The organism is Diaphorobacter limosus, from assembly GCF_033100095.1.
In the GTDB taxonomy this organism is placed as follows: Bacteria; Pseudomonadota; Gammaproteobacteria; order Burkholderiales; family Burkholderiaceae_C; genus Alicycliphilus; species Alicycliphilus limosus.
In genome coordinates this window covers 3,737,566-3,791,400 of record NZ_CP136921.1, presented here as the reverse complement: position 1 = coordinate 3,791,400, position 53,835 = coordinate 3,737,566, and the positions used below count along the sequence as shown (strand labels likewise).

Annotated in this window: 60 protein-coding genes and 1 pseudogene (2 of these 61 cut by a window edge); 41 read left to right on the top strand and 20 right to left on the bottom strand. The window is 62.7% G+C overall.

Annotation, left to right across the window (positions count from 1 at the left end):
• Both P4826_RS18255 and P4826_RS18250 read left to right on the top strand, forming a co-directional pair.
• A protein-coding gene (locus tag P4826_RS18255) for a long-chain fatty acid--CoA ligase (protein WP_317701763.1) crosses the window boundary here: on the top strand, positions 1-64 show its 3' end. Its footprint begins 1,634 nt before the window's first position; only the last 64 of its 1,698 coding nucleotides appear in the window; the start codon falls outside the window, past its left edge; its stop codon occupies positions 62-64.
• A 90-nt stretch (positions 65-154) separates the two neighbouring features.
• Positions 155-976, top strand: coding sequence for a type IV pili methyl-accepting chemotaxis transducer N-terminal domain-containing protein (locus P4826_RS18250; RefSeq protein ID WP_317701762.1), 822 nt, complete (start codon positions 155-157; stop codon positions 974-976).
• Between the two features lie 25 nt (positions 977-1,001).
• Here P4826_RS18250 and lgt read toward each other — a convergent pair whose 3' ends face one another.
• Entirely contained in the window at positions 1,002-1,811 is an 810-nt protein-coding gene (gene lgt, locus P4826_RS18245; RefSeq protein WP_317701761.1) for a prolipoprotein diacylglyceryl transferase, read from the bottom strand.
• 99 nt (positions 1,812-1,910) lie between these two features.
• Here lgt and bfr point away from each other — a divergent pair, with 99 nt between their 5' ends.
• Positions 1,911-2,381: a bacterioferritin gene (bfr, locus tag P4826_RS18240; RefSeq protein WP_317701760.1), complete on the top strand. Its 471-nt coding sequence runs from the start codon at positions 1,911-1,913 to the stop codon at positions 2,379-2,381.
• Here the strand turns inward: bfr and P4826_RS18235 are convergent, their stop codons facing one another.
• Both P4826_RS18235 and ilvD (P4826_RS18230) read right to left on the bottom strand, forming a co-directional pair.
• Positions 2,382-2,810 carry a PaaI family thioesterase gene (locus tag P4826_RS18235; RefSeq protein ID WP_317701759.1) on the bottom strand — a complete coding sequence of 143 codons (429 nt, stop codon included), beginning with the start codon at positions 2,808-2,810 and terminating at the stop codon, positions 2,382-2,384.
• Between the two features lie 5 nt (positions 2,811-2,815).
• Complete coding sequence (ilvD, locus tag P4826_RS18230; RefSeq protein WP_317701758.1) at positions 2,816-4,675, bottom strand: dihydroxy-acid dehydratase; 1,860 nt, start codon at positions 4,673-4,675, stop codon at positions 2,816-2,818.
• 191 nt (positions 4,676-4,866) lie between these two features.
• Here ilvD (P4826_RS18230) and ilvD (P4826_RS18225) point away from each other — a divergent pair, with 191 nt between their 5' ends.
• Positions 4,867-6,573 (top strand): dihydroxy-acid dehydratase, encoded by a 1,707-nt coding sequence (gene ilvD / locus P4826_RS18225; RefSeq protein ID WP_317701757.1) that lies wholly within the window; start codon positions 4,867-4,869, stop codon positions 6,571-6,573.
• A gap of 109 nt (positions 6,574-6,682) precedes the next feature.
• Here the strand turns inward: ilvD (P4826_RS18225) and P4826_RS18220 are convergent, their stop codons facing one another.
• A complete protein-coding gene (locus tag P4826_RS18220; protein ID WP_317701756.1) occupies positions 6,683-6,925 on the bottom strand; it encodes a TIGR04438 family Trp-rich protein in 243 nt (80 codons plus the stop codon).
• A 109-nt stretch (positions 6,926-7,034) separates the two neighbouring features.
• Between P4826_RS18220 and P4826_RS18215 the strand changes: the two genes are divergently transcribed.
• Complete coding sequence (locus P4826_RS18215) at positions 7,035-7,337, top strand: c-type cytochrome (RefSeq protein WP_317701755.1); 303 nt, start codon at positions 7,035-7,037, stop codon at positions 7,335-7,337.
• Positions 7,338-7,692: 355 nt separating this feature from the next.
• On the opposite strand, the gene acs is transcribed toward P4826_RS18215, so the two are convergent.
• Entirely contained in the window at positions 7,693-9,687 is a 1,995-nt protein-coding gene (acs, locus tag P4826_RS18210; RefSeq protein ID WP_317701754.1) for an acetate--CoA ligase, read from the bottom strand.
• 482 nt (positions 9,688-10,169) lie between these two features.
• Between acs and proV the strand changes: the two genes are divergently transcribed.
• From proV to P4826_RS18190, 4 genes are all read left to right on the top strand, one after another.
• A complete protein-coding gene (gene proV, locus P4826_RS18205) occupies positions 10,170-11,459 on the top strand; it encodes a glycine betaine/L-proline ABC transporter ATP-binding protein ProV (RefSeq protein ID WP_317703795.1) in 1,290 nt (429 codons plus the stop codon).
• A 58-nt stretch (positions 11,460-11,517) separates the two neighbouring features.
• A complete protein-coding gene (gene proW / locus P4826_RS18200; RefSeq protein ID WP_317701753.1) occupies positions 11,518-12,645 on the top strand; it encodes a glycine betaine/L-proline ABC transporter permease ProW in 1,128 nt (375 codons plus the stop codon).
• Between the two features lie 75 nt (positions 12,646-12,720).
• Complete coding sequence (gene proX, locus P4826_RS18195; RefSeq protein ID WP_317701752.1) at positions 12,721-13,731, top strand: glycine betaine/L-proline ABC transporter substrate-binding protein ProX; 1,011 nt, start codon at positions 12,721-12,723, stop codon at positions 13,729-13,731.
• Between the two features lie 98 nt (positions 13,732-13,829).
• Entirely contained in the window at positions 13,830-14,606 is a 777-nt protein-coding gene (locus tag P4826_RS18190; protein WP_317701751.1) for a Crp/Fnr family transcriptional regulator, read from the top strand.
• Between the two features lie 226 nt (positions 14,607-14,832).
• Here the strand turns inward: P4826_RS18190 and fumC are convergent, their stop codons facing one another.
• The gene (gene fumC / locus P4826_RS18185) at positions 14,833-16,224 is read right to left on the bottom strand and encodes a class II fumarate hydratase (RefSeq protein WP_317701750.1); all 1,392 of its coding nucleotides are present in this window, start codon (positions 16,222-16,224) and stop codon (positions 14,833-14,835) included.
• A 188-nt stretch (positions 16,225-16,412) separates the two neighbouring features.
• On the opposite strand from fumC, the gene P4826_RS18180 reads away from it, so the two are divergent.
• Together P4826_RS18180 and P4826_RS18175 are read left to right on the top strand one after the other, a co-directional pair.
• A complete protein-coding gene (locus tag P4826_RS18180; protein WP_317701749.1) occupies positions 16,413-17,972 on the top strand; it encodes a fumarate hydratase in 1,560 nt (519 codons plus the stop codon).
• Positions 17,973-18,190: 218 nt separating this feature from the next.
• The gene (locus P4826_RS18175; protein ID WP_317701748.1) at positions 18,191-18,424 is read left to right on the top strand and encodes a DUF1010 domain-containing protein; all 234 of its coding nucleotides are present in this window, start codon (positions 18,191-18,193) and stop codon (positions 18,422-18,424) included.
• On the opposite strand, the gene P4826_RS18170 is transcribed toward P4826_RS18175, so the two are convergent.
• On the bottom strand, positions 18,381-18,692 hold the full coding sequence (locus P4826_RS18170; RefSeq protein WP_317703810.1) for a hypothetical protein: 312 nt from the start codon (positions 18,690-18,692) through the stop codon (positions 18,381-18,383). The two genes, P4826_RS18175 and P4826_RS18170, sit on opposite strands and share 44 nt — an antisense overlap.
• 97 nt (positions 18,693-18,789) lie before the next feature.
• Between P4826_RS18170 and P4826_RS18165 the strand changes: the two genes are divergently transcribed.
• The 12 genes from P4826_RS18165 (at position 18,790) to P4826_RS18115 (ending at position 23,891) form a co-directional block, all read left to right on the top strand.
• Positions 18,790-19,047 (top strand): DUF1010 domain-containing protein, encoded by a 258-nt coding sequence (locus P4826_RS18165; RefSeq protein WP_136828633.1) that lies wholly within the window; start codon positions 18,790-18,792, stop codon positions 19,045-19,047.
• Between the two features lie 19 nt (positions 19,048-19,066).
• Positions 19,067-19,429 (top strand): bleomycin resistance protein, encoded by a 363-nt coding sequence (locus tag P4826_RS18160; RefSeq protein ID WP_317701747.1) that lies wholly within the window; start codon positions 19,067-19,069, stop codon positions 19,427-19,429.
• 68 nt (positions 19,430-19,497) lie between these two features.
• The gene (locus tag P4826_RS18155; protein ID WP_317701746.1) at positions 19,498-19,743 is read left to right on the top strand and encodes a DUF1010 domain-containing protein; all 246 of its coding nucleotides are present in this window, start codon (positions 19,498-19,500) and stop codon (positions 19,741-19,743) included.
• A 30-nt stretch (positions 19,744-19,773) separates the two neighbouring features.
• Positions 19,774-20,064 (top strand): DUF1010 domain-containing protein, encoded by a 291-nt coding sequence (locus P4826_RS18150; protein ID WP_317701745.1) that lies wholly within the window; start codon positions 19,774-19,776, stop codon positions 20,062-20,064.
• A gap of 20 nt (positions 20,065-20,084) precedes the next feature.
• Positions 20,085-20,639: an aminoglycoside N-acetyltransferase AAC(6')-Ib4 gene (locus P4826_RS18145; protein WP_003159191.1), complete on the top strand. Its 555-nt coding sequence runs from the start codon at positions 20,085-20,087 to the stop codon at positions 20,637-20,639.
• Between the two features lie 94 nt (positions 20,640-20,733).
• Entirely contained in the window at positions 20,734-20,982 is a 249-nt protein-coding gene (locus P4826_RS19685) for a DUF1010 domain-containing protein (protein ID WP_345785526.1), read from the top strand.
• A gap of 16 nt (positions 20,983-20,998) precedes the next feature.
• Positions 20,999-21,244, top strand: a complete 246-nt coding sequence (locus P4826_RS19750) for a DUF1010 domain-containing protein (protein WP_317701744.1) — start codon at positions 20,999-21,001, stop codon at positions 21,242-21,244.
• A gap of 16 nt (positions 21,245-21,260) precedes the next feature.
• On the top strand, positions 21,261-21,506 hold the full coding sequence (locus P4826_RS18135) for a DUF1010 domain-containing protein (protein WP_317701743.1): 246 nt from the start codon (positions 21,261-21,263) through the stop codon (positions 21,504-21,506).
• A gap of 16 nt (positions 21,507-21,522) precedes the next feature.
• Entirely contained in the window at positions 21,523-21,822 is a 300-nt protein-coding gene (locus P4826_RS18130) for a DUF1010 domain-containing protein (protein WP_317701742.1), read from the top strand.
• A gap of 13 nt (positions 21,823-21,835) precedes the next feature.
• Positions 21,836-22,384, top strand: a complete 549-nt coding sequence (locus P4826_RS18125; RefSeq protein ID WP_317701741.1) for a DUF4124 domain-containing protein — start codon at positions 21,836-21,838, stop codon at positions 22,382-22,384.
• Between the two features lie 440 nt (positions 22,385-22,824).
• The gene (locus tag P4826_RS18120) at positions 22,825-23,073 is read left to right on the top strand and encodes a DUF1010 domain-containing protein (RefSeq protein WP_317701740.1); all 249 of its coding nucleotides are present in this window, start codon (positions 22,825-22,827) and stop codon (positions 23,071-23,073) included.
• Positions 23,074-23,090: 17 nt separating this feature from the next.
• Positions 23,091-23,891, top strand: coding sequence for an OXA-46 family oxacillin-hydrolyzing class D beta-lactamase OXA-205 (locus P4826_RS18115; protein WP_063861588.1), 801 nt, complete (start codon positions 23,091-23,093; stop codon positions 23,889-23,891).
• On the opposite strand, the gene P4826_RS18110 is transcribed toward P4826_RS18115, so the two are convergent.
• Positions 23,888-24,139 carry a hypothetical protein gene (locus tag P4826_RS18110; RefSeq protein ID WP_317701739.1) on the bottom strand — a complete coding sequence of 84 codons (252 nt, stop codon included), beginning with the start codon at positions 24,137-24,139 and terminating at the stop codon, positions 23,888-23,890. The genes P4826_RS18115 and P4826_RS18110 overlap by 4 nt on opposite strands.
• 63 nt (positions 24,140-24,202) lie before the next feature.
• On the opposite strand from P4826_RS18110, the gene P4826_RS18105 reads away from it, so the two are divergent.
• The 3 genes from P4826_RS18105 (at position 24,203) to P4826_RS18095 (ending at position 26,752) form a co-directional block, all read left to right on the top strand.
• A complete protein-coding gene (locus P4826_RS18105) occupies positions 24,203-24,994 on the top strand; it encodes an ANT(3'')-Ia family aminoglycoside nucleotidyltransferase AadA2 (protein WP_001261740.1) in 792 nt (263 codons plus the stop codon).
• Between the two features lie 343 nt (positions 24,995-25,337).
• The gene (locus P4826_RS18100; RefSeq protein WP_317701738.1) at positions 25,338-25,538 is read left to right on the top strand and encodes a hypothetical protein; all 201 of its coding nucleotides are present in this window, start codon (positions 25,338-25,340) and stop codon (positions 25,536-25,538) included.
• A 197-nt stretch (positions 25,539-25,735) separates the two neighbouring features.
• A complete protein-coding gene (locus P4826_RS18095) occupies positions 25,736-26,752 on the top strand; it encodes a hypothetical protein (RefSeq protein ID WP_317701737.1) in 1,017 nt (338 codons plus the stop codon).
• A 160-nt stretch (positions 26,753-26,912) separates the two neighbouring features.
• Here the strand turns inward: P4826_RS18095 and P4826_RS18090 are convergent, their stop codons facing one another.
• Positions 26,913-27,278: a hypothetical protein gene (locus P4826_RS18090; protein ID WP_317701736.1), complete on the bottom strand. Its 366-nt coding sequence runs from the start codon at positions 27,276-27,278 to the stop codon at positions 26,913-26,915.
• 86 nt (positions 27,279-27,364) lie between these two features.
• On the opposite strand from P4826_RS18090, the gene P4826_RS18085 reads away from it, so the two are divergent.
• The 4 genes from P4826_RS18085 to P4826_RS18070 all read left to right on the top strand — a co-directional run bounded on the left by P4826_RS18085 (position 27,365) and on the right by P4826_RS18070 (position 29,823).
• A complete protein-coding gene (locus tag P4826_RS18085) occupies positions 27,365-27,649 on the top strand; it encodes a helix-hairpin-helix domain-containing protein (protein ID WP_317701735.1) in 285 nt (94 codons plus the stop codon).
• Between the two features lie 25 nt (positions 27,650-27,674).
• Positions 27,675-28,223, top strand: coding sequence for a DUF4124 domain-containing protein (locus tag P4826_RS18080; RefSeq protein WP_083766782.1), 549 nt, complete (start codon positions 27,675-27,677; stop codon positions 28,221-28,223).
• Positions 28,224-28,326: 103 nt separating this feature from the next.
• Positions 28,327-29,274 carry a HEPN domain-containing protein gene (locus P4826_RS18075; protein ID WP_317701734.1) on the top strand — a complete coding sequence of 316 codons (948 nt, stop codon included), beginning with the start codon at positions 28,327-28,329 and terminating at the stop codon, positions 29,272-29,274.
• Positions 29,275-29,361: 87 nt separating this feature from the next.
• Positions 29,362-29,823, top strand: a complete 462-nt coding sequence (locus tag P4826_RS18070; protein WP_317701733.1) for a zinc ribbon domain-containing protein — start codon at positions 29,362-29,364, stop codon at positions 29,821-29,823.
• Between the two features lie 484 nt (positions 29,824-30,307).
• Here P4826_RS18070 and P4826_RS18065 read toward each other — a convergent pair.
• Positions 30,308-30,841, bottom strand: a pseudogene (locus P4826_RS18065) (IS110-like element ISPa29 family transposase); the annotation flags it as partial.
• Between the two features lie 323 nt (positions 30,842-31,164).
• Positions 31,165-32,586 (bottom strand): metalloprotease PmbA, encoded by a 1,422-nt coding sequence (pmbA, locus tag P4826_RS18060; RefSeq protein ID WP_317701732.1) that lies wholly within the window; start codon positions 32,584-32,586, stop codon positions 31,165-31,167.
• 79 nt (positions 32,587-32,665) lie between these two features.
• Between pmbA and yjgA the strand changes: the two genes are divergently transcribed.
• From yjgA to P4826_RS18045, 3 genes are all read left to right on the top strand, one after another.
• Positions 32,666-33,340 carry a ribosome biogenesis factor YjgA gene (gene yjgA, locus P4826_RS18055; protein WP_317701731.1) on the top strand — a complete coding sequence of 225 codons (675 nt, stop codon included), beginning with the start codon at positions 32,666-32,668 and terminating at the stop codon, positions 33,338-33,340.
• Positions 33,330-33,938 carry a molybdopterin adenylyltransferase gene (mog, locus tag P4826_RS18050; protein ID WP_317701730.1) on the top strand — a complete coding sequence of 203 codons (609 nt, stop codon included), beginning with the start codon at positions 33,330-33,332 and terminating at the stop codon, positions 33,936-33,938. Before yjgA ends, mog begins: the two co-directional genes overlap by 11 nt.
• Before the next feature lie 82 nt (positions 33,939-34,020).
• Entirely contained in the window at positions 34,021-35,118 is a 1,098-nt protein-coding gene (locus tag P4826_RS18045) for an NAD(P)-dependent alcohol dehydrogenase (protein WP_317701729.1), read from the top strand.
• 119 nt (positions 35,119-35,237) lie between these two features.
• Here the strand turns inward: P4826_RS18045 and P4826_RS18040 are convergent, their stop codons facing one another.
• The 3 genes from P4826_RS18040 to P4826_RS18030 are packed head-to-tail and all read right to left on the bottom strand — an operon-like array spanning position 35,238 to position 37,529.
• Positions 35,238-35,900: a nitroreductase gene (locus tag P4826_RS18040; RefSeq protein ID WP_317701728.1), complete on the bottom strand. Its 663-nt coding sequence runs from the start codon at positions 35,898-35,900 to the stop codon at positions 35,238-35,240.
• An 18-nt stretch (positions 35,901-35,918) separates the two neighbouring features.
• Entirely contained in the window at positions 35,919-36,710 is a 792-nt protein-coding gene (gene cysE, locus P4826_RS18035) for a serine O-acetyltransferase (RefSeq protein WP_317701727.1), read from the bottom strand.
• 36 nt (positions 36,711-36,746) lie between these two features.
• Positions 36,747-37,529 carry an RNA methyltransferase gene (locus P4826_RS18030; protein ID WP_317701726.1) on the bottom strand — a complete coding sequence of 261 codons (783 nt, stop codon included), beginning with the start codon at positions 37,527-37,529 and terminating at the stop codon, positions 36,747-36,749.
• A gap of 151 nt (positions 37,530-37,680) precedes the next feature.
• Here P4826_RS18030 and P4826_RS18025 point away from each other — a divergent pair, with 151 nt between their 5' ends.
• From P4826_RS18025 to P4826_RS18015, 3 genes are all read left to right on the top strand, one after another.
• Positions 37,681-38,655, top strand: coding sequence for an inositol monophosphatase family protein (locus tag P4826_RS18025; RefSeq protein WP_317701725.1), 975 nt, complete (start codon positions 37,681-37,683; stop codon positions 38,653-38,655).
• A gap of 227 nt (positions 38,656-38,882) precedes the next feature.
• A complete protein-coding gene (locus tag P4826_RS18020; RefSeq protein ID WP_317701724.1) occupies positions 38,883-39,482 on the top strand; it encodes a TRAP transporter small permease subunit in 600 nt (199 codons plus the stop codon).
• 24 nt (positions 39,483-39,506) lie between these two features.
• A complete protein-coding gene (locus P4826_RS18015; protein ID WP_317701723.1) occupies positions 39,507-41,321 on the top strand; it encodes a TRAP transporter large permease in 1,815 nt (604 codons plus the stop codon).
• 112 nt (positions 41,322-41,433) lie between these two features.
• On the opposite strand, the gene P4826_RS18010 is transcribed toward P4826_RS18015, so the two are convergent.
• Positions 41,434-42,516: a TRAP transporter substrate-binding protein gene (locus P4826_RS18010; RefSeq protein WP_317701722.1), complete on the bottom strand. Its 1,083-nt coding sequence runs from the start codon at positions 42,514-42,516 to the stop codon at positions 41,434-41,436.
• Between the two features lie 324 nt (positions 42,517-42,840).
• Here P4826_RS18010 and P4826_RS18005 point away from each other — a divergent pair, with 324 nt between their 5' ends.
• On the top strand, positions 42,841-44,313 hold the full coding sequence (locus P4826_RS18005) for an aminotransferase class V-fold PLP-dependent enzyme (protein ID WP_317701721.1): 1,473 nt from the start codon (positions 42,841-42,843) through the stop codon (positions 44,311-44,313).
• 38 nt (positions 44,314-44,351) lie between these two features.
• Positions 44,352-44,816: a Rid family detoxifying hydrolase gene (locus P4826_RS18000; protein WP_317701720.1), complete on the top strand. Its 465-nt coding sequence runs from the start codon at positions 44,352-44,354 to the stop codon at positions 44,814-44,816.
• A 77-nt stretch (positions 44,817-44,893) separates the two neighbouring features.
• Here P4826_RS18000 and dxs read toward each other — a convergent pair whose 3' ends face one another.
• The 3 genes from dxs to P4826_RS17985 form a co-directional block, all read right to left on the bottom strand.
• The gene (gene dxs / locus P4826_RS17995; RefSeq protein WP_317701719.1) at positions 44,894-46,786 is read right to left on the bottom strand and encodes a 1-deoxy-D-xylulose-5-phosphate synthase; all 1,893 of its coding nucleotides are present in this window, start codon (positions 46,784-46,786) and stop codon (positions 44,894-44,896) included.
• Between the two features lie 71 nt (positions 46,787-46,857).
• Positions 46,858-47,751: a polyprenyl synthetase family protein gene (locus tag P4826_RS17990; RefSeq protein WP_317701718.1), complete on the bottom strand. Its 894-nt coding sequence runs from the start codon at positions 47,749-47,751 to the stop codon at positions 46,858-46,860.
• A complete protein-coding gene (locus tag P4826_RS17985; RefSeq protein ID WP_317701717.1) occupies positions 47,751-47,993 on the bottom strand; it encodes an exodeoxyribonuclease VII small subunit in 243 nt (80 codons plus the stop codon). The genes P4826_RS17990 and P4826_RS17985 overlap by 1 nt, the downstream gene beginning before the upstream one ends.
• A 259-nt stretch (positions 47,994-48,252) precedes the next feature.
• On the opposite strand from P4826_RS17985, the gene P4826_RS17980 reads away from it, so the two are divergent.
• The 3 genes from P4826_RS17980 to P4826_RS17970 all read left to right on the top strand — a co-directional run bounded on the left by P4826_RS17980 (position 48,253) and on the right by P4826_RS17970 (position 51,322).
• The gene (locus P4826_RS17980; RefSeq protein WP_317701716.1) at positions 48,253-49,392 is read left to right on the top strand and encodes an aromatic ring-hydroxylating oxygenase subunit alpha; all 1,140 of its coding nucleotides are present in this window, start codon (positions 48,253-48,255) and stop codon (positions 49,390-49,392) included.
• A gap of 83 nt (positions 49,393-49,475) precedes the next feature.
• Complete coding sequence (locus tag P4826_RS17975; RefSeq protein WP_317701715.1) at positions 49,476-50,381, top strand: DMT family transporter; 906 nt, start codon at positions 49,476-49,478, stop codon at positions 50,379-50,381.
• A gap of 41 nt (positions 50,382-50,422) precedes the next feature.
• On the top strand, positions 50,423-51,322 hold the full coding sequence (locus P4826_RS17970) for a sulfurtransferase (protein ID WP_317701714.1): 900 nt from the start codon (positions 50,423-50,425) through the stop codon (positions 51,320-51,322).
• Positions 51,323-51,548: 226 nt separating this feature from the next.
• On the opposite strand, the gene P4826_RS17965 is transcribed toward P4826_RS17970, so the two are convergent.
• Together P4826_RS17965 and P4826_RS17960 are read right to left on the bottom strand one after the other, a co-directional pair.
• The gene (locus tag P4826_RS17965; RefSeq protein WP_317701713.1) at positions 51,549-52,985 is read right to left on the bottom strand and encodes an NAD-dependent succinate-semialdehyde dehydrogenase; all 1,437 of its coding nucleotides are present in this window, start codon (positions 52,983-52,985) and stop codon (positions 51,549-51,551) included.
• Between the two features lie 123 nt (positions 52,986-53,108).
• On the bottom strand, positions 53,109-53,835 hold the final stretch of the coding sequence (locus P4826_RS17960; protein ID WP_317703794.1) for a DNA internalization-related competence protein ComEC/Rec2. It continues 1,697 nt past the right edge of the window; the window shows 727 of its 2,424 coding nt (coding positions 1,698-2,424); its start codon lies off the right edge, out of view; the stop codon is at positions 53,109-53,111.

Genomic DNA, 53,835 nt, shown 5'->3' with positions numbered 1-53,835 from the left:
CAAGTCCGGCACCGGCAAGGTACAGTGGCGCGCCCTGCAGGAGCGCGAGTCGGCGCCGCGCTGACGGGCCAGCGTGCCCACCTATACTGGCTGCCACGGCGGCCAGGAATGGGGGCGCAGCGCCCCTTGCGCCTTCTTGCAGCGGGAGGTTTTCATGGACAGGTTCCAGTTTTGCGCCAGTCTCGTCAGCGGCGCGGCGCTCGCCGCCCTGCCCCGAGCGGCATTCGCCCAGGCGACACCTGCGCAGCGGCTGGATACGCCCCGAGCCATCGACATGGCGGGGCGGCTGCGCATGCTGTCGCAGCGCTGCACCAAGGCCTATCTGCAATCCGGCCAGTCCATTGCCAGCCACGGCGCACGCACGCTGCTGCAAGAGTCCGTCAGCCGGTATGAAGCCCACCTGGCCGCGCTCAAGACCTTCATGCCCAACCCGGCGGTGCAGGCCAGCCTGCCGCAACTGCAAACCCTCTGGTCACAATTCAAAGCGCTTTTGATCGGCGAACCCAGCCGCACGGGCGCGGCCGCGCTGTATGACGCCAACGAGACCCTGCAAAGCGCGGCCCACTATCTCACCGTGTCCTATGGCAACACCAACGGCTCGCCGCTGGAATACCTGATCGGCCTGGCCGGTCGCCAGCGCATGCTGTCGCAGCGCCTGGCCAAGTTTTACTTCTACCGCACCTGGGAGCTGTACGAGGCTCCCGCCGACATGGAAATGCACCTGAGCCGCGCGCATTTCACCTCGGTGCTGACGCAGCTGGAAAACTCGGGCCATGCGGCCCCCGCCGCGCGCGCCGCCGCCACGCGCCTGCGCCGCGCCTGGGAGCCCTACCAGCAGGCGCTGTTTGCCAGCAAGGAACTGACCGCCATGCACGCCGGCGCCGAACGCGTGGCCGAAGGCAGCGAGAGCGTGCTCGCCGCCTGCGAGGAAGTCGTGGCCCTGCTCGTGGCCCAGGCCCAGGGCAAGCCGACGTAGTGGTGCGGCTGGCCGCCGCGCGGCGTCACGCGCGCTGCCTTTGCGCCCACAGCCACATGCCCACGCCCGCCAGCACCATGGGCACGCACAGCCACTGGCCCATGCTCATACCCAAGGGCAGCAGGCCCAGGAAGCTGTCGGGCTCGCGGAAATATTCCGCCGTGAAGCGCAGCACGCCATAGCCCACCAGGAAGGCCGCCGCCACCTCGCCGCGCCTGCGCGGGCGGCGCGCATACAGCCACAGCAGCACGAACAGCAGCAGGCCTTCGAGCAAAAACTGGTATATCTGCGACGGGTGGCGCGCCAGCATGGAGCCGCTTTGCGGAAACACCATGGCCCAGGGCAGGTCGGGAGGCGCAAAGCGCCCCCACAGCTCGCCATTGATGAAATTGCCTATGCGCCCGGCCGCCAGCCCCGTGGGCACGCAGGGCGCGACAAAGTCCGCCACCTGCAGCCAGGGCCTGCGCCGCGAATGGGCGAACCACAGCATGGAGCCGATCACGCCCAACAGCCCGCCATGAAAGCTCATGCCGCCCTGCCACACGTAGAGGATCTCCAGCGGATGCGCCAGGTAGTAGCCCGGCTTGTAGAACAGGCAGTAGCCCAGCCGCCCGCCGATCACCACGCCCAGCACGCCAAGGAACAGGATGTCCTCCACGTCCTTGCGCGACCAGGCCTGATCCCCCGTGAGCGAGGCATAGGGCTCATGGCGCAGGCGGCGCCGGCCCAGCCACATGAACAGGCCAAAGGCGGCCAGATAGGTCAGGCCATACCAGTGAATGGCAACGGGCCCGATCTGCAGGGCCACGGGGTCGATATGCGGGTACATCAGCATGGCGGCGATTGTGCCGCAGGCCTATGCGTGCCGAATTTGAACGGGCATGCGATGCGCGCGATACTCGGGCGCAATAGCAACCCACAACAGAGCAACACCATGCAAGGCCACACCGCCGTCATCGACTGCCTGAAAGAACTGCTGCGCGGCGAACTGGCCGCGCGCGACCAGTACTTCATCCACTCGCGCCAGTACGAGGATCAAGGCTTCGTGCGCCTGTACGAGCGCCTGAACCACGAGATGCAGGAAGAGACCGAGCATGCCGACACCATCCTGCGCCGCATCCTGATGCTGGAGGGCAAGCCCAACATGCGCCCGCACGCCTTCACGCCGGGCGAGAGCGTCCAGGAGATGCTGCGCAAGGACCTGGACACCGAATACAGCGTGCGCAAGCACCTGAAGTCGGCCATCGCCCTGTGCGAGTCACACCACGACTATGTGAGCCGCGACCTGCTGCTGACCCAGCTGCGCGACACCGAGGAAGACCACGCCTATTGGCTGGAAAAGCAGATCGGCCTGATCGACAAGGTGGGCCTGCAGAACTACCTGCAATCGCAGACCGGTTCGTAGTCAGGCGTTCGCCGGCACATTGACCATGGTGGCCTGCATCAGGGCCACCAGCTTGTACTGCGGCCCATCGCCCGCAAACGCACGCACCTCGCCCGTGCACACGGTGAGCATGCGCCCCGCGTTCTGCACCCGGCCCACGGCCAGGAAGCGCGCCCCGATGGCCGGCCGCATGAAGTTGGTCTTGAACTCCGCCGTCACCACCTCGCAGCCAGGCGGTGACCTGGTCAGCGCCGCATAGCCGCAGGCGTTGTCCACGATGCTGGTGACGACACCCGCATGCACGAAGCCCTGCTGCTGCGTCAGGTGCGGCGAGAACGGCAGCTCGATATGCACCTCGCCGTCCTGCACCAGCACCAGGCGTGCGCCCAGCGTGGTCATCAGGCCCTGGGCGTTGAAGCTGGCGGCAATGCGCTGGTGCAACTCGGACATGCCCGTCAATCCAGCAGCGACAGGTCGCGCACGGCGCCGGTGTCGGCGCTGGTGACCAGCTTGGCATAGGCCTTGAGCGCCGCCGAGACCTTGCGCGGACGCGGCTGGGCCGGCTTCCAGCCCAGGGCAGCCTGCTGTTGGCGCCGGCGCGCCAGTTCCTCGTCGCTAACCAGCACGTTGATCGTGCGGTTGGGGATGTCGATGCGGATGCGGTCGCCGTTTCGCACCAGGCCGATGGCGCCGCCGGCCGCGGCCTCGGGCGAGCAGTGGCCGATGGACAGGCCCGAGGTGCCGCCCGAGAAGCGCCCGTCGGTCAGCAGCGCGCAGGCCTTGCCCAGGCCCTTGCTCTTGATGTAGCTGGTGGGGTAGAGCATCTCCTGCATGCCGGGGCCGCCCTTGGGGCCTTCGTAGCGCACCACGACCACGTCGCCCGCCTTGACCTTGTCGGCCAGGATGTTGGCCACGGCCTCGTCCTGCGACTCGACCACATGCGCCGGGCCCTCGAACACCAGGATGGAGTCATCCACGCCCGCGGTCTTCACCACACAGCCCTTTTGCGCGATGTTGCCGGTGAGCACGGCCAGGCCGCCTTCCTTGCTGAAGGCGTGGTCGTAGGAGCGTATGCAGCCCTCGGCGCGGTCCAGATCCAGGCTGGGCCAGCGGCTCGCCTGGCTGAACGCAACCTGGGTGGGAATGCCGCCCGGGCCGGCCTTGAAGAAGTTGTGCACGGCCTCGTCCTGCGTGAGGCAGATGTCCCATTGCGCAATCGCCTCGCCCAGGGTGGGCGCGTGGATGGTGGGCACGTCGGTGTGCAGGCGGCCGGCACGTTCCAGCTCGCCCAGGATGCCGAAGATGCCGCCGGCGCGGTGCACGTCCTCGATGTGGTACTTGTCGGTGTTGGGCGCCACCTTACACAGCTGGGGCACGACGCGCGAGAGGCGGTCGATGTCGTCCATGGTGAAGGCGATCTCGGCCTCTTGTGCGATGGCCAGCAGGTGCAGGATGGTGTTGGTGGAGCCACCCATGGCGATGTCCAGCGTCATCGCGTTCTCGAAGGCCTTGAAACCCACGGCGCGCGGCAGGATGCGCGCGTTGTCCTGCTCGTAATACTCACGCGCCAGCTCCACGATGCGCCGGCCGGCGCGCTTGAACAGCTGCTCGCGGTCGGCATGCGTGGCCAGCACCGTGCCATTGCCGGGCAGCGACAGGCCCAGCGCCTCGGTCAGGCAGTTCATCGAATTGGCGGTGAACATGCCCGAGCAGGAACCGCAAGTGGGGCAGGCCGAACGCTCCACCTCGGCCACGTCGGCGTCGCTGGCCTTGTCGTCGGCGGCCATGACCATGGCGTCGATCAGATCCAGCTTCTTGGTGAACGTCAGCTTGCCCTGCCCCGGCACGGCCAGCTGGGCCTTCCCGGCCTCCATGGGGCCGCCGGAGACGAAGATCACCGGAATGTTCAGGCGCATCGCCGCCATCAGCATGCCGGGCGTGATCTTGTCGCAGTTGCTGATGCAGACCATGGCGTCGGCGCAATGTGCGTTGACCATGTATTCCACGCTGTCGGCAATGATGTCGCGGCTGGGCAGCGAGTACAGCATGCCGTCGTGGCCCATGGCGATGCCGTCGTCCACGGCGATGGTGTTGAATTCCTTGGCCACGCCGCCGGCGGCCTCGATCTCGCGGGCCACCAGCTGGCCCAGATCCTTCAGGTGCACATGGCCGGGCACGAACTGCGTGAACGAGTTGACCACCGCGATGATGGGCTTGGAGAAGTCTGCATCCTTCATGCCGGTGGCGCGCCACAGGGCGCGGGCACCGGCCATGTTGCGGCCATGGGTGGAGGTCTTGGAACGGTATGCGGGCATGGTGATTGCGAAAAAGGAATGTCTCGGGGGGAGGAATGCGACGGCCCGCGCAATTGCGGGCCGGTGTACACCATGGCGCGCGCCTCTTGAGCCGGGCCATGGGCAAAACCGTTTCATTATGTCGCAGCGGCTGGACAGTCGCAGGCCAGGCGCCCACACTTGCAGGCCCCAGCCACAGCGCCAAGACCATCATGACCGACCCTCTGCCACTGAACCGCCGCTCCGCCCATATCACCCAGGGCAAGGCGCGCGCCGCCAACCGCTCCATGTACTACGGCATGGGCTACACCGAGGCCGACTTCAACAAGCCCATGGTCGGCGTGGCCAACGGGCACAGCACCATCACGCCCTGCAACAGCGGCCTGCAAAGGCTGGCCGACGCGGCGGTGGACGGCATACGCGCGGCGGGCGGCAACGCCCAGACCTTTGGCACGCCGACGATTTCCGACGGCATGGCCATGGGCACCGAGGGCATGAAGTACAGCCTGGTCAGCCGCGAGGTGATTGCCGACTGCGTGGAGACCTGCGTGCAGGGCCAGTGGATGGATGGCTGCGTGGTCATTGGCGGCTGCGACAAGAACATGCCCGGCGGCATGATGGGCATGCTGCGCGCCAACGTGCCCAGCATCTATGTGTATGGCGGCACCATAGAGCCGGGCTGCCTGCACGGCTGCGACCTGAACATCGTCAGCGTCTTCGAGGCCGTGGGTGAGAACGCCGCCGGCAAGATCAGCGACCAGGAACTGAAGGACATAGAGCAGCACGCCATTCCCGGCACCGGCTCCTGCGGCGGCATGTACACCGCCAACACCATGAGCAGCTCGTTCGAGGCGCTGGGCATGAGCCTGCCCTACTCCAGCACCATGGCCAACCCGCACCAGGAAAAGGTGGACTCGGCGCGCGAGTCGGCCAGGGTACTGATCGAGGCCATACGCCGCGACCTCAAACCCCGCGACATCGTCACACGCCAATCGATCGAGAACGCGGTCGCCGTGATCATGGCCGTGGGCGGCTCAACCAATGCCGTGCTGCACTTCCTGGCCATTGCGCACGCGGCGGGGGTTGAATGGAACATCGACGACTTCGAGCGCATGCGCAAGAAGGTGCCGGTGTTCTGCGACATGAAGCCCAGCGGCAAATATCTGGCCGTGGATCTGCACAAGGCCGGCGGCATTCCGCAAGTCATGAAGATGCTTTTGAACGCCGGCCTGCTGCATGGCGACTGCATGACCATCACCGGCAAGGCCATCGCCGAGACATTGAAAGACGTGCCTGACACACCGCGTGCCGACCAGGACGTGATCCGCCCCATCGGCCAGCCGCTGTACGCCCAGGGCCACCTGGCCATCCTCAAGGGCAACCTGAGTCCCGAGGGCGCGGTGGCCAAGATCACCGGCCTGAAGAACCCCGTCATCACCGGCCCGGCGCGCGTCTTTGACGACGAGCAGTCGGCGCTGGCCGCCATCCTGGCCGGCAAGATCAAGGCCGGTGACGTGATGGTGCTGCGCTACCTGGGCCCCAAGGGCGGGCCCGGCATGCCCGAAATGCTGGCGCCCACGGGCGCGCTGGTGGGCGAAGGCCTGGGCGAGAGCGTGGGCCTGATCACCGACGGGCGCTTCTCCGGCGGCACCTGGGGCATGGTGGTGGGCCATGTGGCGCCAGAGGCGGCAGTGGGCGGCAACATCGCCTTCGTTCACGAGGGCGACAGCATCACCATAGACGCGCACCAGTTGCTGCTGCAGCTGAACGTGAGCGACGAGGAGCTGGCGCGCCGGCGCGCCGGCTGGACGCCGCCAGCACCGCGCTACACGCGCGGCGTGCAGGCCAAGTTTGCCTTCAACGCCTCCAGCGCCAGCAAGGGCGCGGTGCTCGATGATTTTGATGAAAAGCGCCGCTAACCCCTATGTAGCAAGCGCAAAACGCTACATATAGCATAGCATTTCAGGCAAGAAAAAACCGCAACCCCGGCGACTGCGGGACTGCGGCCTGCGCACCATGCCAACGCTGTCAGCGCGGGCGGCGGGTTTTCATGCCCAAGGCTTCCTTGTGCTTGTTGATACGGTCTTGCTTGCGCTGATCCATCTTCTCCATGGCCTTGCGCTTGGTGTAGCCCGTGGCATCGGCCCAGGCCCACCAGGCAACGGCCGCGGCAAAGGGTGACAGCACCCACCACCATGACCAGTTGGCCACCGGGCCGACCTCCAGATACTTGAGCAATATCAACGTGATGCCCAACAACAACGCATACATGATCGCTTCCCCCAATGCCGTGCGAGCTTTTATTTGTAGCCCGTCAACCGTGAACACTACAATCCCATTGAAGGCTAAATGTACCCCAACCCCTAGAGGAAACCACGCGATGAAACGCTCCTTGATCACCCTTGCAATGGCACTGTCGGTTGCCGCTCCCGCCATGGCCGATGAAGCCCTGGCCAAGTCCAAGAACTGCATGGCCTGCCATGCCGTCGACAAGAAGGTGGTAGGCCCAGCCTACAAGGAAGTGGCCAAGAAGTACGCTGGCAAGGGCGCCGACGCCACCCTGGTCGAGCATGTGATGAAGGGCAGCAAGGGCGTCTGGGGCCCCGTGCCCATGCCCGCCAACGCACAAGTGAACGAGGCCGACGCCAAGAAGCTGGTGGCCTGGATTCTGTCGCTGAAGTAATTCGTTCAGCCGCTGGTGCCCCTCGGGGCACCAAGGCAAAAAGCCGCAGCGCGTCATGCACTGCGGCTTTTGTTTTTGGTGTGCCGGCGCCTTGCGGGGCGGCCTGGATCAGCTGTTCTGAGCCAACTGATCCAGGGATTTTGGTGAGCACACCACATCGCTGCGCGATATGAGTGCTCCCCCAACCCCGCAAGCGCTGCGCGCTGGCGGCTTGCGCTGCCTTCTCGATCAGTTGTTCTGCGCCAACTGATCCAGGATCGCCGGATTTTGGTGAGCACATCACATCGCTGCGCGATATGAGTGCTCCCCAAACCCCGCAAGCGCTACGCGCTGGCAGCTTGCGCTGCCTTCTCGATCAGTTGTTCTGCGCCAACTGATCGAGAATTGCGGGGTTTTCCAGCGTGCTGGTGTCCTGGGTGATGGACTCGCCCTTGGCCAGGCTGCGCAGCAGGCGGCGCATGATCTTGCCGCTGCGGGTCTTGGGCAGGTTGTCGCCGAAGCGGATGTCCTTGGGTTTCGCGATGGGGCCGATTTCCTTGGCCACCCAGTCGCGCAGCTCCTTGGCGATTTGCTTGGCCTCGTCGCCGGTGGGGCGCGGGCGCTTCAGCACCACGAAGGCGCAGATGGCCTCGCCCGTCAGGTCGTCGGGGCGGCCCACCACGGCGGCCTCGGCCACCAGGTCGCTCTTGGCCACCAGGGCGGATTCGATTTCCATCGTGCCCATGCGGTGGCCCGAGACGTTGAGCACGTCATCGATGCGGCCGGTAATGCGGAAGTAGCCGGTCTTGGCGTCACGCACGGCGCCGTCGCCGGCCAGGTAGTAGCCCTTGAGCTCTTCGGGGAAGTAGCTCTTCTTGAAGCGCTCGGGGTCGCCCCAGATGGTGCGGATCATCGATGGCCAGGGGCGCTTGATGACCAGGATGCCGCCCGAGCCGTTGGGCACGTCGTTGCCCGTCTCATCGACGATGGCGGCATCGATGCCCGGCAGCGGCAGCGTGCAGCTGCCCGGCACCAGCGGCGTGGCGCCCGGCAGCGGGGTGATGAGGTGGCCGCCGTTTTCCGTCTGCCACCAGGTGTCCACGATGGGGCAGCGCTCCTGGCCCACGTTCTTGTAGTACCACATCCAGGCTTCGGGGTTGATGGGCTCGCCCACGCTGCCCAGGATGCGCAGGCTCGACAGATCCGACTTGCCCGGATGCACTGCCTCGTCCGAATCGGCCGCCTTGATGAGCGAGCGAATGGCCGTGGGCGCGGTGTAGAAGATGCTGACCTTGTGGCGCTCGATCATCTGCCAGAAGCGACCGGCGTTGGGGTAGGTGGGCACGCCCTCGAACACCACCTCGGTGGCGCCGGCGGCGAGCGGCCCGTAGGTGATGTAGGTGTGGCCCGTGACCCAGCCGATGTCGGCCGTGCACCAGAACACGTCGCTGGGCTGGATGTCGAAGGTCCAGTCCATGGTCAGCTTGGCCCACAGCATGTAGCCGCCGGTGGCATGCTGCACGCCCTTGGGCTTGCCCGTGGAGCCGCTGGTGTAGAGCACGAACAGCGGGTGCTCGGCTTCCACCGGCACGGGGGCGCATTCGGTGCTCTGGCCGGCGACGGCCTCGGCAAACGAGATGTCGCGGCCGGCCACGCGGGCCCAGGCGCTGGCGGTGCGCTCGTACACGAACACGGTCTTCACGCACTCGCAGCCGCCCGAGGCAATGGCCTCATCCACGATGGCCTTCAGCGGCAGCTCCTTGCCGCCGCGCAGCTGGTAGTTGGCGGTGATCACGGCCACGGCGCCGGCATCCTGGATGCGCTCCTGCACCGCCTTGGCCGAGAAGCCGCCGAACACCACGCTGTGCGTGGCGCCGATGCGCGCGCAGGCCTGCATGGCCACGATGCCCTCGATGGTCATGGGCATGTAGATCAGCACGCGGTCGCCCTTTTGCACGCCGCGCGCCTTCAGGGCGTTGGCAAACTGGCTCACGCGCGCCAGCAGCTCCTTGTAGGTGACCTTGGTGACCTCACCGCCGTCGGCCTCGAAGATGATGGCGGTCTTGTTCTCGACCGGCGTCCCCATGTGCTTGTCCAGGCAGTTGGCGCTGGCGTTCAGCTCGCCGTCGGCAAACCACTTGTAGAACGGTGCATTCGACTCGTCCAGGGTTTGCGTGAAAGGCTTGGTCCAGTTGATGTTCTCGCGCGCCAGACGGGCCCAGAAGCCCTCGAAATCCTTGTTCGCCTCGGCGCACAGGGCTTCGTAGCCGGCCATGCCGGAGATGCGGGCGGCCTTCACCAGCGCCTCTGGCGGGGGGAAGACACGGTTTTCAACCAAAACAGACTGGATGGCGGAAGAGGAATCGCTCATGTGGGTTGTCTCCAAGTGACTGAAAAAATCCGGGCGTACTTTCGTGCCTGCTACTTACAAGCCACTGACGCGGCAGACGGCTGCAAACCAGGCAAAAAGCAGCGCTCGCGCGAATAGCATGCTTTGAAAAACTTGTGTTTTGACTTGAAAGCCCTGCATTCATATACTTTTTACATGTTTCACCACCTGCCACGCAGGTTGCCCGCTCCTATCCCTGATGACCTGGAGTGGGTTTTTCGGCAGGTTGGCACGGCTTGCAGCAGCAATGCCATTGCCGCCTCCACGGCCGCCAGGTTGCGGCCGTGATGCCTTTCAGGCTCTTGCGCACCACCCCAGGTGCCATGCGAGCCGCTTTCAGTCACTTGCGTTGAACGTCCCGGCCGCCTGAGTGCCAGGCGCAGCCATTGGCGGCGCATGCCTGGCAGCACGTCAGGCCGCCGTCGGACGGCGTCAACCCGCTTTCTCTACACAGGAGGGTCATGATGGCCAAGCAAATCATCATCGACCAGGTTTTCAAGGTCTTCGGGGACGCGCCCGAACAGGCCATGGATCTGGTACGCCAGGGCCTGGGCAAACAGGACATACTGGCCCGCACGGGCCATTCGATCGGCGTGTTCGACGCCAGCTTCACGATCGAGCCCGGCGAGATTTTCGTCGTCATGGGCCTGTCGGGCTCGGGCAAATCCACGCTGGTGCGCATGCTCAACCGGCTCATCGAGCCCACGGCGGGCCGCATCCTGGTCGATGGCCAGGACATCCATGCGCTGACCGACAAGGCCCTGCGCCAGTGGCGACGCAAGGACATCTCGATGGTGTTCCAGTCGTTTGCGCTGATGCCGCACATGACGGTGCTGGACAACACCGCCTTCGGCCTGGAGCTGGCCGGCACGCCCAAGGCCGAACGCCAGCAAATGGCGCGGCAGGCGCTGGAGCAGGTGGGCCTGGCCGAATGGGGCGCGAGCTACCCGGACGAGCTCTCCGGCGGCATGCAGCAGCGCGTGGGCCTGGCGCGCGCGCTGGCGGCCGACCCGGCCATCCTGCTGATGGACGAGGCCTTCTCGGCACTCGACCCCATCATCCGCACCGAGATGCAGTCCGAGCTCCTGCGCCTGCAGCAGCTCAAGCGGCGCACCATCGTCTTCATCTCGCACGACCTGGACGAGGCCATGCGCATTGGCGACCGCATCGCCATCATGAAGGACGGCCAGGTGGTGCAGGTGGGCACGCCCGACGAGATCTTGCGCAAGCCGGCGAATGGCTATGTGCGCGACTTCGTGCGCGGGGTGGATGCGGCGGCGGTGTTCAAGGCCGGCGACATTGCGCGCCAGGCCTTCACCGTGACATCGGCGCGCGAGGACCGCGGCAGCCGCGCCACGCTGCGCCTGCTGGAAGATTCAGACCGCGACCACGCCTACGTGCTGACCAGCCGCAAGCAATACCTGGGGGTCGTCAGCACGCAGTCGCTGCGCGACGCCCTGCACGGCCACCACGGGCCGCTGGGGCTGCGGCACGCCTTTCTGCCGGACATCCCCCAGCTTGCCGCCGACACCCCGGTGGCGGAGCTGTACGGCCCCATGGGCAGCGCCTCCTGCCCGCTACCCGTGGTGGCCGAGGACGGGCGCTTCCTGGGCGTGGTCAGCCGCACCACGCTGATGAAGTTCCTGGACCGCGACACGCCCCCCGTGCCGCCCCCCCAGGCCGAACGCGCGCCGGTCGCGCTGAACCCGCAGTTTCCCGATGGCACGGCCAACCCCGTCGCCCCGGCGGCCTGACAGCCGACACCCGTACCTGACGCCTGACACCTGATACCTGGCCCGCAAGAACCAGCCTATGAACGAGAACCAACACAACCCCCTAGCCACCAACACCCCGCCCCAGGACGACCCCTGGGCCGCAAGCACCGCCCCAGCCGACACCGCCAGCGCGCCCGACCCCTGGAGCACTGGCGCCAGCGATGCCACCACCGATGCCGCTAACGCCAGCGACTGGCTGTCGGGTGCCGCGCCCGCGCCAGCCGGCGGCGATGACGCCAGCACCGGCCTGGCCGGCCTGTGGCAGCAGCTCGGCAGCGACGGCCTGCCCGTGCAAGGCTGGATCAACGACGGCCTGGCCTGGCTGGTGGAGCACTTTCGCCCCTTCTTCCAGACCGTGCGCGCGCCCATCGACGCCACGCTCAGCGGCATCACCGACGCGCTGCTGGCCCTGCCCTGGCCGGTGATGGTGCTCCTCATCACGCTGCTGGCCTGGCAATTCGCCGGCCGCGCACTGGCCGTCGCCAGCGCCATCTCGCTCGCCGCCGTGGTGTTGCTGGGCATCTGGCCCGATGCCATGGTCACGCTGGCGCTGGTGCTCACCTCGCTGCTGTTCTGCGTGGTGATCGGCCTGCCGCTGGGCATCTGGCTGGCGAGCAGCGACCGCGCCCAGCGCTGGATGCGTCCGCTGCTGGACGCCATGCAGACCACGCCGGCCTTCGTCTATCTGGTGCCGGTCGTGATGCTGTTTGGCATCGGCAACGTGCCCGGCGTCATCGTCACCATCGTGTTTGCGCTGCCGCCGCTGGTGCGCCTGACCAATCTGGGTCTGCGCCAAGTGCGGCCGGACCTGGTCGAGGCCAGCCGCGCCTATGGCGCCTCACCCACGCAGTTGCTGCTCAAGGTGCAGCTACCGCTGGCCATGCCGTCCATCATGGCCGGCATCAACCAGACGCTGATGCTCAGTCTGTCCATGGTGGTCATCGCCTCGATGATCGCCGTCGGCGGCCTGGGGCAGATGGTGCTGCGCGGCATCGGCCGGCTGGACATGGGGCTGGCCACCGTCGGCGGCTTAGGGATAGTGCTGCTGGCCATCGTGCTCGACCGCATCACCCAGGCCATGGGCGAGCCGCGCCGTGGCGGCCAGCGCTGGTGGCACGGCGGGCCGCTGGGCCTGCTGCTGCGCAAGCGCACCAAGAAACAATAAAACCATAGCTATCCGCGCTTGATACACAAGTGCTACAGCCCATTTTTATCCAAAATTTTCACTCAGGAGATTCACATGCCACACCTGCCCCAAGTTCTGCGCCAACTGGCCGCCGCCACCAGCCTTGCCCTGCTGACCCTGGGCGCTCAAGCCCAGGCGCTGCCCGGCAAGGGCGTGACAGTGCTGCCGCTGAAAAGCTCCATTGCCGAGGAAACCTTTCAGACCCTGCTGGTGATGAAGGGCCTGGAACAACTCGGCTACGACGTGCAGCCGATCAAGGAGGTCGAGTACCCCACGGCGCATATCGCCATCGCCCAGGGCGACGCCACCTTTCTGGCCGACCACTGGAACCCGCTGCACGCCGACTACTACAAGAACGCGGGTGGCGACGCCAAGCTGTTTCGCAAGGGCGTCTACTCGGGCAACGCCGCCCAGGGCTATCTGATCGACAAGAAGACGGCCGACGCGCACCGCATCAGCAACATCGCCCAGCTCAAGGACCCGAAGATCGCCGCGCTGTTCGACACCAATGGCGACGGCAAGGCGGATCTCACCGGCTGCAACCCGGGCTGGGGCTGCGAGGCGGTGATCGAGCACCAGCTGGACGCCTACGGCCTGCGCCCCACCGTCACGCACAACCAGGGCAGCTACTCGGCGCTGATCGCCGACACCATCACGCGCTTCAAGGCCGGCAAGCCGGTGCTGTACTACACCTGGACGCCGTACTGGGTCAGCAATGAACTCAAACCCGGCAAGGATGTGGTCTGGCTGGAGGTGCCGTTCTCCTCACTGCCTGGCGAACAAAAGGGCAGCAACACCCAGCTGCCCAACGGCAAGAACTACGGCTTCGTCGTGAACAGCCAGCAGATCGTCGCCAACAAGGCCTGGGCCGAGAAGAACCCGGCCGCCGCCAGGCTGTTTGAAGTGATGCGCCTGCCCGTGGCCGACATCAACGCGCAAAACCATTTGATGAGCCAGGGTCAGAACCAGGCCGCCGACATCGAGCGCCATGTGAACGCCTGGATCAAGGCGCATCAGAAGACCTTTGACGGCTGGCTGCAGCAGGCCCGGGCCGTCGCGCATTGACAGGCGGCCGCGGCAAGCCAGGCCTTGCGCCACGGCAATGGCGCATATGCAAGCCCGGCCTAAAATGAGCAGTCAGTCACCGCGCCGCCTGCCTGCCCATGAACGCCACCCTGCGCCCCAGTCCCGATGCCCAGTCTCAACGCCCGCTGCTGACCGCCCGGGAGCGCGAAGCCATTGGTCGCAGCCCCTGGTTTGCCGCCCTCACGCCATCGCTGCGCCACGACATCCTGCGCCTGGGCCGCGTCACGCGCCACGCGCATGGCGAGGCCATCGTCGAGCAAGGCCAGACCATGCGCGACTGGTTCACCTGCGCCAGCGGCGCGCTGCGCTTTCGGCGCACCACGCCGGCGGGCAAGCAGGTCACGCTGGCCTATGTGGAGCCGGGCGTCTGGGTGGGCGAGGCCGAGGTGCTCTACGGCCGCCCCTGCACCTACGAGGCCCATGCCCATGGCCCGACCACGCTGCTGAGCGTGCCGGAGACGGCGCTGCGCTCGCTGCTGCAGCAGCACCCGACGTTCGGCGAGGCCCTGCTCACGCTGCAGGCGTGGAGCATGCGCTCGCTCTACACCATGATGGAAGACGTGGCCACCATGCCGCTGCGCGCGCGCCTGGCCAAGCAATTGCTGCATCTGCTGGAGCGCTTTGGCGCCCCCTACGCCGAACCCCAGGCGAGCCGTCCCCTGGGCCTGTCACTGACGCAGGACGAGCTGGCCGGCCTGCTCGGCGGCTCGCGCCAGCGCGTGAACGTGGAGCTGAAATGGCTGGAACAACAAGGCCTGATCAGCGTGCGCCCGCGTGGCGTGGAGGTGCATGACGCCGCCGGCCTGCAAACCCTGGTGGATCAGGCTGCGGACGAGGGCAAGACGGGGGGCTGAGGCGCACCTCGACCTACTTTTTTGATAGCGCTTCGCGCTGTATGGGCGGGCGCAACATATCACTTTGGCTTTTACTCCCTCGCCCCCTTGGGGGAGAGGGCGGGGGTGAGGGGGTGATTGGCTGCGGCGTCCGTCCTTGCCACCCTCACCCCAACCCTCTCCCGCACGCGGGAGAGGGAGTGACTGCCGCGCCAAAGAAACGCCTTGCACCATCAAGCGCCAGCACTCACCGCCCCACCATCTTCCCCGGCACCACCCATTCGTCGAACTGCGCCGCCGTGACATGGCCCAGGGCCAACGCCGCCTGGCGCAGGCTGCTGCCGTCCTGATGCGCCTTCTTGGCGATCTGCGCGGCCTTGTCGTAGCCGATGTGGGTGTTGAGCGCCGTCACCAGCATCAGCGACTGCTCCACCAGCTCGGCAATGCGCGCGCGGTTGGGCTCAATGCCCACGGCGCAATGGTCGTTGAAGCTCTTCATGCCATCGGCCAGCAGGCGCACGCTTTGCAGAAAGTTGTGCGCCACCATGGGGCGGAACACGTTCAGCTCGAAGTTGCCGCTGCTCCCCCCCACGTTGATGGCCACATCGTTGCCCAGCACCTGCGCGGCCAGCATGGTCAGGGCCTCGCACTGCGTGGGGTTGACCTTGCCGGGCATGATGCTGGAGCCCGGCTCATTCTCGGGGATAGTGATCTCGCCAATGCCGCTGCGCGGCCCGCTGGCCAGCCAGCGCACGTCGTTGGCAATCTTCATCAGGCTGGCGGCCAGGGTTTTCAGGGCGCCATGCGCGGCCACCAGCGCATCGCAGCTGGCCAGCGACTCGAACTTATTTGGCGAGGTGACGAACGGCAGCCCGGTCTGCGCCGCCAGGTCGGCGGCCACCTGATCGGCATAGCCCGGCGGCGCATTCAGCCCCGTGCCCACGGCCGTGCCGCCCAGTGCCAGCTCGCACAGGTGCGGCAGCGCATCGCGCACATGGCGCTCGGCATGCGCCAGCTGCGCCACCCAGCCCGAGAACTCCTGCCCCAGCGTCAGCGGCGTGGCGTCCTGCAAATGGGTGCGGCCAATTTTCACGATGTCGTCAAACGCCTGGGCCTTGGCGTGCAGCGTGGCGCGCAGCAGGGCCAGGGCCGGCAGCAGCCGCTCGGCAATGGCCTGCACCGCCGCCACATGCATGGCCGTGGGGAAGACATCGTTGCTCGACTGGCTCTTGTTCACATCGTCATTCGGGTGCACCAGGCGCGCCTGGCCGCGCGGGCCGCCCATGAGCTCGCTGGCGCGATTGGCCAGCACCTCGTTGACATTCATGTTGGTCTGCGTGCCCGATCCCGTCTGCCACACCACCAGCGGAAACTCTTGCGCATGCTGGCCGGCAATCACCTCGTCGGCCGCGGCCACTATGGCCGCCTGCTTGCGCGCCTCCAGCAGGCCCAGCGCATGGTTGACGCGCGCCGAGGCGCGCTTGACCCGGGCCAGGGCGTGGATGAGCTCGCGCGGCTGGCGCTCGCCCGAGATGTCGAAGTTCAGCAGCGAGCGCTGCGTCTGCGCGCCCCACAGCCGGTCGGCGGGCACGTCAATCGGGCCGAAGGTGTCGCGCTCCTGGCGGGTGTTGCTGGTCATGGCGGTAGTCCTTTCGTGGCGGGCCCAAGGCAATGCTGGCCCATTTCACCCCAATCGTCGGCGCAGGCAAAGACACGCCAGCTACCGCAGCATGGGTACCCATGCCCCCACGCATGCTCCTGCATAAGCCCCATGCAAGCTCGGGGGCGATAATCCCCGCATTTGTTTCACCCCACCCCTCTGCCTACATGACCACGACCATCCGTTACAACGACCTTGTGGAGTCCGTAGCTGCAGCGCTGCAGTACATCTCCTACTACCACCCGGCCGACTACATCGAGCATCTGGCGCGCGCCTACGAGCGCGAGCAATCGCCCGCCGCCAAGGACGCCATGGCGCAGATCCTCACCAACAGCAAGATGAGCGCCACCGGCCACCGCCCCATCTGCCAGGACACGGGCATCGTCAACGTCTTCCTGAAAATCGGCATGAATGTGCGCTTTGAAGGCTTTGCCGCCGACCAGAGCCTGGAAGACGCCGTCAACGAAGGCGTGCGCCGCGGCTACAACCATCCGGACAACACGCTGCGCGCCAGCGTTGTCGCCGACCCGCACTTTGCGCGCAAGAACACCAAGGACAACACCCCTGCCGTCATCAACGTGCAGATCGTGCCCGGCGACAAGCTGGACGTGACCGTGGCCGCCAAGGGTGGCGGCAGCGAGAACAAGTCCAAGATGATCATGATGAACCCCAGCGACAGCCTGGTGGACTGGGTGCTGAAGACCGTGCCCACCATGGGCGCCGGCTGGTGCCCGCCCGGCATGCTGGGCATTGGCATAGGCGGCACGGCAGAAAAGGCCGTGCTGCTGGCCAAGGAAAGCCTGATGGAAGACCTGGACATGTACGAGCTGCAGGCCAAGTCGCGCCGCGGCGAAAAGCTGACCCAGGTGGAGGAACTGCGCCTGGAGCTGTACGAGAAGGTCAACGCCCTCGGCATTGGCGCGCAGGGCCTGGGCGGGCTTTCCACGGTACTGGACATCAAGATCAAGATGTACCCCACGCACGCCGCCAGCAAGCCCGTGGCCATGATCCCCAACTGCGCCGCCACGCGCCACGCGCACTTCGTCATGGACGGCAGCGGCCCCGTGTACCTGGAGGCGCCCAGCCTGGATCTGTGGCCCAAGATCGACTGGGAGCCCGACTACAACAAGAGCAAGCGCGTGGACTTGAACAAGCTGACGAAGGAAGAAGTCGCCAGCTGGAAGCCCGGCGACACCCTGCTCTTGAACGGCAAGATGCTCACCGGCCGCGACGCCGCGCACAAGCGCATCCAGGACATGCTGGCCAAGGGCGAAAAGCTGCCGGTGGACTTCACCAACCGCGTCATCTACTACGTCGGCCCGGTCGATCCCGTGCGTGACGAGGCCGTGGGCCCCGCCGGCCCCACCACCGCCACGCGCATGGACAAGTTCACCGACATGATGCTGGAGCAGACCGGCCTGATCGCCATGATAGGCAAGGCCGAACGCGGCCCCGTCGCCATCGAGAGCATCAAGCAGCACAAATCGGCCTATCTGATGGCCGTGGGCGGCGCCGCCTACCTGGTCAGCAAGGCCATCAAGGCCGCCAAGGTAGTCGGCTTTGAAGACCTGGGCATGGAAGCCATCTACGAATTCGACGTGGTGGATATGCCCGTCACCGTGGCCGTGGACGCCGGTGGCACCAGCGCCCATATCACCGGGCCGGCCGAATGGCAGAAGCGCATTGCCACGGGGGAGTTCAAGGGGATTGAGGTGGCGTCGGCGTAAGCGCCCTGCCGCCCGTCTTCGTGCAAGAGACCGCCTTCGGGCGGTTTTTTTTTCAGACTTCGCAGTCTGATCCGCAAAATATTAGGTTTGGCTAAACGGTGACGTGATAGGATTCGCCTGTGAATGTTACGAAACGTGTTGTACATTCCGACATCCGCCGCTAAAATCGCTGTCGTCTAATTCTAGTTAGCACCACTGAAAACCAATTTATTTAGCCCATGTTTATTCAAACGGCATTCAGTTTCTCAAGCGTTGTTCAGCGCTGGGTTTGCCGTTTCTCCGGGCTTCGCCTGCTGGCGTTGTGTTTTGCAAGCGCTGTGCTGCCTCGGTGGCGCAGCGCTTTTTCGCAGTTCGTGCCCGTCGCCAAATCATGGCTACCCATTTTGGCTTCTGGTTCTAACATTTCGGTCAAGCCGACCCGCATTCTGCGGTCGGCTTACCTCGCCCGTTAGGTTGCACAGCCTTAGCTATCGCGGCATTTGCAGCAGCAGCCGGCAACCCCGTGTGTTCGGTGTACCAGTCGCGCAACTCGACCAGCGCTTCAAACAATTCCGGCGCAGCCGCTATAAGCCTGGCGTTTGCACCAACGTCACCACTTCCGCAATCGCGTACTTCTGCCAGATAACCCGGCTTTGCTCCGGCAATCACATGCTCTCCGTGCGTTGGCGATCCGTTCGTCTTGCAATACCGCCACGGCCCCGGCGTATGTTGTGTTTGCATTTCAATCTCCTTAGTGTGCAACCTAACAATTCAATGCAGGCGAACCCGCTTCGCGGGTCGCCTGATTTCAGGCGTTAGCCCGCTCCAAAATCCATTTATGCAGGCCCGCATTTATTCCAGCGTTTTGCCCATCGCAAAGGTTCGGCCTTTGGGGTTTGGCCGTTGCGCCGGGCTTCGCCTGCAATCACTGCGCGGGTTTCAAGCCTTTTTGGCCTCTAGCGCCCGTCCCGCGTGCGCTAGCAGCTCTTTCTTTGGTAGCGTTTCGCGGGTGCGCAGCGCTTTTTCAAACCCCGTCGGGTCTAACCCGGCGGTCAAGCCGATCCGCCTTCGGCGGCCGGCTTACCTCGTTCGTTAGGCGGCAAGGAGAGATCATCGTGACTCAAACAGTCATACCCCAGCTTAGGATCATCAGCGCTGCCGCTAGCTTGCCGTTCTACGTGCAAGGCCTTGGCTTCAAGGTTGACTGGCAGCATCAGTTCGATCCTGGCTTCCCACTCTTCCTGCAACTAACCAGGAACGATCAAACGATCTTCGTGACCGAGCACACGGGGGACTGTGAGGTGGGTGGTGCCGTCTATTTCGTTGTGCCTGACGTTGATGAGTGCTTCCGCCTCTTCAGCGCGGGCGGCATCAAGCCAACTGAGGCTCCACAAGACACACCGTGGGGTTCCAGAGAAATGGTTGTCACGGACCCGGACGGCAATCGGTTGCGGTTCGCCACCCATGTTGTCGCCTAACAATTCATTCAAGCCGACGCCGCTTCGCGGCGCGGCTTAACTCAGGTGTTAGTCCCATCACCCGCTTTATGCGCGCAGCCACTTATTTCAGCGCTCGGCCCTGTTCAAAAGGCTTATCTGCCTTTTGGGCCCCCAGCGCTTGTGCAGCAAGCGCCACCAGCTATCCTTCTTGCAGCGCTGCGTCGCTTCCGTGGCCCAGCGGTTTTTCGTGGGCCGCGCCCTTCTTCAAGGCAGGGCGCTCCCTTTTGGCCTTCGGGTCTAACTCTGCGTTCAAGCCGACCCGCCTGCGGCGGGCGGCTTACCTTGGCCGTTAGTCCCAAAGAAACCACCGCTTTATTTAGCCCATGTTTATTCAAACGGCATTCAGTTTCTCAAGCGCTGTTCAGCGCTTGGCTTGCCGTTTCTCCGGGCTTCGCCTGTTGGCTTTGCGTCGGTTTATGGTCTTTTTGGCCTCCAGCCCTTGCGTAGCAAGCGCAAGCAGCTATTGTTTTGCAAGCGCTGCGCCGCCTCGGTGGCGCAGTGCTTTTCCGCAGTTCGCGCCCGTCGTCAAGTTACGGTTACCCGTTTTGGCTTCTGGCTCTAACATTTCGGTCAAGCCGACCCGCATTCTGCGGTCGGCTTACCTCGCCCGTTAGGCATCACAAAGTACAGCATCGTGACCAACAGCAACGATTCCGTCACACTGCGCCTCATGACTGAGCATGACCTTGCGATGCTCTATGAGTGGCTAAATCGATCTCATATTGTCGAGTGGTGGGGCGGAGAAGAAGCACGCCCGACACTTGCTGACGTACAGGAACAGTACTTGCCAAGCGTTTTAGCGCAAGAGTCCGTCACTCCATACATTGCAATGCTGAATGGAGAGCCGATTGGGTATGCCCAGTCGTACGTTGCTCTTGGAAGCGGGGACGGATGGTGGGAAGAAGAAACCGATCCAGGAGTACGCGGAATAGACCAGTCACTGGCGAATGCATCACAACTGGGCAAAGGCTTGGGAACCAAGCTGGTTCGAGCTCTGGTTGAGTTGCTGTTCAATGATCCCGAGGTCACCAAGATCCAAACGGACCCGTCGCCGAGCAACTTGCGAGCGATCCGATGCTACGAGAAAGCGGGGTTTGAGAGGCAAGGTACCGTAACCACCCCAGATGGTCCAGCCGTGTACATGGTTCAAACACGCCAGGCATTCGAGCGAACACGCAGTGATGCCTAACCCTTCCATCGAGGGGGACGTCCAAGGGCTGGCGCCCTTGGCCGCCCCTCATGTCAAACGTTAGCCTGCTTTTTATTCCTACTCATTTCAGCCCATGAATATTCAAGCGCCATTTACCCTCGCAAGCGTTTATCCGCTGGGTGTTTGGCGTTCGCTCGGGCTTCGCCTGCGTGGGTTGCGACAGTTTCAAGCCTTTTTGGCCTCTAGCCCTTGTGCAGCAAGCGCAAGCAGCTATTGTTTTCGTAGTCCGTGGCCTGTGCGGTCACTTTCGTTTTTGCGCTTTGGGTCTAACCCGGCGCTCAAGCCGACCCGCATGCTGCGGGCGGCTTACCTAGTCCGTTAGTCCCATCACCCGCTTTATGCGCGCAGCCACTTATTTCAGCGCTCCGCCCTGTTCCAAAGGCTTTCAAGCCTTTTGGGCCTCCAGCGCTTGCCAGCCAAGCGCCACCAGCTATTATTCTTGCAGCGCTGCGCCGCTCTCGTGGCCCAGCGCTTTTTCGTGGGCCGCGCCCTTCTTCAAGGCAGGGCGCCTCCTTTCGGCCTTCGGGTCTAACTCTGCGGTCAAGCGGACCCGCATTCTGCGGGCCGCTTACCTTGGCCGTTAGTCCCATCACCCGCTCTATGCGCGCAGCCACTTATTTCAGCGCTCGGCCCTGTTCCAAAGGCTTCCAAGCCTTTTTGGCCTCCAGCGCTTGTGCAGCAAGCGCCACCAGCTATCATTCTCGCAGCACTGCGCCGCTTTCGTGGCCCAACGCTTTTTCGTGGGCTGCGCCCTTGTCCAAGTCCGGGCGCTTCCTTTTGGCCTTCGGGTCTAACTCTGCGGTCAAGCGGACCCGCATTCTGCGGGCCGCTTACCTTGGCCGTTAGTCCCATCACCCGCTTTATGCAGGCCGTTATTAATTCCAAGGTTTTGCCTTTCTCAAAGGTTTCTCCTTTGGAGTTTGGGCTGCCCGCTGGGCTTCGCCTGCATGCGTTGGGCAAGTTTTCAGTCTTTTTGGCCCCTAGCGCTTGCCAGTCAAGCGCCACCAGCTATCATTCTTGCAGCGCTGCGCCGCTTCCGTGGCGCAGCGCTTTTTCGTGGGTCGCGCCCGTCCTCAAGTCCAGGCGCTCCCTTTTGGCCTTCGGGTCTAACTCTGCGCTCAAGCCGACCCGCCTACGGCGGGCGGCTTATCTGGGCCGTTAGGGTGGCAAATATCATGAAAAACCGACAATTCCTGTCTTTTATATTTTTTGTGCTTTCAATGTCAACGGGGTACGCACAAGTATACAAATGCAGCGTCAATGGGCGTACAGTATTTTCTGATCTCCCCTGTCAAGCAGGCTCTACTGGTGGTTTAATTCAAGAAAAAAAAGATCCCGAACAAATTTATCAAGAACGCTTGAAAGCACTTGAGGCAGAAAATCGAAAATTGCAGCAACAAGCCTTGCAGCGCGAGCGGCAAATTAACCAGCAATATGCTCAACCACAACCTGTACAAAGCCAGACACCCCAAGCTGGCATTCGTTATGATGTTTCTGTATCAGAACAAACACGACGGTGTGATATGGAGAAAAACACCATCACTAACAAGAACCGTCGAGAGGGCGCAGAATGTTTAAAATTGCGGTCAATGTTAAATATGCCAGAACCCACTCGTGTAATTATTAATAATCAAAACACGCCAAGCCATCCAAGAACAGTTATCAACAACCAAACAGGGCGTCCATGTACCGTTTTCCCTGGTGGGCACATGGAATGTCATTGAGTCTCTTGACTGCCCCCATATTAAGTCGCCACTGTGTCCTAACATTTCGTCGCAGCCGACCGCCTACGGCGGCGGCTGAACTCAGGGCGTTAGCCGTGTTGTCCAGCACTCCGGCAACTCCAAGATCAGAGCCGAGTGTTCCGTGCGGCGCAATCAGCCGTCCATTTATGTCGCTACCAACATCGCGTGCGTCACGCCGTTCGCCACTCCACGGGTTAAACAGCCATGCACAACCATGCCCATGCCATCGCCTCCATTGTTCAGCGTGGCTAGGATAGGGTCTCGGCTCACCCGTTGCAGGGTCAAACTTCATCACTTCGGATTGCATTGGTTTCTCCTTTTATTGGCAAACACGGCTAACAAGTCGTTGCAGCCGACCGCCTACGGCGGCGGCTGAACTCCGGCGTTAGCCTGCTTTTTATTCCTGCCCATTTCAGCCCATGAATATTCAAACGCCATTTACCTTCGCAAGCGTTTATCCGCTGGGTGTTTGGCGTTCGCTCGGGCTTCGCCTGCGTGGGTTGCGCCAGTTTCAAGCCTTTTTGGCCTCTAGCCCTTGTGCAGCAAGCGCAAGCAGCTATTGTTTTCGTAGTCCGTGGCCTGTGCGGTCACTTTCGTTTTTGCGCTTTGGGTCTAACCCGGCGCTCAAGCCGACCCGCCTACGGCGGGCGGCTTACCTGGGCCGTTAGGCGTCAAAGGAAACTTAATGGCAATCCGATTCCTCACCATACTGCTATCTACTTTTTTTCTTACCTCATTCGTGCATGCGCAAGAACACGTGGTAGTCCGTTCTGACTGGAAGAAGTTCTTCAGCGACCTCCAGGCCGAAGGTGCAATCGTTATTGCAGACGAACGTCAAGCGGAGCATGCTTTATTGGTTTTTGGTCAAGAGCGAGCAGCAAAGCGTTACTCGCCTGCTTCAACCTTCAAGCTTCCACACACACTTTTTGCACTCGATGCAGGCGCCGTTCGTGATGAGTTCCAGGTTTTTCGATGGGATGGCGTTAAGCGGAGCTTTGCGGGCCACAATCAAGACCAAGACTTGCGATCAGCGATGCGAAATTCTGCGGTCTGGGTTTATGAGCTATTTGCAAAAGAGATCGGAGAGGACAACGCAAGACGCTATTTAAAGCAAATTGACTATGGCAACGCCGACCCTTCGACAATTAAGGGCAATTACTGGATAGATGGCAATCTTGAAATCTCAGCGCACGAACAGATTTCGTTTCTCAGAAAACTTTATCGAAATCAGCTGCCATTTCAGGTGGAACACCAGCGCTTGGTCAAATATCTCATGATTACGGAAGCCGGGCGCAACTGGATACTACGCGCAAAGACTGGCTGGGAAGGCAGGTTTGGCTGGTGGATAGGGTGGGTTGAATGGCCAACCGGTCCCGTATTCTTCGCGCTGAATATTGATACGCCAAACAGAACGGATGATCTTTTCAAAAGAGAGGCAATCGCGCGGGCAATCCTTCGCTCTATCGACGCGTTGCCGCCCAACTAATCAATCCAGCGGACGCCTTCGGCGCCGCTGATTTCGACGTTAGATGATTCACATCCGCAGCGTTTGAATGCTGCTTTGAACTCGTCCAGTGTTAATTCTCTGCGCTCCACTCTGCGGCCCGTTTTCTCCATCTCCCGTGCGAAATCTGCAATCTCTTTTGGTCTCGTCGTCGAGTCATCAACAAGCGTGGCAGTAATACACCCGCATCTTTTGACGCCCACATAAAAACCGTGTCTTTCTTCGTTCATGGTTCTAACCTTTCAATCAACCCGGACGGCTACGCCGCCGGTTATTTCTGGGCGTTAGACATCATGAGGGTAGCGGTGACCATCGAAATTTCGAACCAACTATCAGAGGTGCTAAGCGTCATTGAGCGCCATCTGGAATCAACGTTGCTGGCCGTGCATTTGTACGGCTCCGCAGTGGATGGCGGCCTGAAGCCATACAGCGATATTGATTTGTTGGTTACTGTGGCCGTAAAGCTTGATGAAACGACGCGGCGAGCATTGCTCAATGACCTTATGGAGGCTTCGGCTTTCCCTGGCGAGAGCGAGACGCTCCGCGCTATAGAAGTCACCCTTGTCGTGCATGACGACATCATCCCGTGGCGTTATCCGGCTAAGCGCGAGCTGCAATTTGGAGAATGGCAGCGCAATGACATTCTTGCGGGTATCTTCGAGCCAGCCATGATCGACATTGATCTAGCTATCCTGCTTACAAAAGCAAGAGAACATAGCGTTGCCTTGGTAGGTCCGGCAGCGGAGGAATTCTTTGACCCGGTTCCTGAACAGGATCTATTCGAGGCGCTGAGGGAAACCTTGAAGCTATGGAACTCGCAGCCCGACTGGGCCGGCGATGAGCGAAATGTAGTGCTTACGTTGTCCCGCATTTGGTACAGCGCAATAACCGGCAAAATCGCGCCGAAGGATGTCGCTGCCGACTGGGCAATAAAACGCCTACCTGCCCAGTATCAGCCCGTCTTACTTGAAGCTAAGCAAGCTTATCTGGGACAAAAAGAAGATCACTTGGCCTCACGCGCAGATCACTTGGAAGAATTTATTCGCTTTGTGAAAGGCGAGATCATCAAGTCAGTTGGTAAATGATGTCTAACAATTCGTTCAAGCCGACCGCGCTACGCGCGGCGGCTTAACTCCGGCGTTAGCCCAATGAAATGCCTGCCCGTTGGGTTGACTTCGCTAGGCAGGCAAAAACAAAACAACCAAACACGAAAGGAAAACACACAATGGCAATCGCAAATGCAGTTCAACGCGGATCGTGGGTCTATGTATACAACGAGAAGAATCAGCAGATTTTCACCCAATCCGCTGGCAGTGGTCCTAATGATGGCTTGAAGGGTTACACGAGCAGTTCCGTCAACATCCAAAGGGGTAGCTGGATTTACACCTACAACGAAAAAGGACAACAGACAGGAACTACTTCGGCTCGATGAATATTTCCGGATTTACCACCCAAACCCTGATTGAGTTTTACGACAAAGTCAGAGACTGCTTGCGGAAGGACGATGAAAATCCATCTGCGGACAAAGTTTACGGCGTCCGCTCATTTCAAGATTGGCGCGGTTTTGCCGATGCCATCGAGAAGGAATTGACGGAAAGATCACAGACCTTTACCCCAATCCAATGGTAACGAAGGGCTAACAAGGCGCTGCACCCAACGCTCACCCGCGTCACGCCTCGTGCTTGTCGCTTCGCTCAGGCACGAGTCGCGCCACGGGTGAGCGTGGGTGAGCTTGGACGTTAGCCTCCAGCAATTACCAGTCGTACGCAAGCAGCGATGGGGAAAATTAGTTTCTCTTGTTCATATAGATGATTGGATGTTATAAAATGGGGAAAATTGTCAAGCTTCTTACATATGTCGTCATTAGCATTGGTGCATTAACACTTGCTGCATGTGGTGACAAGAAGGTGGGACTCGCTGGCTCAAGCGAGCCTGTCTCAGTATCAGCTGCATTTAAATGTGATTCTGATCAAATCCGGAATATTATTTATTCAACTCTTGCTAATTCGCAAACTGGAGTAATAGAGCCTCCAGTGTTGAGCAATGGATCCAGTGTATTTCAACTAGTTGGCGCCAATAATATCGGTAAGGATGATCAAGGTCGTAAAATTTGCGCCAATTCATATGCACTACGTCTCTCGGCCACATATGAGGATTCGGCTGGTAAGAAGATTGCATCTAATGGTCAGGAAAAAGTATTTCAAGCAACATTTATTGCAGTCCCATTTATAGATGAGGATAGCAATCAATTTAAGGTTATTTTTGATGCTCAGGAAGGCACTAGCCCCAAGCTACTTCAAGGTATGGTAGAAGCCATTCCTGAAATTAATGAGTATCTCAATAAAAGCCCTCTCTGCAATAAGATTGAACAAATATCTTGGAATGCTCAAGTCGAACGTCGCGTTATCAATGGTGAGGGTAAGATCTTTCATGTATATGATGACCCAATCAAAACCAATCAGGCAACCGAAGAAGAGTTGAATCAGTATCTCAATACTTGTAATGCTTCCCGCAAGTTTAATGATACCAAACGAATTATTGAATCAGTTCGTAATCAACGTGATCCAGGGCAGGTCGATTTAAAAGATGGATTTAAAACTGCAGAATCCGAAGAGCCTCTTACTAGCCAATACAAGCCCGCTGAAAATCATGTTGATCGTCGTAATTTGAAGAATTCTGAACTACAGTTCTGCATGGATGTTCAACGTAACTCACCTAAAGAATTAGTTCGTCTTAATATAGATATCCTTCGTAAGTTTACTACTGAATGCCCTACTGGCGAGAAATACGACTACGTATGGGGAGTAGTTGGTGATATGGTTACTGAATCAGAGGCTGATTAATTTGTATGGAGCAAGTGGGCGGGCTTCGCCTGGAAAAGTTGCGCAGGGTCAAAGCTGTTGTTTCCGCAGTGTTTCTGCTTCGTGTTCGCGCGCTCATCTATCATCAGTGCCTAACCCATCATTCCAGCGGACTGCCTTCGGCAGCCGCTGAATTCAAGCGTTAGCTTGTTGCCTCAATTATTCGGTCAAATACGTCGCCAGATAATTTGACAGCTACGAGTAAATCAAATTCGCCTTTTCCCCTCGGGAGTTCATTTCCTCTTGCAGCCATAAAAGCCTGTAGCCTTGCCGCAATTTCTAGTAGCACTGGCAATTCACTAATTGCAACCGCATCAGCTTGATTCTTTGGCCCGGTCAATTCACAAACGCCAATGCCGTTTAATTCTTTTCCATACGTCCTTGCTATTGCATGCGTTTCTTGCGATGCATAAATTCGGCAGTGCCCATGGGGTGCCTGCCCTAACTTCCATGGGCCGGGTGTCCATGGGGCACCCTTGGTTATTGTTGGTGTCCATTTGTTTTTCATTTAAATCTTTCAGTTCTAACAATTCGTCGCACCGGACTGCTTCGCATCCGGTGAACTCGGGGCGTTAGATATTTTTGGAGCCTGCGATGCCATTCCTGCCATCTGAAAGAAAAGCCCTCCTTGCTGTCAAAGGCATTGGCCCTACAGTTGTGGCTCGTCTTGAACAAATGGGGTATGAATCTTTAGCGCATTTGAGCAAAGCCAATGCTCTTGATATTGTTTCAAAAGCATCCTCAATTGTTGGCTCAACGTGTTGGAAAAATAGTCCGCAAGCCCGTGCAGCCATTCAGTCTGCCATTGCTCTCGCACAATCTCATCAGGCGCAAATGTCTAACATTTCGTCGCAGCCGACCGCCTGCGGCGGCGGCTGAACTCAAGGCGTTAGAGTTGATAAACATGAAAAAACGAAAGATCTTTGCATTCCTCTTTCTTGCGTTTGCAATGACAACAGGGTATGCCCAAGTTTACAAATGCATCGTCAATGGTCGCACTATATTCTCTGATGCTCCTTGTCAAGCCGGATCGACGGGAGTATTAATTCAAGAAAAGAAAGATCCGGAACAAATCTACCAAGAGCGCTTGCAGGCACTTGAGGCGGAGAACCGGAAACTACAACAGCAAGCCTTACGCCGCGAGCAACAACTTAACGAACAACTCACACGACCGCAGCCAGTGCAAGGTCAGTCCGCTCCGCCGGGCGTTCGTTATGACGTCACCGTATCAGAGCAAACGCGACGTTGCGATATGGAAAAGAATACGATCACTAATAAAAAACGTCGTGAGGGAGCAGAGTGTCTAAAATTGCGATCAATGTTAAATATGCCAGAGCCTACAAGGGTTATCATTAACAACCAAAACACGCCAAGCCATCCTAGAACGGTCATCAACAATCAAACCGGAAAGCCATGCACGGTTTTCCCAGGCGGACATATGGAATGCCATTGAAATCAATCCGCCAAATACATTGCCAGCCATTTCTCTGCTCTAACTGTTCGTCGCAGCCGACCGCCTACGGCGGCGGCTGAACTCAAGGCGTTAGAATAATTATATGACGAAACCGCTATTTCAATGGAATTACATAATTGAAGGATTACTGCCCCCAGGGATCTCTCTTCAACAAAAAGTACAGTTAAGTGATGAAAATATTCTCCTGACTACTAGAGAAGGAAAATTAAAAGCGTATGTTCTCGGAGTAGACGACCTGGATAGAGGCAAGCAACAACTTAGTAGATACCTCCAATTTGCAGCGCTAATATCTCTTAATCGAGTTACATACTCTGGAGGCAGCGGTGCGAGTATTCGATCAAAATCCGAACTTGGGACGAAGCCAGAGCTTGATATAACGTTTCGACCTGTTATTCCTGACGAAGCAATTAAAGCAATTCAGCCTCATGTAATTAAATATTTATCCGAGATATCAAGAATTCATGACTTGTATCAAATAACAATAACGGAAAATAAGTTCCTTCGGCTATCATTAGATTTTTTCTATGAATCTCAAATTTCATCGGCATACAGCGATGAAGGACTTATAAAATCCATAATCAGCATGGAAGCGCTATTTAATGATGGCTCAACAGATATCAGTTACAAACTAGCCCTCAGGGCAGCCTTTATACTGAGTCCAATTTTCTCGGACACACTGACAGTATTCAATAATTTAAAGAAAGCATATAGTTGCCGGAGTAAAATAGTTCACGGCAGTGGTGCCGATATCAATGTCGATGGTGAACTTCAGAGCAATATATGCCATTACAACAGGTCTGCGCTTATGATATTTATGATTTTGCTCAATAATCCAACTCGTCAGAGATGGCCAAAAAATAAACGAAAAGACTGTTTAATGCAACAAATTGATCACGCAATGATCGACTTGGAAAAACGCAACCTGATGATTCAAGAAATTACACATGATATCCCCAATTTCAACATAGAGGTACCCAGATCGTTTGAGGGCGAGGCGCACAATAAACCATGGCGGTTTTCTCCTTGGTGAGCGCATTTTCTTTCTAACTTTGCGTCGCAGCCGACCGCCTATGGCGGCGGCTGAACTCAGGGTTAGGTTTTCAAGGAGTAATAATTTATGGCGCTTATGAAGTGTAAAGAATGCGGGAATGATGTTAGCAACACTGCGGCATCATGCCCTAAATGCGGCGCTAAAGTTCCAAAGAAAACAGGAATCGGAACGTTGGTGGTTGCTGGATTAATAGGATGGGCAGTTTTTTCATTTATTTCTAGTGGTGGTAGTATCGGAACATCTAGTTCTTCAACCCACTCGATAACATATCATGTCGATGGAAGCACCAGCAAAGCGTCACTAACATACCAAAATGCACAAGGAGGTTCGCAACAAGAAGATGCCTCAGTTCCATGGAGGAAAACCATTTCCGCTAAAAGCGGTGATTTTTTATATATATCCGCGCAAAATAAAGAATCATATGGAGACATAAGAGTACGAATTTTGGTTGATGGAAAGGAATTCAGAAACTCAGAAGCCAGCGGGGGTTTCACAATTGCTTCCGCGAATGGTTCTTGCTGCCAATAGTGCCAAATAAGACTCGCACAAACTCCGTCCCCTACAAATAAAAATCAGAAACCTAACATTTCGTCGCAGCCGACCGCTACGCGGCGGCTGAACTCAGGGCGCTACAAGGGCTTCCCCACCTTTGCAAGCAATACCTCTCCCTGGGTTGATCGCACAGCGATCAACCCAGGCATGGTTTTCGTCAATTTCAGATCAGCTCCCAGCCTTGTGCATGCAGCGCGTCGATGCTTCTTGGCAAACGGTGCGGACGGCGTGACTACAAACGGTCATTACGCTGCCTTCTGGTTGGCAGCAAACCCTGATGAAAGACGCGCGCCGGGGGCTCCATTCGTTAGTCGGGCTTTGGGATGGCTCCCATGAGTCCCCTTGAGTTAACCGAGCATTCCCCGGCGCAGGTCCTTTTTTGCACATCAACGACTGCCTTCACGCGGCGGATTTCTGATCTGTCAGCTTGTTCTGGTGTCTGTTGCGTAGCCGGCCCAGCTCACGCGGGCATCTTGAAGGCCTCCCCGCGCTGCAGCACGGCCCAGCACATGCGGGCGTTCTTGGCGGCAATGGCCACCACGGCGCGCCAGTAGCCCCGGCGCTCGGCCAGGCTGCGGGCCCAGCGGCTGATGGGGTCTTGCTTGGGCGTGCGGGTGTTCATGGCAGCGGCAAGCACCGCTCTGGCTCCCATCACCAGCAGGCTGCGCAGGTAGGCGTCTCCGGCTTTGGTGATGCGTCCCAATCTCTGCTTGCCGCCCGAGCTGTATTGCCCGGGCACCAGGCCCAGCCAGGCGCTGAAGCTGCGCCCGCAGGCGAAGTCGTGGCCATTGCCCACGGTGCTGATGAGTGCCATGGCGGTGGTCTGGCCAATACCGCCGAGTTGCATCAACTGCTGCGCCTGGGTGCTGTGGCGGGCCATGAGGGCGATGTGGCGGTCGTACTCGGTGATGCGTTCATCAAGCCGGGTGACTTCACTCAAGAGATCGCCGATGACGGTGTTGGCCCAGCCGGGCAGCTCTTCGAGGCGTGCCAGCTCCGGGGAAAGATTGGGGTGGGGGCCGGGAGCGCCGGCATCCTGCCGGCTTGGCTGCTTGGGGTTCGCCGGCTCCCACCCCTGCCCTCCCCCGGAGGGGGAGGGAGGAATACCGGGGGCGTCGTGATTGGGCCCCTGAGGCCGGCACATACCCATTTTTGATAGCACGTAGCGCTTGTTTGGCAGTGCATTTCACTCCCTCGCCCCCTTGGGGGAGAGGGTGGGGGTGAGGGGGTGGTTCGGGCAAGGCGGTTCTTGTTGGCATCCACCCTCACCCCTGCCCTCTCCCGCCTGCGGGAGAGGGAGAAACAGCCGCGCAAAAATTAGCTGCCCGCCACCTTCATGCGATTGATGAGGATGGAGCCCACGGTCTTGGCGCCGTAGGTGTAGCTGTCGGCGCCCACGGCTTCAATGCCGCGCAGCATGTCCTTGAGGTTGCCGGCGATGGTGATCTCATGCACGGGGTAGGCGATGCGGCCGTTTTCCACCCAGAAGCCGCTGGCGCCGCGCGAGTAGTCGCCCGTCACGTAGTTCACGCCCTGGCCCATGAGTTCGATGACGAACAGGCCGGTGCCCAGTTTTTGCAGCATGGCGTCCAGGTCGTCGCCGGCTTGTGTCAGGCGCGACGACAGCACCAGGTTGTGCGAGCCACCCGCGTTGCCGGTGGTCTTCATGCCCAGCTTGCGTGCCGAATAGGTGCTCAAGAAATAGCCCTGCACGCGCCCGCGCTGGACCACCTGGCGCGGCGCCACGCGCACACCCTCTTCGTCGTAGGGCGAACTGCCCTTGCCGCCCAGGATGAACGGGTCTTCGCTCACATCGATGTGCTTGGCAAACACCGGCTTGCCCAGCGAATCGACCAAAAAACTGGTCTTGCGGTACAGCGCGCCGCCGCTCACGGCCTGGACAAAGCTGCCCAGCAGGCCGGCGGCCAGGGGCGACTCGAACAGCACCGGGCATTCGGTGGTGGGGATCTTGCGTGACCCCAGGCGGGCGAGGGCGCGCTGGGCGGCGTAGCGGCCCACGGCCTCGGGGGCGGCCAGGTCGGTGGCGTTGCGCTCGGAGCTGTACCAGGCGTCGCGCTGCATCTCGCCATTGCGCCCGGGCAGCGAGGCGATGGGCGCCACCGAGATGCTGTGGCGCGAGCTGGCATAGCCGCCGCGAAAGCCGCGCGTGTGGGCGCTGAAGAAGTGGCTTTGCTGGGCCGACACGCCCGCGCCCTCGCTGTTGGTGATGCGCCTGTGGGTCTTGAGGGCGGCGGCCTCGCATTGCAGCGCCAGCTGCGCGGCCTCTTCGCTGGTGATGGCCCAGGGGTGGAATAGCTGCAGGTCGCGGTGCGTGTCGGCGGGGGCGATGTCGGCCTCGTCGGGCAGGCCGGCCACGGGGTCTTCGGCGGTGAAGCGGGCGATGTCGTAGGCGGCCTGCACGGTGCGCTCGACGGCGGCGGGCGAGAAGTCGGACGTGCTGGCGTTGCCGCGCCGGTGGCCCAGGTAGACGGTCACGCCCAGGGACTTGTCGCGGTTGCGCTCCACGGTCTCCAGCTCGCCCTTGCGCACGTTGACGGACAGGCCGCAGCCCTCCGAGGCGTCGGCGCCGGCGTCGCTGGCGCCGAGCTTTTTGGCGTGCGCCAGGGCATGGTCCACCAGGCCGGCGAAGAATTCGCGCGTGTAGCTGAAGCCGCTTTCGGGTTGGTTGGTGGTTTGTGCGGGGGCGGCGCTCTGGGCGCGGGAGCTGGGTGTATTCATAGCGGCGGCTATGATACTTGCCGCTCAAATCACCGCAGGGCGGCCGCCGTTGCGACGCAGCGCCCCTCCCTGCCCCACCATGTCACGCAAACCCAAAAAAGGCTATTTCGTCAGGGGCCAGTTCGTCGCCGAAGGCAGCGAGCTGGACCTGCAGTACAAGGCCGAACTCAAGGGCACCACGGGTGCCACCAAGACCGACCTGAAGCGCGAGATGGATGCGCTGCAGAAGCTGGGCGCCGAGCTGCTCACGCTGCGCACCGACCTGTTTGCGCGCCTGGATCTGCCCGAAAAGCTGCAGGACGCGCTGGCCGAGGCCCGGCGCATCACCAACTTCGAGGGCAAGCGCCGGCAGATGCAGTTTGTCGGCAAGCTGATGCGCAAGCTGGACGACGATGCCGTGGCCGCCATCCAGGCCGCGCTGGAGGAGCAGCACAGCGGCTCGGCCGCCGAGAAGCTGGCCCTGCACCAGGCCGAGCATTGGCGCGACCGCCTGATTGCCGGTGACGAGGCCCTGGCGCCGTGGATGCAGCAGTTCCCCGACACGGACACGCAGCAGCTGCGCGCGCTGATACGCCAGGCGCGCAAGGACGCGCCGCCCGAGGACAAGGCCGCCGTTTCGCAGGGCCTGGCGCCGCGCAAGGGCCGCGCCTTCCGCGAGCTGTTCCAGCTGGTACGGGAACAAATGGGCGCCGCACAGGGCCACAATGAAGACCCGAGTGACACCAATGACGAGGAGGACGGCCATGCCCCATAGCACCCATGAGTACGCGCCAGTCAAGATCGGCATCGTCTCCATCAGCGACCGCGCTAGCAGCGGCGACTACGAGGACAAGGGCCTGCCCGCGCTGCACGACTGGCTCAAGCGCGCGCTGCACAACCCCATCACCTTCGAGCCGCGCCTGATCCCCGACGACAAAGAGCGCATCAGCGCCACCCTGATCGAGCTGGTGGATGCCGGCTGCTCGCTGGTGCTGACCACCGGCGGCACCGGCCCGGCGCTGCGCGACGTGACGCCCGAGGCCACGCTGGCCGTGGCCGACAAGGAGATGCCGGGCTTTGGCGAGCAGATGCGCCAGATCTCGCTCAAATTCGTCCCCACGGCCATCCTGTCGCGCCAGGTGGCGGTGATACGCGGCAAGAGCCTGATCATCAACCTGCCGGGCCAGCCCAAGGCGATTGCCGAGACGCTGGAGGGCTTGCGTGACGAGGCCGGCGCGCAACTGGTGCCGGGCATTTTTGCCGCCGTGCCCTACTGCATCGACCTGATAGGCGGACCCTACCTGGAGACCCGGCCCGAGCTCTGCAAGGCGTTTCGCCCCAAGTCGGCCATGCGGCCTACGCCCGCGCGGTGATACCCGAGCAGGCCGCTGCGATGTAAGCCGGCGGCCACCTCCATGGCCTATGGTGATCCTTTCACACGAAAGGAGTGCCACCATGACCGCCATGATGAAAGCTGCCGTTTTTGTGGACAAGGGCCGCATCGAGCTGGCCGACAAGCCCATACCCGACGTGGGCCCCAACGACGCGCTGGTGCGCATCACCACCACCACCATCTGCGGCACGGATGTGCACATCCTCAAGGGCGAGTACCCGGTCGCCAAGGGCCTGACCGTGGGCCATGAGCCGGTGGGCGTGATCGAGAAACTGGGCAGCGCCGTGCAGGGCTACCAGGAGGGCCAGCGCGTGATTGCCGGCGCCATCTGCCCCAACTTCAACAGCTACGCCGCGCAGGACGGCGCGCCCAGCCAGGACGGCAGCTATCTTGTGCCGCGCGGTCAATGTGGCTGCCACGGCTACAAGGCCACGGCGGGCTGGCGCTTTGGCAACCTGATCGACGGCACGCAGGCCGAATATGTGCTGGTGCCGGACGCCCAGGCGAACCTGGCGCCCATTCCCGATGGCCTGACGGACGAGCAGGTGCTGATGTGCCCGGACATCATGTCCACCGGCTTCAAGGGCGCCGAGAACGCCAACATCCGCATTGGCGACACCGTGGTGGTGCTGGCGCAGGGCCCGATAGGCCTGTGCGCCACGGCCGGCGCGCGCCTGCTGGGGGCGACGACCATCATCGCCGTGGACGGCAATGACCAGCGCCTGGCAGTCGCCAAAAAGATGGGCGCCGACGTAACGCTGAACTTCCGCAACGTGGACGTGGTGGCCGAGGTGATGAAGCTCACCGGCGGCAAGGGTGCCGACAGCTCCATCGAGGCCCTGGGCACCCAGGCCACGTTTGCCCAGGCCATGCAGGTGCTGCGGCCCGGGGGCACGCTGTCGAGCCTGGGGGTGTATTCGGAGGATTTGTCCATTCCGCTGGCGCAGTTTGCCGCCGGCCTGGGCGATCACACCATACGCACCGCGCTCTGCCCCGGCGGCAAGGAGCGCATGCGCCGCCTGATGAACGTGATTGCCGCGAATCGCCTGGATCTGGGCGTGCTGGTGACGCACCAGCGCCGGCTGGACGAGATCGTGGAGGCCTATGACCTGTTTGCCCACCAGCGCGACGGGGTGCTGAAGATCGCCATCAAGCCGTGATGGCATGGCGGGCGCTGCAGGCTGCCGTCCAAGGGCTGGCCGTCATTTCCCCCTCTCCCGCAGGCGGGAGAGGGAGTTAAAACCCTCGCCAAACAAGCGCGAGGCGCTATCAACATATCTCAGTCAAAGCCGCGCAGCTCGCCCCAGTCGGCCCAGGGCGCGCGCGTGGAGCGCAGCGCGTTGATGGGCGCGGCCTCGTCCTCGTAGCCCAGGGCCACGCCGCAGGCCACGTGATAGGGCTCGGGCAGGGCCAGCTGGCGCTGCAGCGTGCCGGCGTAGCGGCGCCAGAAGCCCTGGGCGCAGGTCGCCAGGCCATGGTGCACGGCCAGCAGCATCAGGGACTGCAGATAGATGCCCAGGTCGGCCCATTGCGGCAGGCCCATGCGCTCGTCCACGCAGACGAAGATGCCCACGGGCGCGCCAAAGAACTCGGCGTTCTTGGCCAGTTGCTCCAGGCGTGCGGCCTTGTCCTCGCGCGGTATGCCCAGGGTGCGGTACAGGTCCTCGCCATTGGCAAAACGGCGCGTGCGGTAGGGCTCCCACAGGCTGGGCGGGTAGGACTGGTTGGTCGGCGCGTCCTCGGCCGGCGCCGTGGCCACGGCGGCCAGCACCTGCCGCAGGGGTTCACCCGTCAGCGCCACAACGCGCCAGGGCTGCAGATTGCCGCCGGACGCGGCCTGGGCAGCCTCTTGCAGCAGGGTCTGCACCAGGGCGGCGGGCGGTGCGTCGGGCAGAAAGGCGCGCACCGAGCGGCGCTGGCGCAGGGCCTGGGTTACGTCCATGGTCTCTCCTGTCGGCGGCTACTTGCCGATGATGTCATTAAGCTTGGCGGCCGGGAAATGCCCGCTGAGCGCGGCGTCGCCGGGCACGCAGTCCTGGCCCTGGGGCGTGGTCTGCGAGAGCTTTTCTATGGCCTGCCAGAGCAGCGCGATCTGGTGCTCCTGACCGGCGGCGCTGTCGATCAGGCCGCGCATCGCCTGGGTGAGGGGGTCGTCCTGCTGCGCGGTCACGCCATAGGCGCTGAACTTGGCTTCCTCCTGCCCGTGCGGCTCGGTCACGTCGGCGCTCTGGCCTTCCTTGGACGGGATGATGCGCGCCGGTATGCCCACAGCCGTGGCGCCGGCGGGCACAGGCTTGATGACCACGGCGTTGCTGCCGATCTTTGCGCCGTCGCCCACCTCGAAGCCGCCCAGCACCTTGGCGCCCGCCGCCACCACCACGTCGCGGCCCAGCGTGGGGTGGCGCTTTGCGCCCTTGTAGAGCGAGGTGCCGCCCAGCGTGACGCCGTGGTAGATGGTGCAGCCGTCGCCCACCACCGCCGTCTCGCCGATCACCACGCCCATGCCGTGGTCGATGAAGACGCGCTCGCCGATCACGGCGCCGGGGTGGATCTCTATACCCGTGAACCAGCGCGCCAGGTGCGAGATGAAGCGCCCCAGCCACTTGAAACCATGCGTCCAGCACCAGTGCGCGGGCAGGTGCAGCCAGATGGCGTGCAGGCCCGGGTAGCAGGTGACGACCTCGAAGCGCGAGCGCGCCGCCGGGTCGCGGTCAAGGATGCACTGGATGTCCGATTGCAGGCGGGCAAGCATGAAGGGCTGTGGCGGTGACAAAAAAGGCTTTGAAGTCTAGCCGTTTGGCCGTGCGGCCTGCAGCATGGATTTGGCGACACCGCGCAGGATATGGATTTCCTCCTGCGTGAGTTGTGCGCGGTTGAACATCTGGTTCAGCCGCGGCATGAGCTTCTTGGGCGCGGCCGGATCCAGAAAGCCGATCGCCGCCAGCGCCTGCTCCCAGTGCGCCAGCATGCCGGCCACCTGCGCGGCGTCGGCCCGGTCGCCCTGCGGCGCGGACTCGGGCGCGTTGTAAGCCCCCAGGGCCTGGCGCCATTCGTAGGCGATGACCTGCACCGCGGCGCCCAGGTTCAGCGAGCCAAACTGCGGATTGGTGGGAATGCTGAGCGCCACATGGCAGCGATAGACATCCTCGTTGGCCATGCCGAAACGCTCGGAGCCAAACAGGAAGGCGACGCCGGATTCGGACGAATAGTTTTCAGCAAAATTAGCCTCTTGCGCCCTACCATCAAGCGCAGACAGCTCACCTTTCAATAGCAAATCAAAATGCTCGCGCGGCGTGCGCGTGGGCGGGCCGAAGTCGCGCGGCGTCATGGCCGTGGCGCACAGGTGGCTCATGCCGTCGAGCGCCTCGTCCAGCGTGGCCACGATGCGCGCCTGGGCCAGCACATCCAGGGCGCCGCTGGCGCGCTGTATGGTTTCATCCTTGCGCAGCACATTCGCCCAGCGCGGCGCCACCAGCACCAGGTCGTCAAAGCCCATGGTCTTCATGGCGCGCGCGACCGCGCCCACGTTGCCGGCATGGCTGGTGTGGATGAGGATGAAACGGGTTCTCATGGCGCAGTGGGGATGAAAGAGCCGGTGATTGTCGCCGCAGCCACCCGCACTGCGCAGGATTTGGGGGCGCGGCTAAAATGCGCGCTTTGCGCCCGCATCGCCGGCCGCATGCCCCGGCCACGAGCCGCCCTCCGCTCCTTAGTCACAACCTATGTCGTCCAATCTGCACCCCATGCTCAACGTGGCCATCAAGGCCGCCCGCGCCGCCGGCGCCCTCATCAACCGCGCGGCCCTCGATGTCGAGGCGGTGCGCATTTCGCAAAAGCAGATCAACGACTTTGTGACCGAGGTGGACCACGCGGCCGAGCGCGCCATCATCGAAACCCTGCTCACCGCCTATCCCGGCCACGGCATCCTGGCCGAGGAATCCGGCAGCGAGCATGGCGCCAAGCATTCGGACTACGTCTGGATCATCGACCCGCTGGACGGCACGACCAATTTCATCCACGGCTTTCCGGTGTATTGCGTCAGCATCGCCATGGCCTTCAAGGGCAAGGTGGAGCACGCCGTGGTCTACGACCCCTCGCGCAACGACCTGTTCACCGCCACGCGCGGGCGCGGCGCCTTTCTGAACGAGCGGCGCATCCGCGTCTCCAAGCGCACGCAGCTCAAGGACTGCCTGGTCTCCACCGGCTTCCCCTTCCGCCCGGGCGACAACTTCAAGCAATACATGGCCATGATGGCCGAGCTGATGCCGCGCACCGCCGGCCTGCGCCGCCCCGGCGCCGCCGCGCTGGATCTGGCCTATGTGGCCGCCGGTTACTGCGACGGATTCTTCGAGTCCGGCCTGTCGATCTGGGACGTGGCCGCCGGCAGCCTGCTGGTGACCGAGGCCGGCGGCCTGGTGGGCAACTTCACCGGCGAGGCCGACTTCATGGAACAGCGCGAATGCCTGGCCGGCTCGCCGCGCATCTACGGCCAGCTGGTGGGCCTCTTGGGCAAGTACAGCAAGTTCGCCCCAGCGGGCGACAAGGCGGCAGTGCGCCAGGCGCTGGCCAATGGTGCCGCTGATACAGCCATGGACGGCGCTGCCGACGGCCTGGCGGAAGACGCGGACGAGGCAGCCACCACCCACCCCGACAGCGCCGCCGAAGACCAGCAGACGCGCCCGGCCGCCGCGCCCTGAACAGGGACTATCAAAATAGTAGTAACGGGGCGGCGTCTATACGGGTAATCCGCCAGCACGGCGGTGGGTAACAGGACTCGTATCTCCGTAAAATAGCCACCCGCAACAGGTCAGCATAGGTGGCTGTCTTGCGCGGATGCCGCCAATGTGGCGCACATGTACCGTGACTATATGACCCGTGCACCATCCCCGCGCGTGCTCATCCCTGGCCTTTTTCAGGAGACTCCATGCAGGCCTTACTCGCCCTATCCCGGGCCATAGACAGACTCAACACCTTCGTCGGCAAATACAGCATCTGGCTGATCTTTGCCGCCACCTTCATCAGTGCCGCCAACGCTGTGGTGCGCAAGGTGTTTGACACCAGCTCGAACGGCTTTCTTGAGGTGCAGTGGTACCTGTTTGCCTGGTCGTTCCTGATTGCAGCGGGCTACACCCTGCTCAACCGCGAGCATGTGCGCATCGACGTGCTCAACAGTCACTTGCCGAAGAAGGTCCAGATCTGGATTGAGATCCTCGGCGTGATCTTGTTTTTGACGCCTGTGTGCGTGCTCATCATCTGGTTGTGCATCCCCATCGTCGCCGAGCGCTACGCCACGGGCGAGATGTCGCCCAACCCCGGGGGCCTGATCCGCTGGCCGGTGTGGGTGGCGCTGCCGGCGGGCTTTGCGCTCTTGCTGCTGCAGGGCTGGTCCGAGCTCATCAAGTGCGTGGCCTTCCTCAAGGGCCTGGGGCCCGACCCCACCGTCAAGGCCGACGCCAAGAGTGCGGAAGAAGAACTCGTTGAAGCCCTGCGCCAGCACCAGGCCGCAGCCGGCAAAGCCCCCTAAAGCGCACGCGGAGCCTTGTTTATCATGGAATTCATTGCTGCCAATTTCGCCCCGGTGATGTTCGCCGGGCTGATCGTCTTTCTTATCCTCGGCTTCCCTGTGGCGTTCAGCCTGGGCGCGGCCGGCCTGTTCTTTGGCCTGCTGGGCATCGAGCTGGGCGTCTTCACCTCCGCCATCTTTTCCTGGCTGCCCCAGCGCCTGATCGGCATCATGGCCAACGAGACGCTGCTGGCCGTGCCCTTCTTCACGCTGATGGGCCTGATTCTTGAGAGGAGCGGCATGGCCGAGGATCTGCTGGAGACGGTCGGCCAGGTCTTCGGCCCGCTGCGTGGCGGCCTGGCGCTGGCCGTGGTGCTGGTGGGTGCCATGCTGGCGGCCACCACCGGCGTGGTCGCCGCGTCCGTCATCTCCATGGGCCTAATCTCCATGCCCATCATGCTGCGCTACGGCTACGACCGCAGCCTGGCCAGCGGCGTCATCGCCGCCTCGGGCACGCTGGCGCAGATCATCCCGCCGTCGCTGGTGCTGATCGTACTCGCCGACCAGATGGGCAAGAGCGTGGGCGACCTGTACAAGGGCGCCTTCATCCCCGGCTTTGCGCTGATGGGGCTGTACATCCTGTGGGTGTTCGCGCTCGCCATCTTCAAGCCCAGGATGGTGCCGGCGCTGCCGCCCGAGGCGCGCGCCTTCCGCGAGCCCAACGGCAGCTCGGGCTACCTGTCGCTGGGGGTGCTGGCACTGCTGTCCACCCTGGCCGCCGTGTTCCTGGCCGAACATATGGAGGCGGTGCATACCTGGTGGCAGGGCAAACCGGTGGAGTTCGTGCCCAAGGACGAAAAAATCGTTGTCGCCATGTGCGGCGGCAGCTTCCTGGCCTGGTTGATCGCCGTTGTCAACAAGCTCACCCACCTGGGCCTGTTGTCCAAGCTGGCCGAGCGCGTGACCTTTGTGCTCATTCCGCCGCTGCTGCTGATCTTCCTGGTGCTGGGCACCATCTTCCTGGGCGTGGCGACGCCCACCGAGGGCGGCGCCATGGGCGCCATGGGCGCACTCATCATGGCTGCCATGCGTCATCGCATCAACATGTCACTGCTCAAGCAGGCGCTCAACACCACCACCAAGCTGTCATCCTTCGTGATGTTCATCGTGGTCGGTGCCACCATCTTCAGCATGGTGTTCCAGGCCGCCGACGGCCCGGTGTGGGTCGAGCACCTGCTGGCCAAGCTGCCCGGTGGCCAGCTCGGTTTTCTGATTTTCGTGAACGTCATGATCTTCGTGCTGGCGTTCTTCCTGGACTTCTTCGAACTGTCCTTCATCGTCGTGCCGGTGCTCGCGCCCATTGCCGACAAGATGGGCATCGACCTGGTCTGGTTCGGCGTGCTGCTGGCCGTGAACATGCAGACCTCCTTCCTGCACCCACCGTTTGGCTTTGCGCTGTTCTACCTGCGCTCGGTGGCGCCCGAGAAGCCCTATGTCGATGCTGTGACCGGCAAAACCATGGCGCCGGTGACGACGATGCAGATCTACAAGGGCGCCATTCCCTTCCTGCTGCTGCAGCTGTCCATGGTCGCCATCCTGATCGCCTTCCCCGGCCTGGTGACGAGCAACCTGGACAAGCAAGTCAACGTAGATATGAAGGCCGTGGGCGAGCAGATGCTGGAGCAACTCAACGAAGAGGAAGCAGAGCCCGAGCTAGACCTTGGGATCGGCAGCCCCGACACCGCAGCGCCCGCCGACACCGGCAGCGCACTGCCAGAGCCCGGCGCCACCGAAGGCGCGCCCGCAGCGCCGGAAGACGACCCGGTCAAGGCCCTGGAGCAGTCCGTCGGCAAGCCCTAACTTTGCAGCCGCGCCCTCCCGGGCGCGACCATGAAAAATGCCCCGGCCACATTCATGGCACGGGGCTTTTTTCTGGCTGCGGGAGGCGTTAGCGCCCCCCACCAGAGTCGGTTTACAGCTTCAGGCCGGCGATGTCCTGGGTGTAGGCCAGTTCCGAAATACGGTTCCACAGAATCTGGTCGCGCTGGAAGGTGCGCATGTCCTGGAACACCTTCTTGAAGAAGGCATCCTTGGCGCTGTGCTCGGCATAGACCTCTTGCGCGGCCTTGAAGCCGGCCTGGACGATGGCTTTGTCGAAGCGCTTGAGCTGCGTGCCGCCAGCAACCAGCTTCTTGAGCGCGATCGGGTTGAGCATCAGGTATTTGGACGTGCCGTCGGTATAGGCCACGGATGCGGCCGCATGCACGATGGCCTGGTTCTCGGGCGAGAGCTTGGCGAAGGCCTTCTTGTTGATGAAGAACTCCAGGTCCGCGCCGCCTTCCCACCAGGCGCCGTAGTAGTAGTACTTGGCAACCTTGTTCCAACCGAGTTTTTCGTCGTCGTAGGGGCCGACGAACTCGGCCGCGTCCAGCGTGCCCTTCTCCAGCGCCTGGTAGACATCGCCGCCGGGCATGTTCTGCGCGACCACGCCGAGCTTGGCCATCGATTCGCCGAACACGCCGCCGCCCAGGCGCATCTTCAGGCCCTTGAAGTCTGCAACCGACTTCATCTCCTTGCGGTACCAGCCGCCCATCTGCGTGCCGGTGTTGAGCGCGCTCAGGCCAAAGAAGTTGTACTTGCCATACAACTCGTCCATCAGCTTGTGGCCGTTGCCATACAGCTTCCAGGCCTGGATCTGCTGCGGCGTAAAACCAAACGGCACGGCGCAACCGAAGGCAAAGGCCGGGTCCTTGCCGGTGTAGTAGTAGGCGGCGGTCTCGCCCATCTCGATCGAATCGTCGGCCAGCGCGTCGACGATGCCGAACGCCGGCACCAGCTCGCCCGCGGCGTGTACCGAGACCTCGAACTTGCCGCCCGAAAGCGCCTTGACGGTTTCAGAAAACTTCACGGCCGCGCCGTGCAGGGTCTCCAGCGCCTTGGGGAACGAGGTAGCCAGGCGCCAGCGTACAGCGGCTTGTGCATGCACCGCGGGTGCCATGCCAGCGGCCAGCACGCCAGCGATACCGGCATTTTTGATGAGGGACCGACGATCCATGAGTGGAATCTCCTATGTATGTATTGATCACCGAACAACACTCCGCGGTGCCAGGGGTCACCAGCCACCACGAGAGCCCGCAAAGTGTAATTTATTATTGCCGCCGAAAAACAGTATTTACACCGGGGCTACTCGTAAATCCCACGACCCATCCATACATTTTTTTACATACAGGTACATATCGTTGAATATGTAAAGTTTGCGTAAGGGTAAACAACTAGCAACTTTTATCAATCGCCTAAATAGACTTTTCCAAGGTGCAACACTCTTGTGATCAGCCAGTTTGCACCCATTCCATTTGCAACCAACCCCAGGAGATCCCCCATGTCTTCAGTACAAGTTGAAGCCAGCGTACAAAACTGTACGGCGATTACCCCGGAAACATTGGCAACAGAAAATTGGTCATCCAAACGCAGGGATTTTCTCCGCATGCTGGGTTACGGCGCAGGCGCGGCCGCTCTTGGGCCATTGATGACAGCCTGCGGTGGTGCAAATGGTCAGACTGCAGCAGAACAGCTGCGTGCTGAATTGGTGCGCGATACGGCATTCTGGAAAAATGTCGATGGCATGTTCGTGCTCAACCCTGCCAAATATTTCATGAATATTGGCACTGCAGGCTCCATGCCGCAACCCACCCTGGACACCTTCGCCGCCGATAATCTTGCAAAGGCCAGAGACAGTTTGAACGGATACAGCAATTTTGCCGATCTGCGCAAGAAGCTGGCACCGACCTTTGGCGTCGATTATGACGAATTGGCCATATCGGCCAATACCTCTTCTGGCATGTGCCACGCGATTCTGGGGCTGGACTGGCAGCCCGGCGACGTGGTGGTGACCACCAACCATGAACACGGTGGCGGCCTGACCCCGCTGAACATCGCCGTGGCGCGCTATGGCATCGAGGTTTCGATGATCCCGATGCCGACCGGGAACAATCAGACTGCCGCAACTTACACCAATTTGTTTGACGAGCGGGTGCGCCAGCTCAAAGCCCAGGGCAAGCGGGTGCGCGCGATGATGTGGTCATCACCCACCTACAAGACTGGCACCCTGCTGCCAATGGCGGAATTGATGGGCGTGGTCAAGGCTCATGGTTTGATCAGTATCGTTGACGGCGCACACCTGCCCGGCATGATGCAGTACGACTATGGCGCACTCGGCATGGACTTCATGTCCGGCGCTGGCCATAAATGGCAATGCGGCCCTGGTTCCACCGGTTTTCTGATCATCCGCAACAAGGTTCGCTCCTCGAACCCGCTGCCGCTGCCCAAGTGGTTCCCGGTGCACACCAGCTCCTACAACGCGGCCGCCCTTGCCAACAGGGCGAATGCGTTCTATGACGTCGCAGCCAGCGTCACCAGTTGCGGCAGTGTCCACACACCAATGTTCAATGCCCTGGTCAAGTCGTGCGAGGTCTGGGACGGCATCGGGCGTGCCAAGATACAAACCTACGTTACGACCATGTCTGCCTACCTGAAGGAAAAGATTGTTGAGCGCTGGGGCATCAACTCGCTGTATTCACCGAAGGACGATCCCAAGCTCACCTGCGCATTGACCTGCTTTAACCCCTTCCGCAATCCGGCAGATGTCATGGATTCAAAGAAATCCAGCGATTTTGTCGCTCGCATGGCCAGTGACTACACGCCTAGTTTCATCATCCGGAATGTCAACTTCCCCGTGATTGGAGCAGCCGCAGACCATTATGGCATTCGCATTTCCACCCATTTGTGGACCAATGCGGATGAAATTGATGCCCTGGTGGATGCGATGTGGACTCTGTCGGGCAAGATGGCCTGATCAATTACCGTATATTTCAACAACCCAAGGAACAAAAAATGAATCCAATGAAATATAGAACCGCCTCTGTGTTGGCAATTTGCGCCGTTGCCGTCAGCTCCATGGTCGGGTGCGCACATGGCATACGCGCCGTGGTACCAACCGACGTGCCAAAAGCCATTGGCCCATATTCACACGGCATTAGTGCTGGTCATACGGTTTATGTATCTGGTCAATTGCCAATCGACCCTAAGACCGGCGCCTTGCTGAAAGACGCATCCATTGAGGATCAAACCCGCATGGTGCTCAGCAATATCCGCACGGTACTCGCCGCGGAGGGTTTGACATTGGCGAACGTCGTCTCGACCACCGTTTACATGAAGGATCTGAACGAGTTCGGGAAGATGAATGAAACCTATGCGACCTTCTTCCCAACGACCCCTCCGGCACGCGCAACGGTTCAGGTCGCGCGTCTGCCCCGGGACGTATCGGTGGAAATTGGCGCGATTGCCGTCAGGCGATAAAGCCACCTGAATGGCTGGCTGAAGTCCGGTGTGCAGTGCCCGAACGGGCAGGCTGCACGCCGGACGGCCCCGCATCCTCATGCCACGGCGCGAGACAGCGCGGCGGGCGGCGCAGCGCCAAAACGCTGGGCAATCGTAAGTTCCATCCCCACCGCGTCCAGCCCCTGCAGGGCCAGCAGCCTGGCCGGGTCGCCATGCTCGATGAAGGTGTCGGGCAGGCCCAGCTGCAGCAGCGGGCGCTGCACGCCGGCGGCGTGCAGGGCCTCGGCCACGGCGCTGCCGGCGCCGCCCATGATGCAGCCCTCCTCCACCGTCACCAGCGCCTCGTGCTCGGCCGCCACCTGCAGCAGCAGTTCGGTGTCGAGCGGCTTGGCCCAGCGCATGTTGACCACGGTGGCGTCCAGCTTCTCGGCCGCCTGCAGCGCCGGGTAGAGCAGCGTGCCAAAAGCCAGGATGGCGATGCGCCGGCCCTGGCGGCGAACCTCTGCCTTGCCGAAGGGCAGGCCGTCCAGCGTGGCCAGCGGTGCCACGCCCGCGCCGCTGCCACGCGGGTAGCGCACGGCCACGGGATGATCCTGTTCGTAGGCTGTGGTGAGCAGCTGGCGGCATTCGCGCTCGTCGGCCGGGCAGGCCAGGCTCATGTTGGGGATGCAACGGATGAAGGCGATGTCATAGGCACCGGCGTGCGTGGCGCCGTCGGCGCCGACCAGGCCGGCGCGGTCCAGGGCAAAGACGACCGGCAGGTTCTGCAGTGCCACGTCGTGGATCAGCTGGTCATAGGCACGCTGCAAAAAGGTGGAGTAGATGGCGACCACCGGTTTCACGCCCTCACAGGCCATACCTGCGGCAAAGGTCACGGCATGCTGCTCGGCAATGCCCACGTCGTAGTAGCGGCCAGGGTAGCGCTGGTGGAACTCGACCATGCCAGAGCCCTCGCGCATGGCCGGCGTGATGCCCACCAGGCGCTGGTCCTTGGCGGCCATGTCGCACAGCCATTGGCCGAAGACCTGGGTGAAGGTCTGCTTGGCTGGCGTGGCGGGCTTGACCAGGCCGATCTTCGGGTCGAACTTGCCCGGGCCGTGATAGGCCACCGGGTCGGCCTCGGCCAGCTTGTAGCCCTGGCCCTTCCTGGTGACCACATGCAGGAACTGCGGGCCCTTCAGGCCCTTGATGTTCTCCAGCGTGGGGATGAGCGAATCCAGGTCATGCCCGTCGATGGGGCCGATGTAGTTGAAGCCGAACTTCTCGAACAGCGTGGCCGGCACCACCATGCCCTTGGCCTGCTGCTCCAGGCGCTTGGCCAGCTCCAGGAGCGGCGGCACGTTCTTCAGCACGCTCTTGCCCACGCCCTTGGCGGTGGCGTAGAACTGCCCGCTCATCAGCTGCGCCAGGTAGCGGTTGAGCGCGCCCACCGGCGGGCTGATGCTCATGTCGTTGTCGTTCAGGATGACGAGCAGATTGCAGTCGGCCACGCCGGCGTTGTTCAGCGCCTCGAAGGCCATGCCGGCGGTCATGGCGCCGTCACCGATGATGGCGATGGCGTGCCTGTCCTCGCCCTTTTGCCTGGCGGCCAGGGCCATCCCTAAGGCGGCGGAGATGCTGGTGCTGGAATGCGCCGTGCCAAAGGTGTCGTACTCGCTCTCGGCGCGCTGCGGAAAGCCCGACAGGCCGCCGAGCTGGCGCAGGCTGGCCATGCGCTCGCGCCGGCCGGTCAATATCTTGTGCGGATAGGTCTGGTGGCCCACATCCCACACCAGGCGGTCGCGCGGGGTGTCGAACACGGCGTGCAGCGCCACGGTCAGCTCCACCGTGCCCAGGTTGGACGACAGATGCCCGCCGGTCTTGGAGACGCTCTCCAGCACGAAGGCGCGCAGCTCATGGGCCAGGCTCTTGAGCTCGGTGCGCGGCAGGCGGCGCAGGTCGGCCGGGTCGTTCACGCGTTCAAGCAGCGGGTAATTCGTCGTGGACATAAGCTCTTGTTTCCATAGCTATTAGCGCTTTCCAGATAAGCGCTGCAAGCCTATTTTGTTCAAACCCCATTTCAGTGCGAACGGCGCACCACCATGTCGGCCAGGGCCGCCAGCGCACGCGTGTCCGACAGGCCGCTGGCGGCCAGGGCCGCATGCGCCTGGCCACGCAGCTCCTCGGCATGGGCCTGGGCGGCGGCCAGGCCCATCAGCGAGACATAGGTGGGCTTGTCACTGGCGGCGTCCTTGCCGGCGGTCTTGCCCAGCGTGGCCGAGTCCTGCGTCACGTCCAGCACATCATCGACCACCTGGAAGGCCAGCCCCAGGGCCGCGCCATATTGCGCCAGGGCCTGCTCGGCCTGGGGGCCGGGCGCCCCGCAGGCCGCGCCCATGACCACGCTGGCCTGCAGCAGCGCGCCGGTCTTCAGGCGGTGCATGTGGCGCAGCTCATGCTCGCTCAAGCTGCGGCCCACGCTGGCCAGGTCGATCGCCTGGCCGCCGGCCATGCCGTCGGCGCCCGCGGCCTGGGCCAGCAGGCGGCACAGGCGCGCCTGCATGGCGGGCGGCACGCCGTCCTCGGGGGTCAGCAGCTCGAAGGCCAGGGCCTGCAGCGCGTCGCCGGCCAGCAGCGCCCGGGCCTGGCCAAAGCGCACATGCACCGTGGGCTTGCCGCGGCGCAGCACATCGTTGTCCATGCAGGGCATGTCGTCATGCACCAGCGAATAGGCGTGGATCAGCTCCACCGCGCAGGCGGCGCGCAGGGCGGCCTCGGCCTGGCCACCCACGGCATCGCGCGCGGCCAGCACCAGCAGCGGGCGCAGGCGCTTGCCGCCGTCGAGCACGGCGTAGCGCATGGCCTCGCCCAGGCCGGCGGGCGCATCCAGCCGCACCCAGCGCGACAGGCCGGACTCGACCTGCGCCAGCTGCGCGCGCATCCAGCCGGCAAAGTCATGGTTGGCGGTATGCATCACTCCTGCGTCCATGGCTGCAGCGCCCCCTCGTCAAGCACCTTGATCTGCTCCTGCACGGCCTCCAGGCGCGTGCGGCAGAAATTGAGCAGCACGGCGCCACGCTGGTAGCCGGCCAGCATCTGCTCCAGCGGCAGCTGGCCCGACTCGATGCGGGCCACGAGCTGCTCAAGCTCCTCCAGCGCAGCCTCGTAGCTGGCGGGTTCGGACTGTGGGGCTGGGGCGGCGGCGGCCTTGGGCATGGGTGGTGTGGCGCCTGGCGCGCAAGTAAAAACCCGCAATTTTAGGCGCTACGTCAAAAACGGGGCGGCAGCCGCCGTCACAGCCCACACACCACGTTTATTCAATACCAGTACGCTGGCTGCGGAAATAACCCCACCACCTATAATCCCATTCCTTCGATACGAACCGGCTATGGAGTATTTCTCTGGCCGGTTTCGTTTTTTCCAGCCCGTGCGTACAAGCACCCTCCCTGTGGGGAGTCTTTAGGTCAGGTCACCCATGTCTGATTTAAGTCTTCAACTGCAGCAGGCAGCAAGCCAACTACCAGTTTCCAGCTACTTCGACGCCGCGCTGCTGCAGCGCGAGCGCGAGCTATTGTTCCAGCAGGGGCCGCGCTATGTCGGCCATGCCCATGCCATCCCCGAGCCGGGCGACTACTACGTGCTGCCGCAAGAAAAAGGCGGGCGCGCGCTGGTGCGCAAGCCCGATGGCAGCATCGAGCTGCTCTCCAACTGCTGCCGCCACCGCCAGGCCATCATGCTGCAGGGGCGCGGCAACCTGAACACCGAGGGAGCGGGCCATGCCGGCGGCAACATCGTCTGCCCCATCCACCGCTGGACCTATTCCTGCAGCGGCGAGCTGCTGGGCGCACCGCATTTCGCCGAAGACCCCGGCCTGCACCTGCCCAGCTACGGCCTGCGCGAGTGGAACGGCCTTTTGTTCGAGGACAACGGCCGCGACATCGCCTTTGATCTGGCGGGCATGGGCGTGGCGTCCGAGCTGTCGTTCGACGGCTATGTGCTCGACAAGGTGGAGATGCACGAGTGCAACTACAACTGGAAGACCTTCATCGAGGTCTACCTGGAGGACTACCACGTCGGCCCCTTCCACCCCGGCCTGGGCAACTTTGTCACCTGCGACGACCTGCAGTGGCAGTTTGCCAAGGACTACTCGGTGCAGACCGTGGGTGTGGCGCCCTCCTTCGGCAAGCCCGGCTCGGCGGTGTACAAGAAGTGGCACGAGGTGCTACTGAAATACCAGGGCGGCGAATTACCGAAGCGCGGCGCCATCTGGCTGACCTACTACCCGCACATCATGGTCGAGTGGTACCCGCATGTGCTCACCGTCTCCACGCTCTACCCCATGGGCGTGGACAAGACCATGAACATGGTGGAGTTCTACTACCCCGAGGAGATCGCCGCCTTCGAGCGCGAATTCGTCGAGGCGCAGCAGGCCGCCTACATGGAGACCGCCATCGAGGACGACGAGATCGGCGAACGCATGGACGCCGGCCGGCGCGCCCTGCTGGCGCGCGGCGACAACCAGGTCGGCCCCTACCAGAGCCCCATGGAAGACGGCATGCAGCATTTCCACGAGTGGTACCGCGCGCGGCTTGGTGACGCGGTGCCGCGTGGCTGAGCACGAATTAACTATAAAAATAATAGCTGTCAGCGCTTGATACATAAGCGCTGGCGGCTTTTTTCTTTCAAAACCAAATTTCCATGCAAGCGCTGTGGATGGTATTGGCGGCCTTCCTGTTCGCCAGCATGGGGGTCTGCATCAAGCTGGCGTCGGCGCATTTCAATGCCGCCGAGCTGGTGTTCTACCGCGGCCTGATCAGCATGGCCGTGCTGTGGGCCCTGGCGCGACACCAGGGCGTGAGCCTGGCCACGCGCTACCCCGGCATGCATGCCTGGCGCAGCCTGATCGGTGTGACCTCGCTGGGCTGCTGGTTCTACGTCATCGGCCAGCTGCCGCTGCCCACGGCCATGACCTTCAACTACATGAGCAGCCTGTGGATTGCCGCCTTCCTAGTCGGCGGCACGCTGCTCTCCTGGCGCCCCAGCGCCGAGCAGCCGCGCCCGCCGCTGCAGATACCGCTGGTGCTGTGCGTGCTGGTGGGTTTTGGCGGCATCCTGCTGATGATGCGCCCCAGCCTGGAGGGCAGCCAGGGCTTTGCCGGCATCGTCGGCATGGTCTCGGGCATGGCCACGGCGCTGGCCTATATGCAGGTGGTGGCCCTGTCGCGCCTGGGCGAGCCCGAGGCGCGCACGGTGTTCTATTTCGCGCTCGGCTGCGCCGTGGCCGGCGGCGCCGCGCTGCCGTTCACCGGCACCTCGCCCTGGCCCGGCTGGCCCGGGCTGTGGCTGCTGCCCCTGGGGCTGCTGGCCGCCGGCGGCCAGCTGTGCATGACGCTGGCCTACGCGCGCTCGCCGTCCGCGCGCGGCACGCTGGTGGTGGCCAACCTGCAATACACCGGCCTGATCTTTGCCGCCATCTACGGCGTTGCGGTGTTTGGAGACGAGCTGCCGCTCATCGCCTGGGCCGGCATCCTGCTCATCGTGGGCAGCGGTATTGCCGCCACCGTGCTGCGCGCGCGCACCGGCGACAACACGCCGGCCGAGTAGCGCCACAATGGCAGGCCCAACGTTCATGCAGCACCATGGCCATGCCTTTTGCCACCCTCCTATCCGCCACCCAGCTACAGACGCTGATGCACAGCGGCCAGCCGCTGATGGTGTTCGACTGCAGCTTCGACCTGAGTGACCCGGCGCTGGGCGCCCGCCAGTACCGCGAGGCGCACATCAGCGGCGCTCTGCACGCCGACCTGGACCGTCACCTGAGCGCCCCGCATGGCGCGCGCGGCACCAATGGCAGCGTCGTGACATCGGCGGCCGACAGGCCCGCCTCCGGCGGCCGCCACCCCCTGCCCAGCCGCGAGCGCTTTGCCGCCTGGCTGTCGCAGATCGGCTTTGCCAACGACATGCAGGCCGTCGTCTATGACCGCAACGGCGCCAACTACTGCGGCCGCCTGTGGTGGATGCTGAAATGGGCCGGGCACGACGCCGTGGCCGTGCTCGACGGCGGCCTGCAGGCCTGGCAGGCGGCAGGCGGCGCCATGGCCAGCGGCGACGAGCCGACGCATTTTCAGTCCAACTTTGCCCTGCACGCGCCGCTGCGCCGCCTGGTCACGGTACATGAAGTACTGGCGGCCCTGGGCCAGCCGGGGCAGACCATCATCGATGCGCGCGGCGCGCCGCGCTACCTGGGCGAGGTCGAGCCGCTGGACCCCGTGGCCGGGCATATCCCCGGCGCGCTCAACCGCCCCTTTGGCCTGAACCTGGGGCCCGATGGCCACTTCAAGAGCGCCGAGCAACTGCGCGGCGAGTTTGCCGCCCTGCTGGGCGATCGCCCCGTCGCCAGCGTGGTGCACCAATGCGGCAGCGGCGTCAGCGCCATCCCCAACCTGCTGGCCATGGAGGTCGCCGGCCTGGGGCCGACGGCGCTGTTTGCCGGCAGCTGGAGCGAATGGTGCAGCGATCCCGCGCGCCCGGTGGAGCGCGGCTAGCCAAACATAAGCCCCCCGCCCCTCGCAGGCTTGTGGATGCACAGATTTTCTTGATAGCGCGCAACGCTTATTTAGCGCGTGTTCCAGCCCCCTCGCCCCCTTGGGGGAGAGGGTTGGGGTGAGAGGGTGATGCGGCGCAGCGCCCTGTTTTTGCACCCTCACCCCTACCCTCTCCCGCACGCGGGAGAGGGAGTGAAGGCCCGCCAGCGCTTTTCAGCGCTGGCGCTCACACGTTGGTGATCGAGATCGCGCGCGTGTTCAGGCAGGCCTCCAGCGCCTCGGGCCCGCCCTCGGAGCCATAGCCCGAGTCCTTGATGCCGCCAAACGGCAGCTCGGCCGAGGGCGTGGCCGGCTGGTTAATCCACAGCATGCCGACCTCCACGCGCTGCGACAGCAGGTGCGCGTTCTTCAGCGAGCCGGTATAGGCGTAGGCCGCCAGGCCATAGGGCAGGCGGTTGGATTCGGCAATGGCGTCCTCCAGCCGGGTGAAGCCGCGCACCGAGGCCACGGGGCCGAAGGGTTCTTCGTTGAAGATGCGCGCGCTGGTGGGCACGTTGTCCAGCACCGTGGGGGCAAAGAAGTTGCCCACCTCGCCGATGCGCTCGCCGCCGGTGCAGACGGTGGCGCCGGCCTGCACCGCATCGCCCAGGAAGTCGGCCATGGCGGCCACGCGGCGCGGGTTGGCCAGCGGGCCCATGGTCGTGCCCTCCGCCAGGCCGTCACCCACCTTGAGCGCCTGGGCATGGCGCGTGAGCGCGGCGACGAAGTCGGCGCGCACGTCCTCGTGCACCAGAAAGCGCGTGGGGGCGATGCAGACCTGGCCGGCGTTGCGGAACTTGGCGCCGCCCGAGGCGCGCACGGCCAGTTCGATGTCGGCGTCCTCGCAGACGATGACCGGCGCATGGCCGCCCAGTTCCATGGTCACGCGCTTCATGTGCTGGCCGGCCAGGCCGGCCAGCATCTTGCCCACGGGCGTGGAGCCGGTGAACGTGACCTTGCGCACCACGGGGTGCGGGATCAGGTAGTTGGAAATCTCGGCCGGGTTGCCATACACCAGGCCCACCACGCCAGCGGGCAGGCCGGCGTCGGCAAAGGCGCGGATCAGCTCGGCCGGGCTGGCCGGCGTCTCCTCGGGCGCCTTGACCAGCACCGCGCAGCCTGCGGCCAGCGCCGCGCCCAGCTTGCGCACCACCTGGTTGATGGGGAAGTTCCAGGGCGTGAAGGCGGCCACCACGCCCACCGGGTCCTTCACCACCAGCTGGCGCACGGCCAGGTTGCGCGACGGCACGATGCGGCCATAGACGCGCATGCCCTCGTCGGCAAACCACTCGATGATGTCGGCCGCGGCCAGGGTCTCCACGCGCGCCTCGGCCCGGGGCTTGCCCTGCTCCTGGGTCATGATGGCGGCAATGGCGTCGGCGCGCTCGCGCACCAGGGTGGCGGCGCGGCGCATGGCCTTGGCGCGCTCGATGGCCGGCATGTCGCGCCAGACCTCGAAGCCCTTTTGCGCCGCCGCCAGGGCCTGGTCCAGATCGGCAATGCCGGCATGGGCCACGCGGCCGATCTGCTGGCCCGTGGCCGGGTTGTGCACGGCGATGGTCTTGCCGTCGGCGGCGTCCTGCCATTGGCCGGCGATGAAAAGTCGGGTGTCGGGGTAGGTCATGCGCTTGGCTCCTTGTGTTGCTGTTGTGCTTGAGATGAACCCACGGACTATAGGCCGTGGGCCACCCGGCGCTCACCCCAGGTGCCAGCACCCGACTGCAGGTGCGGGAATTCTTGCTCCACATCACGGCACGGCATGGTGCCAGTAGCGCCGCCCGGCCTGGCGCTCGCAATGCATGTCCTGCGGCTGGCCCGAGACCCAGCGCGCCGCGCCGCATTGCGGTGTCTGCACCAGGGTGATGCCGCGCTCGGTGTAGCGCGCCGCCACCTCGGGGGCGGGGTGACCAAAGCGGTTGCGGTAGCCGGCCTGCACCAGGGCCAGGCGCGGCGCCACGGCGGCGATGAAGGCATCGCTGGACGAGGTCTTGCTGCCATGGTGCGGCACCAGCAGCAGGTCGGCGGCCAGCGGGGCAGCGGCGGCCAGCAGGGCCTGCTCCTGGTCGCGCTCTATGTCGCCCACCAGCAGGGCGGCCCGGCCATCGGCGGCGGTGATGCGCAGCACGCAGCTCAGCGCATTGGGTTTGGGCGCACGCCCCCCAGCGGCGTCAGGCGCCGGTTGCAGCAGGTGCTGCGGCGGGTGCAGCAGCTCAAAGCGCACGCCATCCCAATGCCAGTCCTGCCCCGCCACGCAGGGCCGGGCCCGGCGCAGCGCCTGCAGCGGGTGCCCGGCCTCCATCGATGCCAGCAGCTCCGCCTGGGGTTGCTGTGCCAGCACGGCCGCTGCGCCGCCGGTGTGGTCGCTGTCGCCATGGCTCAGCAGCAACAGATCCAGCCGCTCGCCCAGCGCGCGCAGCAGCGGCACCAGCACGCGCTGGCCGGCGTCGCTGTCCTGGTGGTAGCGCGGGCCGGCG

What these genes read in the sequence shown, in the direction of transcription:
- P4826_RS18155 (WP_317701746.1), top strand. Translation starts at nt 19,498, where the DNA reads ATGCGCGCAGCCACTTATTTCAGCGCTCGGCCCTGTTCAAAAGGCTTA.
- P4826_RS18120 (WP_317701740.1), top strand. Translation starts at nt 22,825, where the DNA reads ATGAATATTCAAACGCCATTTACCTTCGCAAGCGTTTATCCGCTGGGT.
- P4826_RS18175 (WP_317701748.1), top strand. Translation starts at nt 18,191, where the DNA reads ATGTTTATTCAAACGGCATTCAGTTTCTCAAGCGTTGTTCAGCGCTGG.
- fumC (WP_317701750.1), bottom strand. Translation starts at nt 16,224, where the DNA reads ATGACCAGCAACACCCGCCAGGAGCGCGACACCTTCGGCCCGATTGAC.
- proW (WP_317701753.1), top strand. Translation starts at nt 11,518, where the DNA reads ATGAACGAGAACCAACACAACCCCCTAGCCACCAACACCCCGCCCCAG.
- P4826_RS18005 (WP_317701721.1), top strand. Translation starts at nt 42,841, where the DNA reads ATGTCTTCAGTACAAGTTGAAGCCAGCGTACAAAACTGTACGGCGATT.
- P4826_RS18085 (WP_317701735.1), top strand. Translation starts at nt 27,365, where the DNA reads ATGCCATTCCTGCCATCTGAAAGAAAAGCCCTCCTTGCTGTCAAAGGC.
- acs (WP_317701754.1), bottom strand. Translation starts at nt 9,687, where the DNA reads ATGAGCGATTCCTCTTCCGCCATCCAGTCTGTTTTGGTTGAAAACCGT.
- bfr (WP_317701760.1), top strand. Translation starts at nt 1,911, where the DNA reads ATGCAAGGCCACACCGCCGTCATCGACTGCCTGAAAGAACTGCTGCGC.
- mog (WP_317701730.1), top strand. Translation starts at nt 33,330, where the DNA reads ATGCCCCATAGCACCCATGAGTACGCGCCAGTCAAGATCGGCATCGTC.
- P4826_RS17985 (WP_317701717.1), bottom strand. Translation starts at nt 47,993, where the DNA reads ATGCCCAAGGCCGCCGCCGCCCCAGCCCCACAGTCCGAACCCGCCAGC.
- P4826_RS18125 (WP_317701741.1), top strand. Translation starts at nt 21,836, where the DNA reads ATGAAAAACCGACAATTCCTGTCTTTTATATTTTTTGTGCTTTCAATG.
- P4826_RS19750 (WP_317701744.1), top strand. Translation starts at nt 20,999, where the DNA reads ATGCGCGCAGCCACTTATTTCAGCGCTCCGCCCTGTTCCAAAGGCTTT.
- P4826_RS18220 (WP_317701756.1), bottom strand. Translation starts at nt 6,925, where the DNA reads ATGTATGCGTTGTTGTTGGGCATCACGTTGATATTGCTCAAGTATCTG.
- P4826_RS18015 (WP_317701723.1), top strand. Translation starts at nt 39,507, where the DNA reads ATGGAATTCATTGCTGCCAATTTCGCCCCGGTGATGTTCGCCGGGCTG.
- P4826_RS17990 (WP_317701718.1), bottom strand. Translation starts at nt 47,751, where the DNA reads ATGCATACCGCCAACCATGACTTTGCCGGCTGGATGCGCGCGCAGCTG.
- P4826_RS18090 (WP_317701736.1), bottom strand. Translation starts at nt 27,278, where the DNA reads ATGAAAAACAAATGGACACCAACAATAACCAAGGGTGCCCCATGGACA.
- ilvD (WP_317701757.1), top strand. Translation starts at nt 4,867, where the DNA reads ATGACCGACCCTCTGCCACTGAACCGCCGCTCCGCCCATATCACCCAG.
- P4826_RS18215 (WP_317701755.1), top strand. Translation starts at nt 7,035, where the DNA reads ATGAAACGCTCCTTGATCACCCTTGCAATGGCACTGTCGGTTGCCGCT.
- P4826_RS18030 (WP_317701726.1), bottom strand. Translation starts at nt 37,529, where the DNA reads ATGAGAACCCGTTTCATCCTCATCCACACCAGCCATGCCGGCAACGTG.
- P4826_RS18150 (WP_317701745.1), top strand. Translation starts at nt 19,774, where the DNA reads ATGTTTATTCAAACGGCATTCAGTTTCTCAAGCGCTGTTCAGCGCTTG.
- P4826_RS18130 (WP_317701742.1), top strand. Translation starts at nt 21,523, where the DNA reads ATGCAGGCCGTTATTAATTCCAAGGTTTTGCCTTTCTCAAAGGTTTCT.
- P4826_RS17980 (WP_317701716.1), top strand. Translation starts at nt 48,253, where the DNA reads ATGTCTGATTTAAGTCTTCAACTGCAGCAGGCAGCAAGCCAACTACCA.
- lgt (WP_317701761.1), bottom strand. Translation starts at nt 1,811, where the DNA reads ATGCTGATGTACCCGCATATCGACCCCGTGGCCCTGCAGATCGGGCCC.
- P4826_RS18190 (WP_317701751.1), top strand. Translation starts at nt 13,830, where the DNA reads ATGAACGCCACCCTGCGCCCCAGTCCCGATGCCCAGTCTCAACGCCCG.
- P4826_RS18135 (WP_317701743.1), top strand. Translation starts at nt 21,261, where the DNA reads ATGCGCGCAGCCACTTATTTCAGCGCTCGGCCCTGTTCCAAAGGCTTC.
- P4826_RS18095 (WP_317701737.1), top strand. Translation starts at nt 25,736, where the DNA reads ATGGGGAAAATTGTCAAGCTTCTTACATATGTCGTCATTAGCATTGGT.
- P4826_RS18010 (WP_317701722.1), bottom strand. Translation starts at nt 42,516, where the DNA reads ATGGATCGTCGGTCCCTCATCAAAAATGCCGGTATCGCTGGCGTGCTG.
- P4826_RS18115 (WP_063861588.1), top strand. Translation starts at nt 23,091, where the DNA reads ATGGCAATCCGATTCCTCACCATACTGCTATCTACTTTTTTTCTTACC.
- P4826_RS18110 (WP_317701739.1), bottom strand. Translation starts at nt 24,139, where the DNA reads ATGAACGAAGAAAGACACGGTTTTTATGTGGGCGTCAAAAGATGCGGG.
- P4826_RS17965 (WP_317701713.1), bottom strand. Translation starts at nt 52,985, where the DNA reads ATGACCTACCCCGACACCCGACTTTTCATCGCCGGCCAATGGCAGGAC.
- P4826_RS18045 (WP_317701729.1), top strand. Translation starts at nt 34,021, where the DNA reads ATGACCGCCATGATGAAAGCTGCCGTTTTTGTGGACAAGGGCCGCATC.
- P4826_RS18025 (WP_317701725.1), top strand. Translation starts at nt 37,681, where the DNA reads ATGTCGTCCAATCTGCACCCCATGCTCAACGTGGCCATCAAGGCCGCC.
- P4826_RS17975 (WP_317701715.1), top strand. Translation starts at nt 49,476, where the DNA reads ATGCAAGCGCTGTGGATGGTATTGGCGGCCTTCCTGTTCGCCAGCATG.
- pmbA (WP_317701732.1), bottom strand. Translation starts at nt 32,586, where the DNA reads ATGAATACACCCAGCTCCCGCGCCCAGAGCGCCGCCCCCGCACAAACC.
- P4826_RS18040 (WP_317701728.1), bottom strand. Translation starts at nt 35,900, where the DNA reads ATGGACGTAACCCAGGCCCTGCGCCAGCGCCGCTCGGTGCGCGCCTTT.
- ilvD (WP_317701758.1), bottom strand. Translation starts at nt 4,675, where the DNA reads ATGCCCGCATACCGTTCCAAGACCTCCACCCATGGCCGCAACATGGCC.
- P4826_RS18170 (WP_317703810.1), bottom strand. Translation starts at nt 18,692, where the DNA reads ATGCAAACACAACATACGCCGGGGCCGTGGCGGTATTGCAAGACGAAC.
- P4826_RS18165 (WP_136828633.1), top strand. Translation starts at nt 18,790, where the DNA reads ATGCAGGCCCGCATTTATTCCAGCGTTTTGCCCATCGCAAAGGTTCGG.
- P4826_RS17970 (WP_317701714.1), top strand. Translation starts at nt 50,423, where the DNA reads ATGCCTTTTGCCACCCTCCTATCCGCCACCCAGCTACAGACGCTGATG.
- proV (WP_317703795.1), top strand. Translation starts at nt 10,170, where the DNA reads ATGGCCAAGCAAATCATCATCGACCAGGTTTTCAAGGTCTTCGGGGAC.
- cysE (WP_317701727.1), bottom strand. Translation starts at nt 36,710, where the DNA reads ATGCTTGCCCGCCTGCAATCGGACATCCAGTGCATCCTTGACCGCGAC.
- yjgA (WP_317701731.1), top strand. Translation starts at nt 32,666, where the DNA reads ATGTCACGCAAACCCAAAAAAGGCTATTTCGTCAGGGGCCAGTTCGTC.
- P4826_RS18100 (WP_317701738.1), top strand. Translation starts at nt 25,338, where the DNA reads ATGAATATTTCCGGATTTACCACCCAAACCCTGATTGAGTTTTACGAC.
- dxs (WP_317701719.1), bottom strand. Translation starts at nt 46,786, where the DNA reads ATGTCCACGACGAATTACCCGCTGCTTGAACGCGTGAACGACCCGGCC.
- P4826_RS18250 (WP_317701762.1), top strand. Translation starts at nt 155, where the DNA reads ATGGACAGGTTCCAGTTTTGCGCCAGTCTCGTCAGCGGCGCGGCGCTC.
- P4826_RS18235 (WP_317701759.1), bottom strand. Translation starts at nt 2,810, where the DNA reads ATGTCCGAGTTGCACCAGCGCATTGCCGCCAGCTTCAACGCCCAGGGC.
- P4826_RS18020 (WP_317701724.1), top strand. Translation starts at nt 38,883, where the DNA reads ATGCAGGCCTTACTCGCCCTATCCCGGGCCATAGACAGACTCAACACC.
- P4826_RS18000 (WP_317701720.1), top strand. Translation starts at nt 44,352, where the DNA reads ATGAATCCAATGAAATATAGAACCGCCTCTGTGTTGGCAATTTGCGCC.
- P4826_RS19685 (WP_345785526.1), top strand. Translation starts at nt 20,734, where the DNA reads ATGAATATTCAAGCGCCATTTACCCTCGCAAGCGTTTATCCGCTGGGT.
- P4826_RS18105 (WP_001261740.1), top strand. Translation starts at nt 24,203, where the DNA reads ATGAGGGTAGCGGTGACCATCGAAATTTCGAACCAACTATCAGAGGTG.
- P4826_RS18180 (WP_317701749.1), top strand. Translation starts at nt 16,413, where the DNA reads ATGACCACGACCATCCGTTACAACGACCTTGTGGAGTCCGTAGCTGCA.
- proX (WP_317701752.1), top strand. Translation starts at nt 12,721, where the DNA reads ATGCCACACCTGCCCCAAGTTCTGCGCCAACTGGCCGCCGCCACCAGC.
- P4826_RS18080 (WP_083766782.1), top strand. Translation starts at nt 27,675, where the DNA reads ATGAAAAAACGAAAGATCTTTGCATTCCTCTTTCTTGCGTTTGCAATG.
- P4826_RS18070 (WP_317701733.1), top strand. Translation starts at nt 29,362, where the DNA reads ATGGCGCTTATGAAGTGTAAAGAATGCGGGAATGATGTTAGCAACACT.
- P4826_RS18075 (WP_317701734.1), top strand. Translation starts at nt 28,327, where the DNA reads ATGACGAAACCGCTATTTCAATGGAATTACATAATTGAAGGATTACTG.